At 57.1% G+C, this 55,586-nt stretch carries 56 protein-coding genes (2 of these 56 running past the window's edge); 33 read left to right on the top strand and 23 right to left on the bottom strand.

Annotation, left to right across the window (positions count from 1 at the left end; all coding sequences use genetic code 11):
- From GOV85_RS04800 to GOV85_RS04790, 3 genes are all read right to left on the bottom strand, one after another.
- Positions 1–53, bottom strand: partial view of a GYD domain-containing protein gene (locus GOV85_RS04800; protein WP_171175521.1) — the 5' portion only. It extends 280 nt beyond the left edge of the window; 53 of the gene's 333 nt are visible here — the first part of the coding sequence; its start codon is at positions 51–53; the stop codon falls past the left edge of the window.
- A 67-nt stretch (positions 54–120) separates the two neighbouring features.
- Positions 121–963: a DUF2182 domain-containing protein gene (locus GOV85_RS04795; RefSeq protein ID WP_171175519.1), complete on the bottom strand. Its 843-nt coding sequence runs from the start codon at positions 961–963 to the stop codon at positions 121–123.
- Positions 964–976: 13 nt separating this feature from the next.
- Positions 977–1,612 carry a DUF1326 domain-containing protein gene (locus tag GOV85_RS04790; RefSeq protein ID WP_171175517.1) on the bottom strand — a complete coding sequence of 212 codons (636 nt, stop codon included), beginning with the start codon at positions 1,610–1,612 and terminating at the stop codon, positions 977–979.
- 266 nt (positions 1,613–1,878) lie between these two features.
- Here GOV85_RS04790 and GOV85_RS04785 point away from each other — a divergent pair, with 266 nt between their 5' ends.
- From GOV85_RS04785 to GOV85_RS04775, 3 genes are all read left to right on the top strand, one after another.
- Positions 1,879–2,586, top strand: a complete 708-nt coding sequence (locus GOV85_RS04785) for a DUF533 domain-containing protein (protein WP_171175515.1) — start codon at positions 1,879–1,881, stop codon at positions 2,584–2,586.
- A 127-nt stretch (positions 2,587–2,713) separates the two neighbouring features.
- A complete protein-coding gene (gene rpmG / locus GOV85_RS04780; protein WP_037309480.1) occupies positions 2,714–2,881 on the top strand; it encodes a 50S ribosomal protein L33 in 168 nt (55 codons plus the stop codon).
- A gap of 217 nt (positions 2,882–3,098) precedes the next feature.
- Positions 3,099–3,605: a hypothetical protein gene (locus GOV85_RS04775; RefSeq protein WP_171175513.1), complete on the top strand. Its 507-nt coding sequence runs from the start codon at positions 3,099–3,101 to the stop codon at positions 3,603–3,605.
- Positions 3,606–3,741: 136 nt separating this feature from the next.
- Here the strand turns inward: GOV85_RS04775 and GOV85_RS04770 are convergent, their stop codons facing one another.
- Positions 3,742–4,521, bottom strand: coding sequence for a Bax inhibitor-1/YccA family protein (locus tag GOV85_RS04770; protein WP_171175511.1), 780 nt, complete (start codon positions 4,519–4,521; stop codon positions 3,742–3,744).
- A 183-nt stretch (positions 4,522–4,704) separates the two neighbouring features.
- A complete protein-coding gene (locus GOV85_RS04765) occupies positions 4,705–4,914 on the bottom strand; it encodes a DUF1127 domain-containing protein (RefSeq protein ID WP_171175509.1) in 210 nt (69 codons plus the stop codon).
- A 127-nt stretch (positions 4,915–5,041) separates the two neighbouring features.
- On the opposite strand from GOV85_RS04765, the gene GOV85_RS04760 reads away from it, so the two are divergent.
- Positions 5,042–5,923 carry a LysR family transcriptional regulator gene (locus GOV85_RS04760; protein ID WP_171175507.1) on the top strand — a complete coding sequence of 294 codons (882 nt, stop codon included), beginning with the start codon at positions 5,042–5,044 and terminating at the stop codon, positions 5,921–5,923.
- A gap of 6 nt (positions 5,924–5,929) precedes the next feature.
- On the opposite strand, the gene GOV85_RS04755 is transcribed toward GOV85_RS04760, so the two are convergent.
- Entirely contained in the window at positions 5,930–6,886 is a 957-nt protein-coding gene (locus GOV85_RS04755) for an NADPH:quinone oxidoreductase family protein (RefSeq protein WP_171175506.1), read from the bottom strand.
- A 332-nt stretch (positions 6,887–7,218) separates the two neighbouring features.
- Here GOV85_RS04755 and GOV85_RS04750 point away from each other — a divergent pair, with 332 nt between their 5' ends.
- The 3 genes from GOV85_RS04750 (at position 7,219) to GOV85_RS04740 (ending at position 9,871) form a co-directional block, all read left to right on the top strand.
- Positions 7,219–7,590, top strand: coding sequence for a helix-turn-helix domain-containing protein (locus GOV85_RS04750; RefSeq protein WP_171175504.1), 372 nt, complete (start codon positions 7,219–7,221; stop codon positions 7,588–7,590).
- Between the two features lie 40 nt (positions 7,591–7,630).
- Positions 7,631–8,422, top strand: a complete 792-nt coding sequence (gene hisN / locus GOV85_RS04745) for a histidinol-phosphatase (RefSeq protein ID WP_171175501.1) — start codon at positions 7,631–7,633, stop codon at positions 8,420–8,422.
- A 114-nt stretch (positions 8,423–8,536) separates the two neighbouring features.
- Entirely contained in the window at positions 8,537–9,871 is a 1,335-nt protein-coding gene (locus tag GOV85_RS04740; protein WP_171175499.1) for an 8-oxoguanine deaminase, read from the top strand.
- Here GOV85_RS04740 and guaD read toward each other — a convergent pair.
- Positions 9,868–11,154 (bottom strand): guanine deaminase, encoded by a 1,287-nt coding sequence (guaD, locus tag GOV85_RS04735; RefSeq protein ID WP_171175497.1) that lies wholly within the window; start codon positions 11,152–11,154, stop codon positions 9,868–9,870. The two genes, GOV85_RS04740 and guaD, sit on opposite strands and share 4 nt — an antisense overlap.
- A gap of 139 nt (positions 11,155–11,293) precedes the next feature.
- Here guaD and mgtE point away from each other — a divergent pair, with 139 nt between their 5' ends.
- The gene (gene mgtE / locus GOV85_RS04730; RefSeq protein WP_171175495.1) at positions 11,294–12,688 is read left to right on the top strand and encodes a magnesium transporter; all 1,395 of its coding nucleotides are present in this window, start codon (positions 11,294–11,296) and stop codon (positions 12,686–12,688) included.
- Positions 12,685–13,242: a 5-formyltetrahydrofolate cyclo-ligase gene (locus tag GOV85_RS04725; protein ID WP_171175493.1), complete on the top strand. Its 558-nt coding sequence runs from the start codon at positions 12,685–12,687 to the stop codon at positions 13,240–13,242. Before mgtE ends, GOV85_RS04725 begins: the two co-directional genes overlap by 4 nt.
- Before the next feature lie 3 nt (positions 13,243–13,245).
- Here GOV85_RS04725 and GOV85_RS04720 read toward each other — a convergent pair whose 3' ends face one another.
- The gene (locus GOV85_RS04720; protein ID WP_171175491.1) at positions 13,246–13,473 is read right to left on the bottom strand and encodes a DUF333 domain-containing protein; all 228 of its coding nucleotides are present in this window, start codon (positions 13,471–13,473) and stop codon (positions 13,246–13,248) included.
- A gap of 133 nt (positions 13,474–13,606) precedes the next feature.
- Between GOV85_RS04720 and GOV85_RS04715 the strand changes: the two genes are divergently transcribed.
- From GOV85_RS04715 to GOV85_RS04705, 3 genes are all read left to right on the top strand, one after another.
- Positions 13,607–14,422 carry a TIGR00282 family metallophosphoesterase gene (locus GOV85_RS04715; protein ID WP_171175489.1) on the top strand — a complete coding sequence of 272 codons (816 nt, stop codon included), beginning with the start codon at positions 13,607–13,609 and terminating at the stop codon, positions 14,420–14,422.
- Between the two features lie 87 nt (positions 14,423–14,509).
- Positions 14,510–16,288, top strand: coding sequence for an SLC13 family permease (locus tag GOV85_RS04710; RefSeq protein WP_171175487.1), 1,779 nt, complete (start codon positions 14,510–14,512; stop codon positions 16,286–16,288).
- Positions 16,289–16,384: 96 nt separating this feature from the next.
- Positions 16,385–17,122 (top strand): YbaY family lipoprotein, encoded by a 738-nt coding sequence (locus GOV85_RS04705; RefSeq protein ID WP_171175485.1) that lies wholly within the window; start codon positions 16,385–16,387, stop codon positions 17,120–17,122.
- A 13-nt stretch (positions 17,123–17,135) separates the two neighbouring features.
- Here the strand turns inward: GOV85_RS04705 and GOV85_RS04700 are convergent, their stop codons facing one another.
- The 4 genes from GOV85_RS04700 to GOV85_RS04685 all read right to left on the bottom strand — a co-directional run bounded on the left by GOV85_RS04700 (position 17,136) and on the right by GOV85_RS04685 (position 22,263).
- On the bottom strand, positions 17,136–18,797 hold the full coding sequence (locus tag GOV85_RS04700) for an FAD-binding dehydrogenase (RefSeq protein WP_171175483.1): 1,662 nt from the start codon (positions 18,795–18,797) through the stop codon (positions 17,136–17,138).
- 11 nt (positions 18,798–18,808) lie between these two features.
- On the bottom strand, positions 18,809–19,666 hold the full coding sequence (locus GOV85_RS04695; protein WP_171175481.1) for a bile acid:sodium symporter family protein: 858 nt from the start codon (positions 19,664–19,666) through the stop codon (positions 18,809–18,811).
- A gap of 73 nt (positions 19,667–19,739) precedes the next feature.
- A complete protein-coding gene (locus GOV85_RS04690; RefSeq protein WP_171175479.1) occupies positions 19,740–20,474 on the bottom strand; it encodes a glutamine amidotransferase in 735 nt (244 codons plus the stop codon).
- Positions 20,475–20,490: 16 nt separating this feature from the next.
- A complete protein-coding gene (locus GOV85_RS04685) occupies positions 20,491–22,263 on the bottom strand; it encodes an SLC13 family permease (protein ID WP_171175477.1) in 1,773 nt (590 codons plus the stop codon).
- Positions 22,264–22,373: 110 nt separating this feature from the next.
- Here GOV85_RS04685 and GOV85_RS04680 point away from each other — a divergent pair, with 110 nt between their 5' ends.
- Positions 22,374–23,114 carry a YebC/PmpR family DNA-binding transcriptional regulator gene (locus tag GOV85_RS04680; RefSeq protein ID WP_171175476.1) on the top strand — a complete coding sequence of 247 codons (741 nt, stop codon included), beginning with the start codon at positions 22,374–22,376 and terminating at the stop codon, positions 23,112–23,114.
- Between the two features lie 146 nt (positions 23,115–23,260).
- Positions 23,261–24,541 carry an MFS transporter gene (locus GOV85_RS04675; protein ID WP_171175473.1) on the top strand — a complete coding sequence of 427 codons (1,281 nt, stop codon included), beginning with the start codon at positions 23,261–23,263 and terminating at the stop codon, positions 24,539–24,541.
- Positions 24,542–24,552: 11 nt separating this feature from the next.
- Here GOV85_RS04675 and GOV85_RS04670 read toward each other — a convergent pair whose 3' ends face one another.
- Together GOV85_RS04670 and GOV85_RS04665 are read right to left on the bottom strand one after the other, a co-directional pair.
- On the bottom strand, positions 24,553–25,242 hold the full coding sequence (locus GOV85_RS04670) for a nitroreductase family protein (RefSeq protein ID WP_171175471.1): 690 nt from the start codon (positions 25,240–25,242) through the stop codon (positions 24,553–24,555).
- 27 nt (positions 25,243–25,269) lie between these two features.
- Positions 25,270–26,163: a LysR family transcriptional regulator ArgP gene (locus tag GOV85_RS04665; RefSeq protein WP_171175469.1), complete on the bottom strand. Its 894-nt coding sequence runs from the start codon at positions 26,161–26,163 to the stop codon at positions 25,270–25,272.
- Between the two features lie 87 nt (positions 26,164–26,250).
- Here GOV85_RS04665 and GOV85_RS04660 point away from each other — a divergent pair, with 87 nt between their 5' ends.
- The 7 genes from GOV85_RS04660 (at position 26,251) to GOV85_RS04630 (ending at position 32,723) form a co-directional block, all read left to right on the top strand.
- Positions 26,251–26,850, top strand: coding sequence for a LysE/ArgO family amino acid transporter (locus GOV85_RS04660; protein WP_171175467.1), 600 nt, complete (start codon positions 26,251–26,253; stop codon positions 26,848–26,850).
- A 40-nt stretch (positions 26,851–26,890) separates the two neighbouring features.
- Complete coding sequence (locus GOV85_RS04655; protein WP_171175465.1) at positions 26,891–27,799, top strand: DMT family transporter; 909 nt, start codon at positions 26,891–26,893, stop codon at positions 27,797–27,799.
- A gap of 86 nt (positions 27,800–27,885) precedes the next feature.
- Entirely contained in the window at positions 27,886–28,458 is a 573-nt protein-coding gene (betI, locus tag GOV85_RS04650; RefSeq protein WP_171175463.1) for a transcriptional regulator BetI, read from the top strand.
- Positions 28,455–29,963, top strand: coding sequence for a choline-sulfatase (gene betC / locus GOV85_RS04645; RefSeq protein ID WP_171175460.1), 1,509 nt, complete (start codon positions 28,455–28,457; stop codon positions 29,961–29,963). The genes betI and betC overlap by 4 nt, the downstream gene beginning before the upstream one ends.
- Positions 29,964–30,033: 70 nt before the next feature.
- Positions 30,034–31,692 (top strand): choline dehydrogenase, encoded by a 1,659-nt coding sequence (gene betA, locus GOV85_RS04640; RefSeq protein WP_171175458.1) that lies wholly within the window; start codon positions 30,034–30,036, stop codon positions 31,690–31,692.
- A gap of 54 nt (positions 31,693–31,746) precedes the next feature.
- Positions 31,747–32,394 carry a thermonuclease family protein gene (locus tag GOV85_RS04635; RefSeq protein WP_171175449.1) on the top strand — a complete coding sequence of 216 codons (648 nt, stop codon included), beginning with the start codon at positions 31,747–31,749 and terminating at the stop codon, positions 32,392–32,394.
- A gap of 89 nt (positions 32,395–32,483) precedes the next feature.
- Complete coding sequence (locus GOV85_RS04630; RefSeq protein ID WP_171175447.1) at positions 32,484–32,723, top strand: YdcH family protein; 240 nt, start codon at positions 32,484–32,486, stop codon at positions 32,721–32,723.
- A gap of 75 nt (positions 32,724–32,798) precedes the next feature.
- Here the strand turns inward: GOV85_RS04630 and GOV85_RS04625 are convergent, their stop codons facing one another.
- Positions 32,799–34,199 carry a short-chain fatty acyl-CoA regulator family protein gene (locus GOV85_RS04625; RefSeq protein WP_171175445.1) on the bottom strand — a complete coding sequence of 467 codons (1,401 nt, stop codon included), beginning with the start codon at positions 34,197–34,199 and terminating at the stop codon, positions 32,799–32,801.
- Between the two features lie 63 nt (positions 34,200–34,262).
- On the bottom strand, positions 34,263–35,468 hold the full coding sequence (locus tag GOV85_RS04620; protein ID WP_171175443.1) for a multidrug effflux MFS transporter: 1,206 nt from the start codon (positions 35,466–35,468) through the stop codon (positions 34,263–34,265).
- Between the two features lie 183 nt (positions 35,469–35,651).
- Between GOV85_RS04620 and GOV85_RS04615 the strand changes: the two genes are divergently transcribed.
- The 3 genes from GOV85_RS04615 (at position 35,652) to GOV85_RS04605 (ending at position 38,270) form a co-directional block, all read left to right on the top strand.
- Entirely contained in the window at positions 35,652–37,184 is a 1,533-nt protein-coding gene (locus GOV85_RS04615) for an acyl-CoA carboxylase subunit beta (protein WP_171175441.1), read from the top strand.
- A gap of 113 nt (positions 37,185–37,297) precedes the next feature.
- Positions 37,298–37,783, top strand: a complete 486-nt coding sequence (locus GOV85_RS04610; protein ID WP_171175439.1) for a DUF6497 family protein — start codon at positions 37,298–37,300, stop codon at positions 37,781–37,783.
- A gap of 133 nt (positions 37,784–37,916) precedes the next feature.
- Positions 37,917–38,270: a hypothetical protein gene (locus tag GOV85_RS04605; RefSeq protein ID WP_171175437.1), complete on the top strand. Its 354-nt coding sequence runs from the start codon at positions 37,917–37,919 to the stop codon at positions 38,268–38,270.
- Positions 38,271–38,356: 86 nt separating this feature from the next.
- On the opposite strand, the gene GOV85_RS04600 is transcribed toward GOV85_RS04605, so the two are convergent.
- On the bottom strand, positions 38,357–39,508 hold the full coding sequence (locus GOV85_RS04600; protein WP_171175435.1) for a DcaP family trimeric outer membrane transporter: 1,152 nt from the start codon (positions 39,506–39,508) through the stop codon (positions 38,357–38,359).
- A gap of 650 nt (positions 39,509–40,158) precedes the next feature.
- Between GOV85_RS04600 and GOV85_RS04595 the strand changes: the two genes are divergently transcribed.
- Complete coding sequence (locus GOV85_RS04595; RefSeq protein ID WP_171175434.1) at positions 40,159–40,362, top strand: hypothetical protein; 204 nt, start codon at positions 40,159–40,161, stop codon at positions 40,360–40,362.
- A 116-nt stretch (positions 40,363–40,478) separates the two neighbouring features.
- Positions 40,479–42,524: an acetyl/propionyl/methylcrotonyl-CoA carboxylase subunit alpha gene (locus tag GOV85_RS04590; RefSeq protein WP_171175432.1), complete on the top strand. Its 2,046-nt coding sequence runs from the start codon at positions 40,479–40,481 to the stop codon at positions 42,522–42,524.
- A gap of 76 nt (positions 42,525–42,600) precedes the next feature.
- On the opposite strand, the gene GOV85_RS04585 is transcribed toward GOV85_RS04590, so the two are convergent.
- A complete protein-coding gene (locus tag GOV85_RS04585; protein WP_171175430.1) occupies positions 42,601–43,047 on the bottom strand; it encodes a DUF4174 domain-containing protein in 447 nt (148 codons plus the stop codon).
- A 169-nt stretch (positions 43,048–43,216) separates the two neighbouring features.
- Here GOV85_RS04585 and scpA point away from each other — a divergent pair, with 169 nt between their 5' ends.
- The 6 genes from scpA (at position 43,217) to GOV85_RS04555 (ending at position 48,682) form a co-directional block, all read left to right on the top strand.
- Positions 43,217–45,343 (top strand): methylmalonyl-CoA mutase, encoded by a 2,127-nt coding sequence (scpA, locus tag GOV85_RS04580; protein ID WP_171175428.1) that lies wholly within the window; start codon positions 43,217–43,219, stop codon positions 45,341–45,343.
- Between the two features lie 107 nt (positions 45,344–45,450).
- Positions 45,451–46,053 (top strand): VOC family protein, encoded by a 603-nt coding sequence (locus GOV85_RS04575; RefSeq protein WP_171175426.1) that lies wholly within the window; start codon positions 45,451–45,453, stop codon positions 46,051–46,053.
- On the top strand, positions 46,050–46,538 hold the full coding sequence (locus GOV85_RS04570; protein WP_171175424.1) for a GNAT family N-acetyltransferase: 489 nt from the start codon (positions 46,050–46,052) through the stop codon (positions 46,536–46,538). Before GOV85_RS04575 ends, GOV85_RS04570 begins: the two co-directional genes overlap by 4 nt.
- Positions 46,539–46,583: 45 nt before the next feature.
- A complete protein-coding gene (locus tag GOV85_RS04565) occupies positions 46,584–47,264 on the top strand; it encodes a molecular chaperone DjiA (RefSeq protein ID WP_171175422.1) in 681 nt (226 codons plus the stop codon).
- A 4-nt stretch (positions 47,265–47,268) separates the two neighbouring features.
- Positions 47,269–48,270 (top strand): endonuclease/exonuclease/phosphatase family protein, encoded by a 1,002-nt coding sequence (locus tag GOV85_RS04560; RefSeq protein WP_171175420.1) that lies wholly within the window; start codon positions 47,269–47,271, stop codon positions 48,268–48,270.
- Between the two features lie 37 nt (positions 48,271–48,307).
- Positions 48,308–48,682, top strand: a complete 375-nt coding sequence (locus GOV85_RS04555) for a hypothetical protein (protein ID WP_171175418.1) — start codon at positions 48,308–48,310, stop codon at positions 48,680–48,682.
- Positions 48,683–48,689: 7 nt separating this feature from the next.
- On the opposite strand, the gene GOV85_RS04550 is transcribed toward GOV85_RS04555, so the two are convergent.
- From GOV85_RS04550 to GOV85_RS04530, 5 genes are all read right to left on the bottom strand, one after another.
- On the bottom strand, positions 48,690–50,234 hold the full coding sequence (locus GOV85_RS04550; protein WP_171175416.1) for a Ppx/GppA family phosphatase: 1,545 nt from the start codon (positions 50,232–50,234) through the stop codon (positions 48,690–48,692).
- A 49-nt stretch (positions 50,235–50,283) separates the two neighbouring features.
- On the bottom strand, positions 50,284–50,973 hold the full coding sequence (locus GOV85_RS04545; RefSeq protein ID WP_171175414.1) for a DnaA ATPase domain-containing protein: 690 nt from the start codon (positions 50,971–50,973) through the stop codon (positions 50,284–50,286).
- Positions 50,974–52,047 (bottom strand): AI-2E family transporter, encoded by a 1,074-nt coding sequence (locus tag GOV85_RS04540; RefSeq protein ID WP_171176236.1) that lies wholly within the window; start codon positions 52,045–52,047, stop codon positions 50,974–50,976.
- Between the two features lie 90 nt (positions 52,048–52,137).
- Positions 52,138–53,088, bottom strand: a complete 951-nt coding sequence (locus GOV85_RS04535) for an isopenicillin N synthase family dioxygenase (protein ID WP_371813576.1) — start codon at positions 53,086–53,088, stop codon at positions 52,138–52,140.
- A gap of 22 nt (positions 53,089–53,110) precedes the next feature.
- Positions 53,111–54,475, bottom strand: a complete 1,365-nt coding sequence (locus GOV85_RS04530; RefSeq protein WP_171175412.1) for an FAD-dependent oxidoreductase — start codon at positions 54,473–54,475, stop codon at positions 53,111–53,113.
- A 169-nt stretch (positions 54,476–54,644) separates the two neighbouring features.
- Between GOV85_RS04530 and proS the strand changes: the two genes are divergently transcribed.
- Positions 54,645–55,586 carry the 5' portion of a proline--tRNA ligase gene (proS, locus tag GOV85_RS04525; protein WP_171175410.1) on the top strand. 399 nt of this gene lie beyond the right edge of the window, so only the first 942 of its 1,341 coding nucleotides appear in the window; it begins with the start codon at positions 54,645–54,647; the stop codon falls past the right edge of the window.

The following is a 55,586-nucleotide window of genomic DNA, read 5'->3' as shown; positions in this document are numbered from 1 at the left end:
ATGCCTTTGACGCCAGCTTGCGAGTAAGATGCATAAGTAATGAAAATTGGCATTGAAACCTCCGTGTTGTGACAATCAATTGGGGCCATTGCATCGGCTGGCCCCAGGGGCCGATTGGTGTCAGCTGCCGCTAAGAAACGTGGAAGTGATCAACCAAACACCTGCGCCAATCAGCGCCACACCCGAGACCGGAACCAGCCAGCGGGCAGTGGGCAGCAATTTTTCAAGCGCCACATAAGCGGCGATCCCGGCGATCCAGTAGAGGTTCATGATACCGCCGACGAACAGAAGCAGCATCAGCGCCCAGCAGCATCCCAAGCAATAGGTTCCGTGCAGGCCGCCTGTTCTGAACGCCCCCAAAAGACCGGGATGGTTGTGGTCAGCCAAAAATCGGGCAGGGCTTTGGCAATGACGCAGACACGCGGTCTTCAATTCTGAAAACTGGTAGATGCCTGAGGCCAGCAGAACGGTCCCCGCAAAAATGCAGGATCGGATTGTCATCATCGGTCCGTCAGACAGGCCGATGAGTTCTAAACCCCATTGCAAAGCGGTAGCGGCAAGACTGAAAGCCCCCCACGCCACGAGATAGCCCGACAGAAAGCTTAGGCCGTAAGTCGCGGTGCGCTCTTTGTCTGGACCAACGCGTTTGAGCGCGGTGAACAAAAGCACTGCAGGGGCAGCGCTTGGGGTCATCATCGCGATCATCATGACCCACCACATGAGAAAGATCAGCAGGGCATAACCGGTGCTCCAAGGCGTGGCAGAGCCCATGGTCATGGGCTCACCTATCGGGCCAGCCATCCGCGTCATCTCGATTGCGGACATGTTCATCCCAACCCCGGCGACCGTGTACCATGCGGCACACAGAATGATCAGAAAAACACTGCTCAAAACGATCACAGTGTCCTGCCGCAACAGCCGCTCAACTGCCCCGGCTTGGCCTGACGATTTCTGCTTGGTCATGAGACATCCAAAGCTATGCGCCCAATACGCCGTGACCCGAGATGTTCAGATGTGCCAGGTGGGCATGGGTGGCATCTAAAGTCAGGCTGATCTCGCTGCCGGTGGTTTTTGCCGTGCCCGAGGCAGCCTCGGCGTGGCGGTACTCAAATCCGTTTGGCAATTGGATCGATGCCCGATGGGGCGCCCCAGAGACGATGTGGGGTATCGGGTTGACCTCGACGTCGAAAACACCGGTGACTTTTGCATATCCAGTGCGATCTTCCCGGCTCCAGTCCAGTTCGATCGGTACGAATAAGGTTTCATGCTTGGTCGGAGCCATCGCGCTGAAGACGTACCAGAACGTGGCCATTTCGTCGGTGTCTTCTCCGGTCATGATCGCCTGCAACGCGGCCCGCTGACCGGCTGAGGCGCTTTCATCAATGATCAGTTGCATCTGACCGTTGCCTTCATGAATCGGGCCTGGCCAATGATAAACACCTGCCGCCCGAAGGCCGCCCAGATCGGTGTCACCATAGTGGCCGCTATGGATGTCAAAGACCACAACCGCTTCGCAATTGCCATGAGACGGCAGAACGCTGAACTGGCAAGGACAGCCGAAGTTGCAATTGCAATTGGCCAGTTCCTCGGCCTGGATAACCCATTCTGTCATGATAGCCCCCCAAGAAAAGTCGCATTAAAGAACTCTGCTCAACACAGGCCGGTCCTGTTGATGCTGCCTCGGCTATGAGCCTGAATTCGGCTTCTTGGATGCGAGACCGTATCACGAATCCGTGATATGGACAAACTTGATGGCGGTTTAGTCGTGCATTTTAGGCTTTATCGCAGGCCTTAGTCGCGTTGGGGTTGAACACTGTATTCGTCACTACATTCAAATGTTAGATTTGAGGTGCAGTTTTTTGATCCGGGAGGTTGGTTATGAGCTTTATGAAAACGCTGGCGTCTGTGGCCATTGGGTTTGCTGCGGCCAAGGGTATGGACAAGTATCAGAAGATGGGCGGCATGGCGGGCTTGCAAGACATGATGCAGGGCTCTGGTGGAGGATTTGGCATGGACCAGCTGGGCAAAATGGCCGAGCAGTTTGGCTTGCCCGGGGGGGCAGCGGGACTTCAGGACATGATGGGCAAGATGGGACTTGGTGGCAGTGCCGCCGGAGCCGCCGGTTTGGGCGGCTTGTTGAACGCCATGCAAGGGGCTGCCAAAACCGCCAACCAGCAGGCCGGTGATATGATGGAAACGGTGTTCAGCGGCACACCTGCAGGCGCAGCGATGGAAGCACAAGCCAAACTGATGCTGCGCGCCATGATTCAGGCGGCCAAGGCAGATGGCGAGCTGGATGATCACGAAAAAGAAATCATTCTGGGTGAATTGGGCGACGACATCAGCGACGAGGAACGGGCGTTTGTACAAGAGCAGTTGAACGCACCGATTGATGTCATGGGATTGGCGGCTGATTCTGGCGCGCCGCTGAGAGCGCAGATTTACGCCACGTCTTTGGCGGCTATTCGTCTGGATAACGCGCGTGAAGCGTCATACCTGCGGCAATTGTCCACTGCGCTGGGTCTTTCAGACGCGGAACGGGACCAGATTCACACCTTTATGGGCGCACCAACTCTGCCGGACTAACGCCGAGTGGGATTCCTGTGACTGCATCGGCCGATTGGCCTTGACATAGACGGTGCAGCGCGTAAAAGCGCACGCTCATAGGAATTCAACCGAAAGGCCCCTGCCTTTTCGGACGCAGGAGACAACCATGGCGAAGCCGACGACAATCAAGATCCGCCTGAACTCGACCGCGGGCACGGGCCACTTCTACGTGACCAAGAAAAACGCGCGTACCATGACCGAGAAAATGACCATTCGTAAATACGATCCGGTCGTTCGCAAGCATGTCGAGTACAAGGAAGGCAAGATCAAGTAATCTGCCGTTCCACGTGGACATTTTTTAAAAGGGCTCTGTCAGGCAGAGCCCTTTTTCTATTCTGCATCGCCGTCTTCTGCTGAGTAGATTGGACCAGATCGATCTGGGTCCGTTGCAGAGGCGCATCAGCGCGTGATGCAATCGCATCGGCTGCGGCTTGCTTTTTTAGGCGACCTGCAAGTACGCTTCAGCAAACCGCCACAAAATGTTGAGCGCCATGAAAAAAATCTTGTTGTCCACAATCGCCGTCCTGACCCTAGCGGCTTGTGAAGATCCGTTTAACCGCGAAGGTGTCGGATTTACCGGAATCGATGGGGAGCCACGCACGATCTCCGATGTACCGGGCGCCGTTGCCTTTCTTCCAGATGCGACCAACGTGCCTGCAGAGCTGGCGAAACTTCCAACTGTAACGCTGCGGGTCGATGAGACCGACCCATCCAAAGTCGCGTCAGTGGCAATCGACAACGGTGGGCAGACGCCAAATACAGCTGTTCAGCTAGAGGGCAGCGACACAGACCTGTTCCTCAGTACAGTCAATGTCAACGGCACTTTGTTCGGCGTTTTGCGTACATCTACGAACAGCGTAAAAGTCGATAACTCGATAGGGGTCGGCTTTGCGGAAGAGACTGAACGATTCACCGGATGCCTTCCCTCTGGCAATGTATTCCGCAAAGGAACTTCCGAGCGGAGTTCAGGTTTCGCCGTTCCGCTGAACTGTAGCTGATCACGTTTCGACTCGACTAATAAAACCCCGCCGGTCCGGCGGGGTTTTTCGTTTTCTTGCGACCCGAAGTTGTTTGTTGAAGCAAAGAAAAGGGCCGGTGAAAACCGGCCCTGTAATCATTGTCTTTTCGCAGCTGTTATTCCTGTTGGCCCATGAACATGAGCAGGAACTGGAACATGTTCAGGAACGAGATGTACAAGCTCAGCGCGCCGTCAAAGGCCGCCTTGTCCAGCCACTCCTGGTCGCCATGCGCAGCATGTGCGACGTAGGTGTTCTTGATGTCCTGCGTGTAGAACGCGGTCAGACCAGCAAAAATCAGGATGCCGATGGCGGAAATAGCCAGCATCATGACGCCAGACTGCAGGAACAAGTTGATGATCATTGCAACCAGCAGACCGATCACACCCATCATCAGGAAGGTGCCCATACCGCTGAGGTTACGCTTCGTGGTGTAACCGTAAAGGCTGAGGCCGGCAAAGGCGATTGCAGTCACCAGGAAGGTCTGCGCAATCGAGTAGGGCGTGAAGACCATGAAGATCGAGCTCATGGATACGCCCATGACCGCTGCGAAGGCGAAGAAGCCCAGCTGTACGGTTGCGGCCGAGCCACGACGCATCAAAGCGCCCCAGCCAAAGAAGATGAAGGCCAGAGGGGCGAACATTACAACCCACTTTAGTGGCGACAGGAACAGCGCACCACCGAGGCTGGTCAGATATCGATCAGCGCCGATCTGTGCTACGGCATTGGACGGATCGCTGGTTACTGCCAGACCTGCAATCGCCCAGGCCGCCAGTGCTGTAATCAGCATGCCTACGGACATTGTGCCGTAGACTTTGTTCATGTGGGCGCGCAGGCCCTCGTCAATCTCGGCGGCGCGCGCGCCGGATACCGTCCGGATCGTGTCGAATTGTGCCATCAAAGGGTCTCCCTTGTCGAATATCTTAGTCGCCCCGAGAGTGCGGGGCGGTTTCCCAGTAAATATCGGCAACTAGAGGCTATGTTTCAAGAGATTCCGGATGAAAACCGACTAAAACACGCAACAAATTTGGCGACGGGAGATGAAACACCACCCATCGCCTTCAAAATATGAGTTTTGAAGTTATCTTTTCCAAAAATCAGGTGCGTCCCAGAAGAACCGGCGCGCCTCAGCAGAGGCTTCAGCGCGGGTCACTCCGATATCCTCAAGCGCGGCATCGTCCAGGTGCGCCAGAGCGCGGCGTTGCCGGGTCAGTTCGATTGCCTGAAAGATTCCCACCATCAGGGACCGGTTGGCTGGCTTGCAAGTCGTGTGAAGTGCAACTTGGGTCATGGTCTTTGTCCTTTCCTGGTTTCGCGATGCTTTTTGTTTTCAACATCAATTTCCTTGATAGATATGGATGCATGTGTCATATTTTCAAAACGAATATTTTTGATGTCATCCATAAGGAATCGTGAAGATGCGAAATCTGGACATTACGACCCTGCGATCCTTCGTGGCCGTTGCAGATCAGGGCGGTGTGACACGTGCTGCCGGATTTCTGCACCTGACCCAATCTGCCGTATCCATGCAATTGAAGCGTTTGGAAGAGCTTTTAGGTCTGGAGTTGTTGGATCGAAGCGGCCGTACCATTGCGTTGACTGCATCCGGCGAGCAGCTGCTGGCTTACGCCCGCCGAATGATTGCCCTGAATGATGAGGTGATCGGTCGTCTGACGGATCAAGCTTTTGAAGGCGAGGTTGTTCTCGGTGTGCCCCATGACATTGTCTATCCTGCGATCCCAAGGGTCTTGCAGCGGTTCAACGTAGATTTTCCACGCGTGCGCGTGCAATTGGTGTCATCGTATTCGCTGCAGCTGAAAGATATGTACAAGCGTGGTGAATGCGATTTGATCCTGACAACTGAACCATCTGCGGCTGAGGCGGCAGAGACAATAGCAGAGCTTCCTTTACGCTGGATTGGTGCGCCGGGTGGGTCTGCGTGGCGCAAACAACCGCTGCCGCTGGCACTTGGGCGTAGGTGCCTGTTCCGGCCACAGGTGATTTCGGCATTGGATGCGGCGGGAATTCCTTGGGAGCTGTCAGTTGAAACCGAAAATGACCGGACGATCGAAGCCACGGTCAGTGCTGACCTTGCAGTTAACGCCATGTTAGACGGAACCGAAGCTTCGCATCTCGAGCAAATCGATTCCGGTGGCGCGCTGCCTGATCTGCCAGCCCACATGATCAACCTTTATGGCGGCGAGCCAGGCAGGGGCGCAGTTGTTGAGGCGCTGGCGCAGCTAGTGCGCCAGAATTTTCGGATGCTTGGAAGCACCCCATTGCGTGCGGTCGCGGGGTAAACGCGATCAGGGCGTGATTACAATCTTGCCCGTCGACTTCCGCTCTTTGAGCAGTTGCATCCCCTGCGCGACGTCCTCAAGTTGCAGTGTATGGCTGATATGCGGCTTTATGCGCCCTTCTGCGTGCCACCGGAAAAGGGTTTCGAAGCTGTTGCGTACGGCCTCGGGGCGGAATTTTAAGTATCCGCCGATGTAAAAACCGATGACGGTCAGGTTCTTGACCAACAAGTGGTTTGCAGGGATTTGCGGCACCTCGCCCCCCGCGAAGCCAATTGGAAGCAAGCGGCCTTCGGGGTTGGTGGCACGAAACGCAGCTTTGAACACGTCGCCGCCGATGGCATCATAGACGACATCCGCGCCGCCCAGTGCTTTGACCCGCTCTCTCAGGTCTTCTGAGGCGTCGATCAGATGATCGGCCCCTGCGGCCTGGGCCACGGCAAGTTTGTCTTCGCCCCGCGCCTGCGCGATAACTGTCGCGCCCATGAGCTTGCCGATCTCGACTGCAGTCAAGCCAACGCCGCCCGCAGCGCCAGTCACTAAAAGTGTCTCGCCCGGTTGCAATCTCGCTCGATGATCCAGCGCCATGTGACTGGTGCCATAGGCGATCTGGATTGCGGCGGCCTCTTCAAAGCTAATGCAATCAGGCAATGGGATCGCGCGTTCGGCATCAAACACGCCGTATTCAGCCAACCCGTCCTGTCCGGAGTAGACCGCAATTCGATCGCCCGGTTTCAAACCCGACACGTCGGGCCCGATTTCATCCACAACGCCCGCGATTTCCATGCCCAGGGTAAAAGGGGCTGGGGGCGTGTCCTGATAAGTGCCTTTTTGCATCAGCAGGTCGGCGAAGTTCAGACCGCACGCCTTGATCGCAACCCGCACTTGACCCTTCGTTGGTGTTGGTACTTCAAGATCGCACAGCTCAGCCGGTACTCCGGTAGATTGAACGCTATAGGCCCGCATTTGTCCCCTCGCAATTTTGGGTCATAGGCACGCGTGAGGTGGCGAAAGTCAATTGGTTTGGTACATCAGAGGCAACGCGAAACCAGCAGGTTTCTTGCAACCAAGGCAACCGGGCACGTAGGGCGCAACGCAATACAACCACAACCCTTCAAAAAGGGGTATGACTCAACCGTCTTGAAAAAAATTCAAAAACCGGCATTATAAACGCCTAGTGCTGTTTAGGGGGGCGGCACAGTCCGTATTAGGGGTGCATTAAGGGGAACCCTCTAATTTTGCGATAGCGGACGTCGCGACCTCCAACGCAGATGTTTGTGTAGTATAGGAGAATACCAATGACTCATCACGTCGATGTCCATGTGGGCAAGCGCGTTCGGCATCGCCGCTGGCTGATTGGCATGACCCAACAGCAGTTGGCGCAGCAAGTTGGTATCAAGTTTCAGCAAATTCAAAAATATGAAACCGGAGCCAACCGAATCAGCGCTTCTCGCCTGTGGGATATTGCCGAGGCATTGGAAGTGCCGGTCAGCTTTTTCTTTGAAGGTTTGGAAGAAACCCAGAAAAGCGAATCGGACAAAAAATCCGTTCCTGCCGACCTGATGGGCGACAAGGAAGCATTGGATCTGGTGCGTTCATACTATGCGATTCCGGAAAATCAGCGTCGCCGTCTGTTCGAGTTGGCGCGAGTTCTCAGCGACGTCGCCTGAGTGACTTGACTTTGTTGGACATTGCTCGCACCTGTGAGCGATGCAACCAACGATCCAAAGCGACATCGAAATTGCCGAAGAAATGGCCGAAGCAGCACGTTCGGCCATTCTTCCGTTTTTTCGTCAAACAAATCTTGAAACGTCAAACAAGCTTACCGACGGGTTTGACCCTGTAACGGTGGCTGACCGCGCCGCCGAGCAAGCGATGCGAGAGGTTCTGTCCCGGCAGCGCCCAGAAGACGGTATTCTGGGCGAAGAGTTTGGTGCGCATAAAGGCTCCAGTGGCCGCACTTGGGTATTGGACCCTATCGATGGGACCCGCGGCTTTATCAGCGGAACGCCAACCTGGGGTGTTCTGATTGCGCTGAGCGATCACGATGGGCCATTTATGGGGGTCATCGATCAACCCTATATCGGAGAGCGTTTCATAGGATCGCCATCCGGCGCTCATTTGACCGGGCCTTTGGGCACCAGTAAAATGCAAACGCGCGATACCAGAACACTGGATCAGGCTACTTTGTTCACCACATTTCCCGAGGTCGGCACCTCAAAAGACCAGGCCGGGTTTCAGGCCGTATCCGAGCAGGTGCAACTAACGCGGTATGGAATGGATTGTTACGCCTATGCGCTTCTGGCCGCAGGACAGGCGGATCTGGTGATTGAGGCTGGCCTGAACTCTTACGACATTCAAGCACCTATCGCTGTAATTCAAGCGGCAGGGGGGATCGTGACAGATTGGCAAGGTGGCCCAGCGCATGATGGTGGTCGTGCCTTGGCTGCCGCGAACGCAGAGCTTCACGCCGCAGCCCTTGAGATACTGCGCCGATTCTGAACACTGTTGCCGCGCACACGAATGGCGGTTAAACCGTAAATAGCCGGTTCTTGAGCCCGTTTTCCGCCGGCCAACGCACTCCTTGCATGAAACGGGCAGATGCAGGAGAGCGATATGACCGAAATCCTACTCAAGAACGCTGACCTTATCCTGACGATGGACGACACCCGGCGGGAATTGTCTGGGGCTGACATTCTGATCCGCGAGGGGCAGATTGCCCAGATCGGGAAGGGCTTGCAGGCGCAGGGCGAAGTTCACGATGCCTCGGGCTGTCTGGTGACACCCGGTCTGGTGAACACCCATCACCACCTTTACCAAACCCTGACCCGTGCCGTTCCGGGCGGTCAGGATGCGTTGCTGTTTGGGTGGCTGCAAACGCTTTACCCGATCTGGGCAAGGTTCGGACCGGATGAGATGTTCACCTCTGCCCAGATTGGCTTGGCTGAACTGGCGCTTTCGGGCTGTACGCTCAGCTCCGATCACCTTTATCTCTACCCCAACGGCGCGCGGCTCGAAGACACGATTTCTGCTGCGTCCGAGCTGGGGATGCGGTTCCACCCAACGCGTGGCGCGATGAGCATCGGCGAGAGCGATGGTGGACTGCCGCCGGACAGCCTTGTTGAAAAGGAAGCCGCCATTCTGGACGATATGATCCGGGTTGTTGACGCGTTTCATGACCCGTTAGAAGGGTCGATGTGCCGCGTTGGCCTTGCCCCGTGTTCGCCGTTCTCTGTCAGCCGTGAGCTGATGCGCGATGCAGCTTTGCTGGCGCGAGACAAAGGTGTGATGCTTCATACGCATTTGGCTGAAAATGATGAGGACATTGCTTATTCGCAGGCGCAGTTCGGGTGCCGCCCCGGTCAGTATGCCGAAGATTTAGGCTGGACCGGCCCCGATGTCTGGCACGCCCATTGTGTCAAACTGGATGGGGCCGAAATTGATCTGTTCTCGCGCACCAAAACAGGTGTGGCCCACTGCCCCTGTTCGAATTGCCGCCTTGGATCTGGCATCGCGCCAGTTCGGGCGATGCGTGACGCAGGCGTCAAGGTTGGTCTTGGCGCGGACGGCTCGGCCAGCAATGACAATGGCAACCTGATGTTGGAAGCGCGGCAGGCGATGCTGCTGCAGCGAGTGGCCAGCGGCGCAGACGCCATGTCGGCGCGAGAAGCGTTGGAGATCGCGACACGTGGCGGGGCTGATGTGCTGGGCCGCACCGATTGCGGCCGGCTTATGCCCGGTAAACGTGCGGATATCGCAGTGTGGGACACACGTTGCATCGAAAGCGCAGGCAGTTGGGATCCTGCAGCGTTGCTGTTGGCGGGGCCAATGACCGTGAAACATCTGTTTGTTGAAGGCCGTCAGATTGTGCGGGATGGGCATATCACTACGATTGATCTGCCCCGTGTGATCGAGCGTCAGAATGCGCTTGCGCGGGCGTTGCAGGCTTAAGCAGCCTGTTGCCCGCCGATCCAAACCTCGGCCACGGCCCGATCATCACCCATCATGATGGTCGGGAAGACTGCCTCCCACACATCGTTTGCATGGGCCTCGCGCTGGGCAATGGCTGGGGTCGAGGCGAGGTCGAGCACAACCAGATCCGCCTCCATCCCCGGTGCGACATTGCCGATGCAGTCATCCATGCGCAGGCTCCGCGCGGACCCGACGGTGCCCAGCCACAGCAATTGCGCCGGATGCAGCGGGCGGCCACGCAGTTGGCCGATTTCATAGGCTGCCGCCATTGTGCGCAGCATCGAGAAACTGGACCCGCCGCCTGTATCCGTGGCCAGACCGACGCGGTGGCCATCATGGATTAGCCCATTCATGTCAAACAGACCCGAACCGATGAAGGTGTTCGAAGTGGGGCAGTGGATCAGTGAGGCATCAACTTCGCGCAGCCGATCCCGCTCCCGGTCCTCCAGATGGATGACGTGTCCATAAAGACCGTTCTGGCCCAACAGACCGAACTTTTCGTAGGTATCAAGATAATCCCGCGCGTCGGGGAACAGGGATTGAACCCATTCGATTTCATCCGTTTGCTCGCTCAGATGGGTTTGCATCAGGCAATGTGGATGTTCGGCCCACAGCGCGCCCATCGCTTCCAGCTGTTCCGGGGTTGAGGTCGGCGAAAAGCGCGGGGTGATGGCATAGGACAGCCGGTCGATACGATGCCACTTTTCCAGCAGGGCTGCTGATTGATCGTAAGCAGTCTGCGCTGTGTCTCGCAGACCTTCGGGCGCATTGCGGTCCATGCATGTCTTGCCCGCCACCACCCGCTGCCCACGCTGCTGCGCTGCGGTAAAGAACGCATCCACACTTTCGGGGTGGATTGTGCAAAAGCTGCACATCGTAGTGGTGCCATGTGCGGTGGTCAGGTCCAGGTAACGATTGGCGATCTCGGTTGCATAGTCCGGATCGCCAAACTTCATCTCTTCCGGGAAGGTGTAGGTGTTCAGCCAGTCAATCAGCCGCTTCCCCCAACTGGCGATCATAGCCGTCTGGGGGTAATGCACATGCGGGTCAACAAACCCTGCCATGATCAGATGGTTGCCATGGTCCTTGGTGGCTGCATCGGGGTGAGCCTGCGTCAACGTATCGGCGGTGCCAACATCGGCGATGCGCCCGTCTTCGATCACAACCGCTTCGTGCAGTCGTGTGGCGTCGGTCGGCTCTCCTTCAAAAGGTGAACCTGTGAAACTCAGAACGCGCCCCTTCAAAAGCGTCTTTTGCGCCATTTGCCCTGTTCTCCACCTCATTTGAACCGCACATCAGCATAGGCGGTCGAAAGAAGTGGGTAAATTGGCGCATTGTCATTGTTTTCCTGTAGCTGCTTCTTCTATTTAGGGGCCAATCGCCGAGACAAGGGGGCAGCGCATGACGACAGGCAGTGACGAAGCCGGACACGATCTGCCCCGGGACGAGGACGCCTATGCGCTGGACCCCAAGGTTGTGGCGGGAATCCTCTATGCGGTGGATATCGACGACCGCGACAAGCTGATTGAGCTGATGGAGCCGCTGCACGCGGCGGACATCGCGGACCTTCTTGAGCAGATCAACCCGTTTGACCGGTCCCGCCTGATCCGCCTGTATGACAAGGAATTTGACGGCGACATCCTGTCCGAACTGGATGAATCGGTCCGCGAAGAGGTGATATCGGTCCTGAACCCGGATGTTCTGGCTGAAGCCGTGCGCGAGATGGAAAGCGACGATGTCGTCGACCTGCTTGAGGACCTTGAGGAGCCTCAGCAGGAAACCATCCTGGATGCGCTGGAGGATTCCGAACGGATCGCCGCCGAACAGGCGCTGTCCTACCCTGAAAATTCGGCCGGCCGTCTCATGCAGCGCGAGGTCGTCATGGCGCCCGAGCATTGGACCGTCGGGCAAACGATTGATTTCATGCGCGCCAATGATGATCTGCCCGAGCAGTTTTATCACGTGGTGCTGGTCGATCCGCGCCTGAAGCCAGTGGCGCAGGTGACTTTGGGTAAGCTGATGGCGACGCGGCGCGAAGTACCGCTAACCGATCTGGCGGAAGAAGAATTTCACATCATCCCCGTCGATCAGGACGAAGAAGACGTGGCGTATGCCTTCAACCAGTACCATCTGATCTCGTCACCGGTGGTGGATTCTGATGGTCGTCTGGTTGGTGTTATCACCATCGACGACGCAATGGTTGTTTTGGATGAGGAACACGAAGAAGACATCCTGCGCCTCGCTGGCGTGAGCGACGAAAGCTCCATTTCCGACAGTGTGGCGGCGACAAGCCGACGGCGGCTGCCTTGGTTGGCGGTTAACCTATGTACGGCGATCTGTGCTTCGCTGGTGATTTCACAGTTTGAGGCCGCGATTGATCAACTGGTCGCGCTGGCCATCCTGATGCCCATTGTCGCGTCAATGGGTGGTAACGCGGGCACACAATCGCTGACGGTGGCCGTACGTGCTCTGGCGACGCGAGACCTGACCAATGCAAACGTAATGCGTGTTATCCGGCGCGAATTGTTGGTCGGCATGCTCAACGGGCTATGCTTTGCCATCGTGTTGGGTACCGTGGGGATGTTGTGGTTTGACTCTCCGCTATTGGGTGTCGTGATCGGCTCTGCCTTGGTCGTGAACATGATCATCGCCGGGTTCGCGGGTACGGTAGTACCTGTCGTGCTGGACCGTTTGGGTGTTGACCCGGCGCTGGCGTCCGGAACCTTTGTGACAACCACAACGGATGTCATGGGGTTCTTCATCTTTCTTGGCCTTGCCAGCGTGGTGCTCTTGTGACCGATCTGACCGAAATCAAGGCCGCAGCCCGCAAAGCGGCCTTTGCCCGCCGCAAGGCTGCATTTGATACGCGTTTGCCCGGTGCGGCCGGACGGCTATCCGAGGTTCTGGCGGGGCACCGGGGCGTACCCATGTCAGGCTATATGCCGATCCGGACCGAGATCGACCCTCTGCCCGCGATGGCCGAGGCATCGGCTTACGGGCCGGTTGGCGTGCCGGTCATTCAGGCCGCTGGTCAACCTTTGAAATTCTCTCGCTGGACGCCCGAAGGTGTACTAAAAGATGGCCCGTTCGGAGCCAAAGTGCCCGAGGTGGATGACTATTTCGACCCCGAGATTCTGATCGTGCCGCTGGTCGCGTTTGATGCAAATGGTGGTCGGCTGGGCTATGGCGGCGGGTTCTATGACCGCACGCTGGAAGGTTTGCGCGCCAAGCGCCCGACGCTGGCCATCGGTTTTGCCTTTGATGCGCAGGAAACAGAGGGCCTGCCGTTGGAGCCAACAGACCAACCGTTGGATATGGTCATCACGGAAAGCCGGGTGCTGACCTTCTAGCTGTTATTGCTCGAAATGGCTGCGCAAGTAATCCCAGGCATCAATTTCGGTGCCGTCTGTCAGAATGCAGACACCAAAAACGCTGCCGTCTTCGTTTTTCCGAAGTTGATAAGTCCCGTCGTTTTCGATGCAAAATGTTGCTGCGGGGTTGGGCATGGAGGTTTTGGTGCCTTCGGCAACGGCAGCCGAAGCAAACAAGACGCTGGCCGTCAGTAAAACTAAAGATTTCACGAAGAATTCCTTCTATTTTCAAACGCTCTTCAAAAATATTGCCACAGGTGAATGTGAATTCAACCCTCAACTCTGCGGCAAATTTCATGCTTCCGCCTTGTTATTGCCCTGCACAGCCCCTACGACCCGGATCATGAGGATTTTGTTTCTTGGTGACGTCATGGGGCGCGCGGGCCGCGCCGCCGTTCAGCAGCACTTGCCGCGCCTGCGCGATGAATGGCGGCTGGATTTTGTTGTGGTCAACGGCGAAAACGCGTCGAACGGTATGGGCCTGAGCGGCGATCACGCCAAGCTGCTTCTGGATGCGGGTGCGGATTGCCTGACGCTGGGTGATCATGCCTTCGATCAGAAGGACATGTTGCAATATATCGAGAAAGAGCAGCGCATCGTGCGCCCGGTGAACTTTGCCAAAGGCGCACCGGGGCGGGGGCATCGGCTGTTCAATGCACCGGGTGGGCGCAAGGTTCTGGTCGCGCAGGTGCTTGGGCAGGTTTTCATGAAACGGCCCTTTGACGATCCGTTCTCGGCCATCGAACCGATCCTGAAGTCGCATCCTCGCGGGGGGCAGGCGCAAGCCATCATCGTGGACATGCATTGCGAGGCGACGTCCGAGAAAATGGCGATGGGCCATTATTGCGATAAACGTGCCAGCCTCGTTGTAGGAACGCACACTCATGTGCCGACCGCAGATTCTCAGATATTGCCGGGTGGTACAGGCTATCTGACAGATGCAGGCATGTGCGGAGACTACGACTCGGTCATCGGGATAGACAAGCAGGAACCGATGCGCCGCTTCATCACCGGTATGCCCAAGGCGAGGTTCACCCCTGCAAATGGTGAAGCAACGCTAAGCGGCGTTTTCGTGGAAACCGATGATCGCGACGGGCGGGCAAAATCTGTGCATATGGTGCGCGTCGGGGGGCGTTTGGAACAAGCTGGGCCTGAATAACAAACGTCAGGCTTGCTCTGCCGTGCGCAATGCGTGAAACTGCATGTCATCAGGCGCTTGGGCCCGGGTTCGGACAGAATACCACGAATGAATTTCCTTTCACTGACAGACACGGGCAGCGCAATTCTGGCGTTGCTTATCGTTGCGGGCATGTTCGTCATGTTCCTGCGCGAGGTTTATCCGACCGAGGTTGTGGCCATCGGAGGCGTCTCGCTGATGCTTGTTACGGGCATTCTGCCCTATCAAAGCGCGTTGGCGGTTTTGTCCAATCCCGCGCCTTGGACGATCGCAGCAATGTTCATCATCATGGGGGCCCTGGTGCGAACGGGGGCATTGGATTCGTTCACCTCAACCGCGCAGAAACAGGCTCAGGTCAACCCGCGCATCGCGATTGGGCTGCTCATGGCGTTTGTCGTTCTGGCCTCGGCTGTGGTGTCGAATACCCCGGTGGTTGTGGTCATGATCCCGGTCTTTGTACAAATTGCGCGAACCTTGAATGTGCCCGCGTCCAAGTTGCTGATTCCTTTGAGTTATGCGGCCATTCTGGGCGGCACGCTGACATTGATTGGCACATCGACCAACCTGCTGGTTGATGGTGTTGCGCGCGCTCAGGGGATGACACCCTTTACAATCTTCGAGGTCACGCCGCTGGGGATCGTCCTTGTGATCTACGGGATGATTTATTTGCGCTTCATCGCGCCCAAGCTTTTGCCCGAGCGTGACAGTATGGCGTCATTGCTCAGCGACCGGTCGAAGATGAAGTTCTTTACCGAAGCCGTCATTCCACCCGACAGCAACCTGATCGGGCGCGAAGTGACCGGTGTTCAATTGTTCAAACGACCCGGAGTCCGTCTGATCGACGTGGTTCGCGGGGATGAATCACTGCGGCGCAATCTGAAAGGCGTTGAGCTGAGGGTTGGCGACCGTGTGGTTTTACGGACCGAGATGACCGAGTTGTTGAGTTTGCAAAGCAACAAGGAACTCAAGCGTGTGGATCAGGTTTCTGCCGTTGAAACCAAGACGGTCGAAGTGCTGATCACACCCGGATGCCGCATGGTAGGGCGGACCTTGGGAATGCTGCGTCTGCGGCGGCGATATGGTGTCTATGTCTTGGCGGTTCACCGTCGCAACCAGAATATCGGTCGCCAACTTGACGATCTTGTGGTCCGTGTGGGTGACACGTTGCTGCTGGAAGGTGCGCCCGCCGACATACAACGGCTTGCGGCTGAAATGGATATGGTGGACGTCACCCAACCGTCGGCGCGCGCTTTCCGACGCAGCCATGCGCCCATTGCAATAGGCGCACTGATTGGGATTGTTGCGCTTGCTGCGCTGGGCATCGCACCGATCCTGCTGCTTTCGATTGTGGCGGTGGCAGTAGTCTTGGTGACCCGCTGTATCGATGCGGATGAGGCATTTTCCTTTGTCGAAGGTCGGCTATTGGCTTTGATATTTGCGATGCTCGCCATTGGCGCAGCATTGGACAGTTCTGGCGCCGTGTCGTTGATTGTCGAGGCTGTTGCGCCTGGGCTTAGCGCTTTGCCGCCCTTCCTGATCATCTGGGCGGTCTATCTGCTGACCTCCGTCCTGACTGAACTGGTCTCGAACAACGCTGTTGCTGTTGTTGTTACGCCAATCGCCATTGGTTTGGCGCAGGCCGTGGGAATGGACCCGCGTCCGCTTGTGGTCGCGGTCATGGTGGCGGCTTCGGCCTCATTTGCAACGCCGATCGGCTATCAGACGAATATGATGGTCTATGGCCCCGGAGGTTATCGGTTTACCGATTTCATGAAGGTGGGCATCCCGCTGAACTTGACAGTTGGGTTGCTGGCGTCGCTGCTGATCCCGTTGATCTGGCCCCTTTAGGATCGGCTTAGAATTGCCACCTGTTTCAGGAAGCCCTTGTAAACGTGCAAAGACACACGATCTTTTTGAAATGTGATTTGTAAAAGGGGATTTGCCATGCTGACGACCGGAAAAGCCATATTGGCAGGTGCAGTGTTTGCCGCCATGATCAGTAGTGTCGCGATGGCGGGCACGGTTGAAGGTACCGCGACGTATCGAGAGCGTATCGCCCTTCCGCCCAATGCAACCCTGTTTGTTGAGCTTCAGGATATTTCGCTGGCCGATGCACCAGCCGTGACACTCTCGGCGCAACGATACGCTTTGACAGGTGTGCCTGCGCAGTTTGAACTGACCTATGATGATGCGTTGATCAAAGAAGGGCACAGCTACGCGGTGCGAGCGACGGTCACGCAGGGGCAAAAGCTGTTGTTCACTACAGACACGGTTTATCCGGTCCTGACAAACGAAGCGGGGAACTCGGCTGACTTGTTGCTGGTCCAAGCCCAAAGTCAGGGAAGTGTGACGATTGAGAACACCGAATGGGTTGCCGCAACCCTGAATGGCGCGCCTCTTGAGACGGAAAAACGCCCAGAGCTGAGTTTTGGGCAAGGCGGGTCCTTTGGTGGCAGCGGCGGCTGTAACCGGTTCAGCGGTCAGGCCGAGATTTCAGGCAACCGGCTCACATTTCCCGACAACATGGCCGCAACCCTCATGGCTTGTCCGCCCGAGTTGGATGAAGTTGAGCGCGCCTTCCTCAAGACGATGCAAAGCGTCACGTCCTTTGCGATGGAAGGCGACGCGCTGGCTCTTCTGAACGGCGACGGAGAGCCGGTGATCAAGCTGGTCCGCAAATAAAGCAGAGGGGCCATCAGGCGACAGCCCTAGACCGCCCTGCGTTGCGCCCCGAAAATATGCAACCGCCCAAGAACGTACCCTCGAGCGCGTTGTAGCCGTGGTAGCCTCCACCGCCGAACCCGGCGACTTCGCCAGCGGCGAACAGGCCAGGCACCACATTTCCATCGCCTCCGATCATCTGGCTGTCCAGGTTGGTTTGCAACCCGCCCAACGTTTTACGCGTCAGAACGTGCAGCTTGACCGCGATCAGCGGGCCGTTGGTCGGATCGAGGAACTTATGCGGTTTTGCTGTGCGGATCAGCTTGTCGCCGCGATAGTTTCGGGCGGCCAGAATCGCCATCATCTGGGCGTCTTTTGAGAATGGATTGTCGACCTGCGAGTCGCGCGCTTCGATCTGCCCGCGCAAGTGCGCCTCGTCAATCAACCCACCGCCCAGATGGTTCATCCGGTTGACCAGTTCGGTCAACGTGTTGGCGACGACGAAATCCTCGCCATGTTCTTTGAACGCTTCCACCGGTGCGGTTGCTTTGGAGCCTGACAGGATGCGCTGACGGATGACCTCTTTCCAACTGCCGGAGGTAAAGTCCGGGTTCTGTTCAGACCCGGATAGGGCGAATTCCTTCTTGATGACCTTTTGGGTCAGAACAAACCAGCTGTATTCGTATCCTGTTTTCAGGATTTCCTTCAGCGTCCCCAGCGTATCGAACCCCGGCAGGCAGGGCGGTTCCAGACGGTTTCCTTTGGCGTCGAACCACATAGAGCTGGGGCCGGGCAGAATGCGTATGCCATGGGCAGGCCAGATCGGATCCCAGTTGCGGACGCCTTCGGTGTAATGCCACATGCGGTCGCCGTTGATCACATGTCCGCCGGCTTTTTCGCTGATCGCGATCATGCGGCCATCGACATGAAAGGGCACGCCAGCCACCATGTCTTTTGGAGGTTCGCCCAGACGATCCTTGGGCCAGTTCTGCCGAACCATTTCAAAGTTGCCGCCAATACCACCCGAGGTAACGATGACCGACGGCGCATAGGCCTCGAACTCTCCCACTTCGTCCCGGTTGGTCTTTCCGCCACGTTGGGCGGTGTCGTTGGCCAAAACCTCGCCTGATACGCCTTTGGCCGTGCCGTTCTGCATGATGATATGGCTGACCTGATGGCGGAACTTCAGCTGGATCAGACCGGCGCTGGCATGTTCGCGGACCCGACGGATGAAATGCTCCAGAACGCCGGGGCCAGTGCCCCAAGTGATGTGAAAACGCGGAACAGAGTTGCCATGCCCGTTCGCATAGGATCCACCGCGTTCTGCCCAACCTACGACCGGAAACCAGCGCAAACCCATCTGATGCAACCAGGGGCGCATTTCACCAGCCGCAAACTCGACATAACTCTCGGCCCATTTGCGGGGCCAAGCGTCTTCCGCGCGGTCGAACTGTGCGCTGCCCATCCAGTCACGAAGGGCAAGCTCTTGGCTGTCGTGTATGCCCATCCGCCGTTGTTCCGGAGTGTCGACCATGAACAAACCACCGAGGCTCCAGAACGCCTGACCACCCAGAAAGCTCTCGGGCTCCTGATCGACAATGATGACCTTTTTGCCCCGGTCGCCCAGTTCAGCTGCGGCGGCCAGTCCGGCTAGGCCTGCGCCGACGACAATCGCATCTGCTGTGTTCTTGGTCATGAACTGTCCTTTCAGCGTCGTCGAAACCAAACGAGGAACGGCAGCACGACGGCATACATCGTGATCCCGTAGACTGCGGACGGCAGGGCCAGAGGGCTAAATCCGCTCTCTGTGCCTGTGATTAGGGCCGCCAGTGTAATGCCCAGTGTCGAGTTCTGGATGCCAGTGTCAATTGATATGCTTTTACACTCGGCCCATGACAGATTTGCAGCACGTGCGATCCCCAGCCCAATAAGCAAAAGGGCCACGTTAAGCGAGATCAGACCGGTGCCCATGATGCCCAGGTTATCAATGAAAATCTGCCAGTTTCCAGCCAGGGCGGCCACGACAATCATGACAAACAAAACGGTTGCGAGCGTCGAAAGTCCGCCCTCGATGCGGTTTGCAAACCCGGTTGCAAACCTGCGAACTCCGACCCCAATGGCAACGGGAAGGGTGGTGATCAGAAACATGGCAATCGCCAGGCCGCTGATCGACACATCTGGCGCGTTTTCCCCCATGAAATAGGTAATGGACCACGCCGCCAGAAACGGCACTGTCAGGATTGAAAAGATGCTGATCACCGCAGTCAGGCTGACGGAAAGCGCCACGTCGCCCTTGGCTAGCTTGGTCAGTATGTTGCTGGTCACACCGCCCGGGCAAAAGCTGAGCAGCATGAAGCCAACTGCGATTTCAGGGGGCAGTCCAAACAGTGTGACGGTGAAGAACGCAGCAATGGGCAGAAGTACGACCTGACATACCGCACCAATTGCAAAAGGATATTTCCGGTTCAGCACACGCCGGAAATCCGCGATCTCTAGCCCGATGCCTAGGGACAGCATTATGGTGGCAAGCGAGATCGGCAGGCCGACATTGATGAGCAAATCCAAGAACAACTCCTCCCAAAGTCGTTTCGGATCAGCCTATGCGAGCATGAAAGGCGCAGGCAACCGCGCCGTTAGGTCACTTGTAGCGTTCGACGAAGCGGCGCAGGATTTCGCCGGGTTGGGTGACGTCTGCGGCGTTGCAGATGTCGATCAGGCGCTGGGCGTCTTCGGGCGGGAAATAGCCGTGATGTTTGTAGATGTTGATGCGCTGCTCAAAGTCTCTTGCATCCGCTTCGGGGTGAAACTGTGTGGCATAGACGTTCTGACCAAAGCGGATCATCTGAAACGGGCAGGGGTCTGAGGCAACAAGATGTACGCAGCCTTCGGGCAAAGCCTGAACAGCTTCTTTGTGGCCAACGAAGGCGTCGAACTCCAGGTTCAGCCCGGCTGTCAGTGGATCATTGGCACCATCGTCCGTCAGGCGGCAGGCTGACGGTCCGACCGGTTCGCCATAGCGGGCTTTGCTGACTTCACCGCCCAGATGTGCGGCCAGAACGCCCAAACCATAGCAGCAGCCCATGAAGGGGTGATCCTGCGCCGTGATCTGCGGCATGAGCCCCATGACCGCACCTTCGATCTTTGCATCCAGTTCAGATTTCGTCGCGGGATCATCGCTGACACAGCCGGGACCACCGCCAACGATGACACCTGCATAGTCTGTTACATCCAAACTTTCAGGCAGGTCCTCACAATCCAGCCGGATACGGTGGGTTTGCTCGGGCGCAAGGCCAGTCTTGTCCAGAATCGAAGCATATTCGGCGTCGGATGCATCCGTTTCCGGGCGCAGTTGCAGGATCAAAAAGCGTTTCATATGCTGCCTTTACCCGTCAAAGCGGCCAGAAGACAAGGATGGCAGGTATGGAAACCGCGATGATCAGCACCTCAAGCGGCAGACCCATGCGCCAGTAATCGCCGAACCGATAGCCTCCGGGGCCCAGAACCAGCGTATTGTTCTTGTGTCCAATTGGCGTGAGGAACGCGGCCGAGGCAGCTACCGCAACCGTCATCAGGAATGGGTCGGGTGAAACCTCGAGCGTGCGGGCCATTTGGATACCAACAGGGGCGGCGACAATGGCGGTGGCAGTGTTGTTCAGCACATCCGACAATGTCATGGTCACGATCATCAACACAGTCAGGATCGCCCAAGCGGGCAGACCATCGGTCAGTTGGATCAGCGCATTTGCAATGAGTTCAGTCCCGCCAGAGGTCTCCAAAGCACTGCCAAGTGGGATCATCGACCCCAGAAGGACAACCACCGGCCATTCGATGTGATTATAGATGTCGGCAATTGGCATGATCTTGGTCAGCACATAAGCGATGACAACCAGACCCAAAGCTATCGGCAGGTAGATCAACCCAATACTTGCGGCCAAAACGGCGGCAGCAAACAGGCCGATGGCCAGCCACGCTTTATCGTTTGCGGTAACATTCAGGCCGCGTCCGGCAAGGGGCAGGCAACCCAGCCACTCCGTCACATCCGCAGCGCGGTCGCGCGGGCAAAGCAGCAGCAGGATATCGCCGGGTTCCACCTCGGTTTTGCGAACCTGTTGGGTGATTTGTCGCCCCTGACGTGAGATGCCCATCAGCACTGTACTCTGCCGCCAGGCCAGTCCAAGACCCTGTGCGGTGCGCCCGGTGATGCGGGCGCTTTCCGGCACAACCACCTCGATGACTTCAAGCCCGTCGCCCTCAGCCGTCAGTAACTCCTGCCGTCGCGTGTCCGAAAAGTCGAGATTCAGCGCGGCGCGAAATTCGTCCAACGCCTCGGGTCGGGCCTCCAAAACCAGTGCGTCGCCTTCCTTCAGCGTGGCATGGGCGGATCGGCCATAACGCCTCTTGCCATCGCGGATCAGACCAATGATGGCGACATCAGATTTTTCAGCTGCCTCATAGAGCTCACTCACGCGTTTTCCGATATGGATCGAACCCGGCGGGATGGTTAGTTCGGCGATATACTCGGCCAGTGCTTCTGAGGTTTCAGTTTGCGGCCCGCGGTTAGGGATCAGACGCCAGCCGACCAGAGCGACAAAGGCAAGACCCGCAATTGCGGCTATCCCGCCCACGGGCGCAAAATCAAACATGTGAAACGGCTCGCCCAGCGTCTCGGCCCGGATCGACGCGATGATGATGTTCGGAGGGGTGCCGATCAGGGTCGCCATCCCCCCCAGAATGGTTGCAAAGCTCAGCGGCATCAGTGACAGACCCACAGACCGCCCGGCTTTGCGTGCGGTCTGGATGTCTACAGGCATCAACAGCGCCAGCGCCGCCACGTTGTTCATGAAGGCTGACAGGACCGCGCCGATCCCGCCCATCAGCGCAATATGCGCGCCCAGCCCCCGTGAGGCATCGACCAAAGTGCGGGTAATCATGAAAACCGCCCCCGAACGGACCAGCCCGGCCGAGACGACCAGCACAAGTGCCACGATGATGGTGGCCGGGTGGCCGAACCCTGCAAAAGCGTCATCCACTGGCACAACACCCAGCATGACGCCGATCATCAGCGCGGCGAAGGCCACAAGATCGTACCGAAACCGACCCCAAAGCAACATTCCAAAGACTGTGATGAAAAGCGAAAAAAGAATGATCTGATCAGTCGTCATGCCGTCACCATACAAGCCAGTGGTACTGTCGCAAGCCGCTCTCTTGATCCTGCCCCCCGCAAACGTCTATATGAGCGCCGAACACGTAATCACGATGACGAGGACGCATTATGGCAGGCCACTCCAAATGGGCCAACATCCAGCACCGCAAGGGACGTCAGGACGCCGCGCGGTCCAAACTGTTTTCCAAACTGTCGAAAGAGATCACCGTTGCCGCCAAGATGGGCGACCCTGATCCCGACAAGAATCCGCGCCTGCGTCTGGCCGTAAAAGAAGCCAAGTCGAACTCGGTCCCGAAGGACGTGATCGACCGCGCAATCAAGAAATCGGTCGCCGGTGAGGGCGACGATTATGAAGAAATCCGCTACGAGGGTTACGGCCCGAACGGTGTCGCGGTGATCGTCGAGACCATGACCGACAACCGTAACCGCACCGCCTCGACCGTGCGTTCGACCTTTTCCAAGAATGGCGGCAATCTGGGTGAGACGGGCTCGGTCGGGTTTATGTTCGACCGTAAGGGCGAGGTTGTCTATCAGGCGGATGCCGGCGATGCGGATACGATTTTCGAAGCCGCGATCGAGGCCGGGGCCGAGGATGTCGAAAGCTCGGAGGATGGTCACATCATCTGGTGCGCCGATACCGACCTGAACGATGTATCGAGCGCGCTGGAAGAAGCGTTGGGTGAATCGGAATCGACCAAGCTGGTATGGAAGCCCACCACCACGACCGAGCTGGGGCTGGAAGATATGCAAAAGCTGATGAAGCTGGTGGATGCGCTGGAAGACGATGACGACGTGCAACGCGTTACGACCAATTTCGAAGCCACTGACGAAGTGATGGCGCAGCTCTGAAAAAGCGCAAGATGCGGTTTGGAAACCCGGCCAACCTGGCCGGGTTTTTTCGTTTCCGGGCGATTTCCAATGGTTGTTGGCGGAATCCGTGGATGCGCTTAGGTTGGGCGGGTATTGATCTATGGAAAGATGCGACCGCAAGACCCATGACGCCCGAGACACCCGATGCTGCCAAACGCAATGTGCCTGTTCTGACTGGGCAGAGTATTATGTCTCAGGTTGCGTGGACCCTTGGCAGCCCATCGGTGGTATTGCCGTTTCTGGCGGTGTCTTTTGAGCTGCCAATGTTCGTGGCGGGTGCTTTGGTTTCGGTCCGGATGGTCGGCAGCATGATATCTGACTTCTTTCTGGCGCAATCCGTAGCGGCAAAATCCCAGAAGAAGCGGGCCATTGCCCTGACCGAAGCTGTTATCGGCGCTTGCCTGGTGACGGCCATGGCCGCCGCCGCGACCGGGATCGTTCCGCTGATTGCTGTGATCTTCGTTTCGGTTTTCTTTGTGATCGGCTTGGTGGACGAGGTCCAGAACCTCATGTTCACCGACCTGCTAGGCGATCATCTCCATTCACGCTCGCGCATGGTGATGCAATATTTGCAGCTTGGGGGTGGCGGCCTGTGTGCCATTGGCCTTGCTCTGCTAGTGCATCAGATCACCAAGGAAAACCCACCGTTTTCAAGACATTCCACCATGATCGGCGTGTCTGTTGCATTCTTTATGTTTTCGGGGCTTCTGATGTTGGCAATGACCGAGAACGCAGGCACTGCTGAACCGGCAAAGAAAGCTGAAACCAAACCAAAACTGTCATTTAGGGCCAATGTTCAGGGTATTCTGAGCATGTTCGAATTCCCTTGGTTTCGGCGCTTCATGATCATGCGTATGCCGTTGGTGGCGGTCACGCTCTCTGTTCCGTTCTTCGCGTTGATCGCGGCAGAGGCGCATCACAGTTCGGCACAAGGTCTGACTGCGATGATCGTGTCTTCTGCTTCGGGTTATCTTGTTTCGGGGCCATTATGGCAATTCGTGAATATGAAGTCCCATCGCGCTGTTATGATGGTTGGAACCTTGATGGTGGCTGCCACCGGAAGCGTCCTTTTGGCGTTCCACTACTTGGGCATCGATCACGATGTGCATCTGCATGCCATCGCTTTGTTTGTTGTCACCGTGGCGGTGACGGGGATCAGCAGTGCGCGCAAGCTGTATTTTCTGGATATCGCTCCCAAAGATCTGCGCGTGCAGGGGACGGCTGCGGTCAAATCAATTACTCGTTTGTCAGCTGTGCTGCTTTCGGCAGCCCTGGCCGCAGTGGCCCATATGCATGAGGTCGCATTGGCGGTCGCCTTCATTGTCGCCGCCAGCCTGGTGTCCTGCGTCACATGCTATCGAATGATGGAGCCTGTCCGGGAAGACGTATCCCAGCCGCAGGAGTAAAGCGCTTGTTCTCAAAAAAACGAAGAGATCTCGTTCAGGGGTTTCTTCAACTTTGCCACGGCTGGCACCGTGGCGGTTTCCGAAGGATGTCCCACTGCAATGATCATCGTCGGTTTCTCTGACGCGGGCCGGTCCAGCGCGTCGTTCAAAAACCGCATCGGGTTCGGGGTATGGGTCAAAGTGCTGAGACCGGCATGGTGCAGTGCAGCCAGCAAAAAGCCGGTGGCAATGTTCACGCTTTCCGGCACGTAGTAGTTCTTGTATCGCGTCCCATCTTCGAATTGTCCCCAGCGCTGGGCGAACACCACGAGCAGCCAGGGTGCAAAAGTCAGATGCTCTTTGACTGCGTTGGTGCCGATGGGCTCAAGCGCTTTGATCCACTCGTCGCCCGCGCCGCCCGCATAGAACCGGCGTTCTTCCTCTTCGGCCTCTTCGCGGATGCGTTGCTTCAGGTCAGGGGCGGAGATCGCAGCAAAGTGCCACGGTTGGTGATTGGCGCCAGAAGGCGCAGTGCCCGCTGTGCGCAAACACGTTTCGATTACAGAGCGGTCCACGGGGCGGGGGCTGAAATCCCGCACCGTATGGCGCTGGCGCATCTTGTCGTAGAACTGTTGTGCGGCACCTTGCATGTCCGCGTCGCTGATCTCGGATCGGTCCGGCAGGGGAATGGGATTATAGCTGAGGGCATCGCGTGAGAACATCGGTTCCTCCGAAACTGTGGTGTGCGATCAGTTCGCGCTGGGCGGTAACAGGACCTGCTTGGCGGCACGTCGAACGGCATGTGTAAGCGGTTTGAGGGCGGGTGCAAGTACGCGACCGACCTGCCAGTTGAGGGCAACATCCAGCGGAGCATTAGCGAGGAGGGGTTGCAACCGCCCGTATTCCAAGGCGTCTTTGGAAAGGACTGCTGGGTTCATGCCCCATCCCAGACCGGCAATCGCGGCATCCACGAACCCGTTCGAGGACGGCAGGAAATGAAACGGGGGCGACAGGTTAGGCGCGGCATATTTCGAAAGCCATGCCTTCTGCAGACTGTCCTTTTGGTTGAAAACCAGGCATGGCGCTTTGCCGAGCGTGCCCTTGTTCACACCGTCCTTGAACCACGTTTCGATGAAGGCAGGGCTGGCTGTGGGCAGGTATCGCAGGACACCCAGCGGCGTCACATCACACCCTGTAACAGGACGCCCGCCTACTGTGACGGCGGCGCTGACCTCGCCGCGTTTCAGCCACTCGGCCGAATGATCCTGATCGTCGATGACAAGATCAAACAGCATATCGGGTACTTGCGCCATTGCATCGATAAACCAAGTGGCCAGTACATCAGCAGGCACAGCAATGCGAACCCGCGCCGACACCGGATCCTGTTCCAATGCCAGTTCGCGGGCCAATTGCGACTCAAGCAGTCCAACATCCTCGGCATAGCGGGCAATGCGCAGCCCTGCGGGTGTTCCAGTGCAAGGTGTACCCCGGCGGATCAGCGCCGCACCTACACGATCCTCCAGCGCCTTGATCCGCTGGGAAATTGCCGAAGGCGTGACAGCCAATTCCACGGCTGCAGCCTCAAAGCTGCCAAGCCGCAGAATGGTTGACAATGCGGAAAGTTGATTGGGGTCTAGCAACATTAGCTTTGCTTAATTCGGAATAGAATCTTTAATTTGATAGATTCCCCGATGGGGCTTAGTCAACGCTGCCAAAGCGCAGGAGGTTCCATGCCCACATCCACGATCGCCGGTTTTGCACTGGGTTTCAGCCTGATCCTCGCGATCGGTGCGCAAAACGCCTTTATTCTGCGGCAGGGGTTGCGGCGCGAGCATGTATTTGTTCTGTGCCTGACCTGCGCGATATCTGATGCGTTGCTGATCGGGGCAGGTGTCGCGGGATTTGGTACGCTCGCGCAGGCGGTGCCGTGGTTCGAAACCGTGATGCGTTATGGCGGAGCCGCGTTCCTAACTTGGTATGGGCTGCGCAGCTTGCATTCGGCATGGCGGGGCGGCGCGGTGATGGAGATCGGCAATGGCCAGCGCACCAGCCTGAAGGCCGCGTTGCTTACGGTACTCGCGTTCACCTGGCTGAATCCGCATGTCTATTTGGACACAGTGGTCTTGATCGGTTCAATCTCGGCGCAGTATGACGACCGTCTGGGGTTTGCGCTGGGCGCGATGACCTCCAGCTTTGTGTTCTTCTTCTCGCTTGGATACGGCGCGGGTATTTTGTCGCCTGTTTTTACGAGACCCCGGGCGTGGCAAGTACTGGATGCCGGAATTGGCGTCGTCATGCTGGGTATCGCACTGAAACTTGTTGTCATGTGAAGGGTTGTTCCTGGCTCGGTTTCGGTGTTCAACCTAGGCCATGACCTCACACACTGTTTCGTCCCGTCCTCTTGCAGGCATGTTCTGGATGTTTGCCGCCGGGCTGTCTTTTGTTGTAATGACAGCTTTGGTGAAGTCGCTGGGCACGACCATCAACCCGATTCAGGCTGCGTTCCTGCGATACGCCCTGGGCTTGGCGTTCCTTCTTCCGGCACTGCGGTCGATCATGGCGACCAAACTGACACCCCGGCTGTTGACCCTGTTCGGGGTGCGCGGGGTGGTTCATGCGGTTGCTGTTATGCTGTGGTTCTTTGCCATGACACAGATCCCCTTGGCAGAAGTCACGGCCATGAATTACATGACGCCCGTTTACGTGACTTTGGGCGCGGCCCTGTTTTTGGGGGAAAAGCTGGCCTTTCGGCGGATCGCGGCAATTCTGGTTGCTTTGGTTGGTGTGCTGATCATCCTACGGCCAGGGTTTCGAGAGGTGTCAGCGGGCCATCTGGCTATGCTGGGGACGGCGCTGACACTGGGCGGTTCTTATTTGCTGGCAAAACTGTTGGTGCGGGATGTGCCACCTTCTGTCGTCGTGGCGCATTTGTCGATTTGGGTGACGCTTGCGCTGATCCCATTTGCTGTGGCCGTCTGGACGCAACCCAGCTTGCGCGATCTCGGGGTTCTGTTTCTGGTGGCCTGTTTTGCCACCGCCGGTCATTATTTCATGACGCTGGCCTTGCAGGCTGCACCTGTGGCCGTCACGCAGCCGATCACGTTTCTTCAACTCATCTGGGCCACATTGCTGGGCGCAGTCGTGTTCCATGAAAGCGTTGATATCTGGGTCGTCGCCGGAGGCACATTGATCCTGTGCGCCGTCAGCTTCATCTCATGGCGCGAAGCAGTCCTGAATCGTCGAGACTTGACGCCCCCGAGTATTGCTCCGAAGCTGTGATACCGGCACCATCGAGACCTTCATTGATTGACGAGTCAATAAAAAACTCCTAGTTTGGAGTCATAACGCCTGTTCAGGGGGTCATGATGCCAAAAGTTGGAATGGAGCCAATCCGCCGCGATGCTATTGTCCGCGCGACAATTGCCGAGCTGGGTGTGCAGAAATCCCTTGATGTTACAGTTAGCCAAATTGCGAAACGGGCAGGTATGTCCAGCGCGCTGGCGCATCATTATTTCGGCGGCAAGGATCAGATTTTTCTGGCGGCGATGCGTCAGATCCTTTCGGATTTCGGTGATGAGGCGCGGGCCAAACTGAAGGCATCTGCTCCGGAAGGCCGGGCGCAGGCGATCATTGAGGCGTGTTTCGCCCCCTCGTGTTTCACACCTGACGTGATCGCTGCGTGGATGACCTTCTATGTTCTGGCGCAAACCAATGATGATGCACTGCGCTTGTGGCAGATCTATCAGGCACGCATCCGTTCAAACCTGATCCACGCTTTGCGCGCCAGGATGCAGGACCCGGTTGAAGCTGCTGAAAACATGATTGCTCTTATTGACGGGTTGTACATCCGCGCGGCGCTCAGCGCGCCGGAAGAACCGCAACTGGCCGTGTCACACGCGAAACGCGTGCTCAACACTCTGCTCGAGGCTGAAAAATGACAAAACCGAACGTTCTGATCCTGATGGTGGATCAGCTGAACGGAACCCTCTTTCCCGACGGTCCCGCAGACTGGCTTCATGCCCCGAACTTGAAGAAGTTGGCCGAACGTTCGACCCGGTTTGCAAACGCATACACGGCGTCGCCGCTCTGCGCGCCGGGGCGGGCCAGCTTTATGTCCGGTCAATTGCCTTCGCGCACAGGCGTCTATGACAACGCAGCTGAGTTCCGCAGCGACATCCCCACTTACGCACACCATTTGCGCCGGGCCGGGTACTATACCTGCTTGTCTGGCAAGATGCATTTTGTCGGTCCTGATCAGATGCACGGGTTCGAAGATCGTCTGACCACCGACATCTATCCGGCCGATTTTGGCTGGACCCCGGATTATCGAAAACCGGGCGAGCGGATCGACTGGTGGTACCACAATATGGGTTCTGTCACCGGTGCGGGTGTGGCCGAGATATCAAACCAGATGGAGTATGACGACGAGGTTGCCTATAACGCCAAGGCCAAGCTCTATGATCTGGCGCGCGGTAAGGATAATCGTCCGTGGTGCGTGACCGTCAGCTTCACGCATCCCCACGATCCATACGTCGCCCGCCGCAAGTACTGGGATCTGTACGAGGATTGTGAGCATCTGCTGCCCGAGGTCGCTGATATCGGCTACGACAATCAGGACCCACACGCCAAGCGTATCTTCGACGCCAATGACTGGCGCAGTTTTGACATCACCGAAGAAGACATCCGCAAATCCCGCCGCGCCTATTTTGCCAATATCTCCTATCTGGATGACAAGATCGGTGAGATCCTCGAAGTGCTGGAAACCACCCGGCAAGAGGCGATCATTCTCTTCGTCTCGGATCACGGCGATATGCTGGGCGAACGCGGCTTGTGGTTCAAAATGAACTTCTATGAAGGTTCAGCGCGTGTTCCCTTGATGATTTCATCCCCCGATCTGCCTTCAGGCCGGATCGACACTCCGGTGTCTACTATCGACGTAACGCCAACCCTTGGGGCATTGGCAGGGGTCGATATGGATGAAATTGCACCGTGGACGGATGGTGAAAACCTTGTGCCTCTTGCGCAGGGGGGCGAGCGCACCGCGCCGGTAGCGATGGAATACGCGGCAGAGGCATCTTATGCGCCGCTGGTCTCGTTGCGCTATGGCAAGTGGAAATACAACCGCTGCGCGTTGGACCCTGATCAGTTGTTTGATCTTGAGGCCGACCCTCACGAAATGACCAATCTGGCAGACAGCCCCGAACATGCAGGTACGCTTCAAACCTTGCGCGCAAAATCCGAAGCCCGCTGGGATCTGGATCGTTTTGACGCCGAAGTCCGAGCCAGCCAGGCAAGGCGCTGGGTCGTCTATGAGGCGCTGCGCCAGGGTGGATATTACCCGTGGGATTACCAGCCGCTGCAAAAAGCATCGGAACGCTACATGCGCAATCACATGGATCTGAACGTCGTCGAGGAAAACGCCCGCTTCCCGCGCGGCGAATAACCTCGTCATCTTTTCGAAAATACTCCCGCCGGAGGCATCCAGCCTTCTCGGCGGGGCAGGAGTTATGGAAATGGAAGCAGATTTTGTCATCGTTGGCGCCGGCTCTGCCGGATGCGCAATGGCATATCGTCTGAGCGAGGCAGGGGCCTCGGTTCTGGTGATCGAACATGGCGGCACCGATGCGGGGCCGTTCATCCAGATGCCAGCGGCGCTGAGCTATCCGATGAACATGTCGCGCTATGACTGGGGCTATCAATCCGAGCCTGAGCCGCAACTGAACAATCGCCGTCTGGCCTGTCCGCGCGGCAAGGTGATAGGCGGTTCGTCCTCGATCAACGGAATGGTTTATGTGCGCGGCCATGCGCGCGATTTCGACACCTGGGCCGAGATGGGTGCAGACGGGTGGTCCTATGCTGACGTACTGCCCTATTACAAGAGAATGGAAAGCTGGCATGATGGCGGCCATGGCGGGGATCCGTCGTGGCGCGGTACAGATGGCCCGCTGCATGTTTCGCGCGGTCCACGTGAAAACCCTCTGTTTAAGGCGTTTGTGGATGCCGGCCGGCAAGCCGGATACCAGGTTACGGGCGACTATAACGGCGAAAAGCAGGAAGGTTTTGGCCCGATGGAGCAGACCGTCTGGAAAGGACGGCGTTGGTCCGCAGCAAATGCCTATCTGAGACCTGCACTAAAACGCGACAATTGCGATATCGTTCGGGGTCTTGCTTCTAAAGTCGTGATGGAAAACGGTCGCGCCACAGGGGTGGAATTGATCCGTGGCGGCAAGAAAGAGGTCATTAAGGCTCGGCGTGAGGTCGTTCTGGCGGCGTCGTCGATCAACTCGCCCAAGCTGTTGATGTTGTCCGGAATCGGCCCGGCAGCGCATCTGGCTGACCATGGAATCGATATTGTGGCGGATCGTCCGGGGGTTGGCGCAAACCTGCAGGACCATCTGGAACTTTATATCCAACAAGCCTCTTTGCAGCCGATTACATTGTACAAACACTGGAACCTATTCAGTAAAGGTCTGATCGGTGCGCAATGGCTGTTTACCAAGACGGGTTTGGGGGCGTCGAACCAGTTCGAAAGTGCAGCCTTTATCCGATCGAAACCTGGTGTTGAGTACCCTGACATTCAGTATCATTTCCTGCCCATGGCAGTGCGTTATGACGGGCAGGCAGCAGCGGAAGGCCACGGGTTCCAGGCGCATGTCGGTCCGATGCGGTCTCCGTCGCGTGGATCTGTGACGCTGCGATCCGCTGAAGCTGCGGATGCGCCAGTCATAAAGTTCAATTACATGAGCCACGAAAAGGATTGGGAAGATTTCCGGACCTGTATCCGTTTAACGCGCGAAATCTTTGGTCAGGACGCGTTCGAACCCTATGCCGGCAAGGAAATCCAACCGGGCGCTTCTGTGCAATCAGACGAAGAACTGAACGGCTTTATCGCGGAGCATGCGGAAAGCGCCTATCATCCTTGCGGTACCTGCCGAATGGGGCGAGCGGATGACAAAAACGCAGTGGTCGATCCCGAAGGTCGTGTGATTGGGGTAGAGGGGCTGCGCGTTGCCGACAGTTCTATCTTCCCGCAAATTACCAACGGCAATCTTAACGCGCCGTCGATCATGGTGGGAGAGAAAGTGTCGGATTCCCTGTTGGGCAAAGACCCGTTGCCCAAAGCCAATGACCGGCCTTGGATCCACCCGAACTGGGCAACGGCACAGCGTTAACCTTTTGACATGCCCCCGCTTGAATACGCGTGATTTCAGGCGCATATCGGGGACATGTTAAGAATTTGTTTAGCTTTTGTTCTCTTTCTGCCATCTGTCGCGTTGGCCGCAGAACGATTTATGGGGCAGATTCACGTGATCGACGCCGATACATGGGGTGTGGGCGGAGTCCGGGTTCGGTTGCATGGCATTGATGCCCCCGAGATAGATCAATCCTGTCATGACACCGAAGGTTCTCGCTGGCCATGTGGTGCGTGGGTTACGCAGGTCGTTCGGCAGAGGTATCAGGGTAAAACAGCGACTTGTGTGCCATTGGACCGGGATCGCTATGGCCGGGTTGTCGCAAAATGCACGTCGGGTGGGCAGGATGCAGCAGATCAACTGGTGCGGCAGGGCCTAGCCTTTGCCTGCCTCAAATATTCCAGTGCCTACGCCAGCGTTGAGAGGGACGCAAAAAGCCGAAAATTGGGGCTTCATCAGCAGTATATTCAAGTGCCTTGGGTGCACAGGGCGGCGGGAAAGTCACGATCGACAGTGAGTTGTCGGATCAAAGGGAATATCTCTGCGAAAGGGGACCGAATTTTTCACGTACCGGGCCAAAATTTTTATGCCAAAACTGAGATTGATATGTCCAGGGGCGAACACTGGTTTTGTTCTGCCGCTGAGGCTCGCGCTGCGGGATGGCGCGCGTCTCAGCGATGAAATTTGCGTCAAATTGATCCGCGTCAAAGCGAGCGCCGCCGGACGCATCTACGACTCATTTGCAACAACTAATTATGGAGCGAACAGGTATGTCCCACACCCCGCATGAACTGGCAGAAGAGTTCCCGGACAAAGTAGAACTGATGAGCCAGCTCAAACAGTCGGACGCGCATTTTGCCCGGCTTGCTGATGAGTATCACGAAATCAATCGCGTGGTGCATCGGGCAGAAACCAATGTTGAACCGATGGAGGAATTGGCCGAAGTGGATTTGCGCAAGAAGCGGGCAGCGTTGAAAGACGAAATCTGGGCGATCTTGTCCAAAGCCTAAGCCAAAAGGCGGGGGCTCTGCCCCCGTCGCGGCCTTGGCCGCGATTCCCCCGAGGTATTTCTGGCCAGATGAAGATCAGGTGACTTCGTAGGGCAGAGTGCCGCGTAAATCGGTGTCGATGCTGAGGCGACGTTCCAGGGGCGGGACCGAGCGCTGGTGGCAGGTTTGCCGTTCGCAGATGCGGCAAGATATGCCAATCGGTTCGTAAGAACTGGCATTGTTGATATCGAGGTTGTCGGCGTAGACAAGCGCCGGAGCATGCCGAACCTCGCACCCCAAGGCAATCGCATAGCGCCGGACAGGCGCGCCGAATGACCCGCCGGATTTCGATACATCTCGCGCAAGCGAAATATAGCGAACTCCATCTGGCGTTTCCGCCAATTGCCGAAGAAAATGCCCTGGTGTTTCAAAGGCCCGATGCACGTTCCACAAGGGGCATGCGCCGCCAAATCGCGCGAATTGAAGACGGGTGGCCGAGTGCCGCTTGGTGATCGTGCCAGCCTGATCCACGCGAACGAAAAAGAATGGGATACCTTTTGCTCCGGGGCGTTGGAGCGTCGATAGCCTATGGGCAATCTGCTCGATAGAAGCGCCAAATCGATTGCTCAGCAGTTCCAGATCGTGGCGCTCCTCTTGCGCGGCGGTCAGGAAGGTCGAATAAGGCATCAAAGACGCGCCGGCGAAATAATTGGCCAGTCCAATCTTTGCAATTGACCGGGCCTCTTCGCTTTGAAACTTTGCAAAATCCAACGTTGCTTCCAGCAGCTTGTCCTGGCTGATCAAAGCAACTTGTAACAGCAATTGAAACACTTGGGTTTGCGGAGCAGCGCGCGAGGACAGGCGGAGAATCTTGCTTTCAGAATCGTATCTGCGCAGGGGGTCCATGTCTGAAAAAACGACCTGAATACCGCGTTCTGAAAGGCTGTTCAGGGCGGCCTGCCGAATCCCACCAGGCCCGTCTGCCCGGTTGGAAAACAATTCTGCTGCCCTGTCCACGGCGTCGATATAGTTGTCGCAATAATGAAAGAAATCCCGCACCTCTTCCCACGGGCTGGCCTGAATGCGGGCATCTTCCCGACCCAGTGCTTCGTCCAGTGAGGCCAGGCGCTCGTGAGTTTGGCGGTAGGTTTTGTGTAATTCGATGAATGCGCGGGCCAAAGCGGGGGCGTTCGAGGCGGTCAGGCGCAAATCGGCCAGCGGAGGTTGAATGTCGGCAAACACCGGGTCGGCCAATGCCTCGCGCATGTCGGAGACAAGGCGTTCGCTATCGCCTGTGCTGAGTTCGGTCACGTCCATGCCGAATTCTTGCGCCAGAGCCAAAACAACCGTTGTTGAAATCGGTCTGTTGTTGTTCTCCATCTGGTTCAGGTAAGGCAGGGAGACACCCAGCTTGGCTGCGAATTCCCGCTGGGTCAGGGTCAGTCGTGTGCGCATCTCGCGCAGCTTTGCACCCGCATAGAGTTTTTGAGTCGCCATTGAGGGCCTTTGCAAGTTTTCTAAACTCGAAGTCTAACTTTGCAAACCTATCCATGCAAGCTGTCAGAGCCCCAATTGCCGTTCGCGTCGGATGACGGCCGCTATGGCGCAAATGGCCAGCAGGGCGGTTGTCAACATCAGCCACAACAGTGGCATTGCGCCGGTTTCGTGGGTCAGCAATGCGCCTGCCAGTGCGCTGAGTCCCGCACCACCGCCCAACATGATAGCACCACTCAGACCCGACGCGGTCGCCGCCAGATGTGGGCGAACAGATAGGGCGCCCGATGTTGCATTGGGAATAACCATGCCGTTGCCCACACCTACAAAGGTCATAAGTCCAAAAAAACTGAGTGCCGTACCGCTACCTGCCAGAAAAAGCAGGGCTGACAGCGCGACGCCGAAGGCGTTCAACAGGCTGCCCCAAAGCACCATGCGATTGACACCAATCCGTACGGAGTATCGCCCGCTGATGAAGTTCCCCGCAAAATATCCGACGGCCGGCGCGCCAAAATAGATACCGACCTGAGCAGCGCTCAACCCAAATAATTCCGTTCCGATGAACGGAGCGCCGCCCAGATAGGCAAAGAAGGCCCCTGACGAGAAGGCGCAGGCCAGTGAATACCCCCAGAAGCGAGGTGAGGTTAGCAACTCGGGGTATTCTTTGAATTGCTGTACAAGCGATTTCCCGCTTTTCGCTGCAGTTTCGCCGAAATCCGTGAATGTAAGGAACAAGGTTAAAGTGCCGATGGCAAATGGCAGCCAGAAATTGGCCTTCCAGCCGAGCGTCTCTTCCAGAATGCCGCCTATGGCAGGGCCGATCATGGGGACCACAGCCATACCCATGGTCACATACCCGATCATCGACGCAGCCTGATCCTGATCGTACATGTCGCGTACTGCGGCGCGGCTGAGTACCATACCCACCACCACAACCGCCTGGCACATCCTGAAAACCAGAAAGATCTCGGCGTTGGGCGCGTAAATGCATCCCAGGGTCGCCAGTAGGAACAGCGCAAGACCCCAAAGCAGAACGGGTCTGCGACCTGCCTTGTCAGCGAGCGGTCCGATCACAATTTGCAGAATGGCGTTAATCAGCAGGTACAAAGCAATCGATAGCTGCATAACCTTGTAATCGGTTTCGAAATACAGCGCCATGTTGGGCAGGCTTGGCAGGAAAAGGTTCATGCTCAGGGCGGACAAGCCCGAAAGCAAGACAAGCGTTGCCAATGTAGGTGGTGTGCGCGGCACGGCGCCAGAGCTGAACTGCATGGTTCACATGTATAGCCACGGAATTTCGGAATGCCAGTCGTTGCCAAAAATCAATGCGATACTTAGCTAATTTGCAGTTATCCAGATTGGTATTGCTAGTGTTTTGCAAATTTGCGGAAAAGGTCTTTGGTTGAGCAAGTCGAGCGGGTAGTGTCGCGCCAAATTTAATAGGGGATACTCGTCATGAAAGACATCCTTTCTGAGTTGGAAGACCGCCGCGGCAACGCACGACTGGGCGGTGGGCAGAGACGGATCGATGCCCAACATTCACGTGGCAAGTTGACGGCGCGTGAGCGGATCGAGTTGTTGCTGGATGAAGGCAGTTTTGAAGAATTCGATATGTTCGTCAGCCATCGCTGCACCGAATTTGGGATGGAAAACCAAAAGCCTGCAGGTGACGGGGTTGTCACCGGCTGGGGCACGATCAATGGCCGTATGGTCTATGTGTTCAGTCAGGATTTCACCGTCTTTGGTGGATCGCTTTCGGAAACCCACGCACAGAAGATTTGCAAGATCATGGATATGGCGGTGCAGAATGGAGCACCTATCATCGGGATCAACGACTCGGGTGGGGCGCGAATCCAGGAGGGCGTTGCCTCGCTGGCAGGGTATGCCGAAGTGTTCCAGCGCAATATCACGGCGTCCGGCGTCGTTCCGCAGATCAGCGTAATCATGGGCCCATGTGCCGGTGGCGCGGTTTACAGCCCGGCGATGACCGACTTCATCTTCATGGTCAAAGATTCGTCTTACATGTTTGTGACCGGTCCCGACGTTGTCAAAACCGTCACCAACGAGGTCGTAACCGCCGAGGAACTGGGTGGTGCTTCGACACATACCAAGAAGTCTTCGGTTGCGGATGCGGCGTTTGAGAACGATGTCGAGGCTTTGGCAGAAGTCCGTCGACTGGTGGATTTCCTACCTCTAAACAATCGCGAGAAGCCCCCGGTCCGCCCCTTCTTTGACGAGCCTGGCCGGCTTGAGCCGTCGCTGGACACGCTTGTTCCTGACAATCCCAACACGCCCTACGACATGAAGGAGCTCATTACCAAGATTGCGGATGAGGGCGACTTTTACGAAATCCAGGAAGACTTTGCCAAAAACATCATCACCGGCTTTATCCGTCTAGAGGGTCAGACCGTTGGGGTCGTTGCCAACCAGCCGATGGTATTGGCGGGATGTCTAGACATTGACAGCTCGCGCAAGGCGGCGCGCTTTGTGCGTTTCTGCGATTGTTTTGAAATTCCGATCCTGACATTCGTGGATGTTCCGGGCTTCCTGCCGGGCACGCAGCAGGAATATAGTGGTGTGATCAAACATGGCGCGAAGCTGCTTTATGCCTATGGCGAGGCCACAGTGCCCAAAGTGACCGTGATCACGCGAAAAGCCTATGGCGGTGCTTATGTGGTTATGGCGTCCAAGCACCTGCGCGGTGATTTCAACTATGCCTGGCCTACAGCCGAGATCGCTGTGATGGGTGCAAAAGGCGCAACTGAAATCATCCACCGTGCTGACCTCGGAAATGCGGAAAAGACAGCACAGCACGTCGCGGATTACGAAGATCGGTTTGCGAATCCCTTTGTTGCGGCCGAGCGCGGCTTTGTCGATGAGGTGATCATGCCTCAATCGACCCGCCGCCGCGTGTCCCGGGCATTTGCCAGTCTGCGAGGTAAGCAGCTGAAGAACCCTTGGAAAAAGCACGACAATATCCCGCTGTGATCAATCCGGGGCAGCGCAGCCTGCCCTGGTGTTCCTTCACGCCGTCCGGCTGAAGTTTGGGCGAATATTGCCCAAAATTGAGGCGGAATTGACAAGAATCGGCAAATAGTTGAATGATCCGACCCGTTAGACATAGATCAGCGCAGTTCAAAAGCACTGCGCGCGCGATCCCGGAAGGAGGAGCTTGCCCTTGGCGAGTCCGGGGTCGCGCCATTTGTCTGATGTTCAGTGCGCTCTGTTCTCCGGGTCTTGCTCAATCAGATGCGCCGTTGCCGGTACCCTCGGGCCAACCTGTGCATTTGGATGACGTTCTGCTTGATAACAATCCGGGCGAGTTGTGGGTGCGCTTTCGTTTCATTGCGCCAAGGATCGGCGGGACGGTAGGGCGGATCACTTATGATGTGGCGTCCAAGGATATGGAGCACTTGTGCCAAATTCTGGCGGTTCCCTATGTGGCCAAACATGAGCTGCAGCCTGCGCGGGTTGTCATTTCGTTGTCGGACAGACCGCTGGAATTTGGCGATGTCGCCCCGGACGCGACGCAATTTTTTGAAGCCTACCGGCTGGAGCAGTCCCGGTGTATCTGGGAGGGGCTTTGATCATGAACTTTTCCCGTCATGACGTCAGAGCATCTCAGACCAACGGTGCGGCTTTGGAGGTGCGCAACATGATTCCATCCCTTTTCGGGCATGATTTGTCCTTGTCTGTACGTGTTAAGCCGGGGGTGCTGACATGTTGAAGCATCGTGGCTTCCCCGGTCGCCTGACCGGTACGGATTTTCAGTTCACCATTCGTCGCGCCAATCCAAAAGGTGTGACGCCTCTGACCCGTCGGGAACGGTTTCGCGATCGCAGGCCTGCTGACAAGCGCGCAGATACCGCGTTCATGGAAGCGCTTTGGGTTCATTTCGGTGATCAGCCGTTCGAACGGGGCAACCTGGATGCAGGTCGCCTGAGCTGGTTGTTCGGGCGCGAGGTGGTTCCTGCAGAGGATCCGTTTGATCCGGCCAGTTATGATGCACTTTTGGTCATTGATGTGGATGCGGCTCGCGCATCCTTTCCTGATGTCATCGACGAGTTGGGCTGATTTTGACATTGGCTACCGCATATCAGAGAGCCGAACCCGGTGTTGCGGCGATCCTGCCCAAAGCCGGGCAGGATCTATGTGCGGTGTCAGAAGTTCAGCTGAGCGGCAAGCTGAACGCGATTGCCATCAAAGGTACGGCCGGTGGACGCGTCGTTCCGCTCACCATAGATGTACTCGGCGCTGAGGGTCAGATTGTCGGTCGCCTTGTAGAACGCGTTGACGTGGATCGTTTCCAGCTCGGTGAAGGACAATGTGCCGGTCGAGGTGGGAAGGTCATAATCTTCGCGACCATATGCAATGCCGACATTCCACTTCGGACTCAGGTCTTGTCTGAACTCGATAGTGTAGCCGTCAACATCATTCGCCTGACCTCCGACAATCGCATCTCCAATGCCGACGAGGTATGGGCCAAGGGCCTCACCCGTTACATAGTTGACCTGGAACAGCCCGCCTTGCCACGGGCGTACCGAGGCAGAGGCAGTAAAGCCTGTTTGGTCAACTTCAACACTGCCGGAATTGGCTTTGCCGTAAAGCACCGCACCGCGTGCGATGTAGGTGCCGTCGTTGTATTCCGCCGAGGCCGTGAGGACCGGATCGTCAGAGTTCGAACCGCTGACATTTTCTTCGACCGAAACGGCAAACTGAGCATTGCTTCCAAGCTGTCCAGTGTAACGCAGCTGCGGAACACGGGCGAAGGCGACGCCGACCGGGCCGTTGAATTCGACCGAGGTAGGATAGGAATCAAGCGGTTGGAAGTTGGTCCAGTACTGACCGATCAGGTACTGGTCCCCGATCGTGATGTTTGCGTGACGCACACGCAGCTCAGCGGTACCACCCGAGCCAAACAAGTCAAGTTCCAACTGCCCGCCGATGTCTCCGATTCCGCTTGGCGTGGAGGTGCGCAATCCGATCCGCGATTGGCGCACCGTGGCGCCAAAGGTGCCATCAGTCGCGGCAGAAGGTTCACCGATAACATTCACGAAGGCAGTGTCGCCCTGATCGAATTCGAAGTCATAGAAGAAATCGGCCTTGACGTAACCGTAAACGTCCAAAGTGGTGTTACCGATCCGAAAATCTCCGTCGGCGGTGCTGTTATTCGCGGATTCCAGCGCCTCGACCCTCGCGCGCAGTGCGTCGAGCTCGGCTTGGGTCTGGGCTTCCTGAGCATAAGCAAGGGTGCTGGTCACACTGAGTGCAGAGGCAGCAAGCAGGAGTGCCTTCAGTCTTGTAGTCGTCATGTGGGTATTTCCTTGTGTGCGAGTGTGCAAACCCAACGTTTCACGCGTTCAGTAGCGACGGGAATCACAAGGGTGAGACGAAAAACTATAATTTTCTCATGGAATTGTGTGGCTGAAGCTAAGAAAAATCACGACTGGGTGAACCGATCTGTCAACCATATGAATCCAAATACGATTTTGCTTATCAAACAAGTGTCATGCCGTGATGCCGCGTGTGTAAAGCTTCTGTGCGAGGAGCCGGTTTGTAACAGAAATGTGACGGGCAAGATGGCTTCGCTATCCGTGGGTCGTAAAAGAGGTTTCGGCGCAAACTTGCGCGAGGTCTCGCTGCATGGGCAGATTCCAGCCGAGACAACGCGCAGAAACAATGCTGTGTTTTCTGGTGAGATTGTGGCGTGCAAGGTGAACGAGCCGTGCGGCTCTACTTTGCCTGCGCCGCACGTGCACCTACTATTCCGTACCCCTTCCTCACGCGGGCAGGCTTGTGTTCCCCACAAAGACCTGTCCGCGTTTTTCTTTTTGCGAGAACGCGGCGAACAAAGGCAAAAACCTGCACAAATTCTGCCTGTACACTCTTTGATATTGAATAACAGTCTGCGTTTCGCGCATCTGACGCCCAACAAACCAAGAAACCAAAAAGGGCAGATATCATGCGAATCTCACGGCTCATCTTTGTTGCGACGATCTGCGCGGGCTTGGCTGCGTGCGGCGACACCACAGGCGAACAGGCTATCCTGGGTGGTGGGGCCGGCGCTGTCGGCGCAGCCGTCCTCAATGCCGACCCGCTTTTCGGCGCGGCCGTCGGCGCAGCGGGCAACGTGCTTTACTGCAAAACGCAGAACACCTGTAACTAACGCATCATTTTGGGGGCGCCTTTCGTCCCGTCCGTCATCGCGCATCACGCCGTCGCGGGGATCGTTACCTGCGGCGGCGTTTTGCGTTTCCAGAACACCAAGCCAAAGGACGTTCCATGTTCAATAAGATCCTGATCGCCAACCGGGGCGAGATCGCCTGCCGGGTCATCAAAACCGCCCGCAAAATGGGTATCGGCACAGTTGCCATTTATTCGGACGCGGACAAGAACGCGCTTCATGTGTCGATGGCAGATGAAGCCGTGCACATTGGGCCGCCGCCAGCCAATCAGTCTTACATCGTGATCGACAAGGTCGTGGACGCTATCCGCCAAAGCGGTGCACAGGCCGTTCACCCTGGTTATGGCTTCCTGTCGGAAAATGCCAAATTCGCCGAAGCGCTGGAAGCCGAAGGCGTGGCCTTTGTCGGCCCCCCGAAAGGCGCGATCGAAGCGATGGGCGACAAGATCACCTCGAAGAAAATTGCTCAGGACGCAAATGTTTCGACGGTTCCAGGCTACATGGGCTTGATCGAAGATGCGGATGAGGCGGTCAAAATCTCGAATGAGATAGGTTATCCGGTCATGATCAAGGCCAGCGCCGGGGGCGGTGGTAAAGGCATGCGGATCGCGTGGAACGACGAAGAAGCGCGCGAGGGCTTCCAGTCGTCCAAGAACGAGGCCGCGAACTCGTTCGGGGATGACCGGATTTTTATCGAGAAATTCGTCACCCAGCCGCGCCACATCGAAATTCAGGTTTTGTGTGACAGCCACGGAAACGGGATCTATTTGGGCGAGCGCGAATGCTCGATCCAGCGCCGGAATCAGAAAGTAGTGGAAGAGGCACCGTCGCCATTTCTTGATGAAGCAACCCGTAAGGCGATGGGCGAACAAGCTGTGGCCTTGGCCAAGGCCGTGGGTTATTCCAGCGCAGGTACGGTGGAATTCATCGTCGATGGGGAAAAGAACTTCTACTTCCTCGAAATGAACACCCGCCTGCAGGTGGAACACCCGGTCACTGAGCTGATCACAGGCGTTGATCTGGTGGAACAAATGATCCGCGTGGCCGCTGGTGAGCCATTGTCGATCACGCAAGACGACGTGACGCTGACTGGCTGGGCGATTGAAAACCGCCTGTATGCGGAAGATCCCTATCGCAACTTCCTGCCCTCGATTGGCCGTCTGACCCGTTATCGCCCACCGCAAGAGGTTGCGGCTGGTCCGATGCTGGTCAACGGCAAATGGCAGGGCGACGCGCACGAAGGTGAAGCGGCAGTGCGCAACGATACCGGCGTCTACGAGGGCGGCGAGATCAGCATGTATTACGACCCGATGATTGCAAAACTCTGCACCTGGGCACCGACCCGCGAAGCCGCGATTGAGGCGATGCGCGTTGCCCTGGACAGTTTCGAGGTTGAAGGCATTGGTCACAACTTGCCGTTCCTGTCTGCTGTGATGGACCACCCGAAGTTCATCAGTGGTGACATGACCACGGCTTTCATTGCCGAAGAATATCCCGATGGGTTTGAGGGCGTATCCTTGCCCGAAGATGACCTGCGCCGGATCGCGGCGTCCTGTGCGGCCATGCACCGTGTGGCCGAAATCCGCCGCACCCGCGTGTCGGGTCGGATGGACAATCATGAACGCAAAGTTGGCAAACGCTGGGTTGTATCGCTGGAAGGTCACGAATTGCCGGTTCAGGTGAACGCTGACAAAGAAGGTGCAACCGTCAAGTTCGAAGATGGCTCGACCCTGCGTGTGGCCTCGGATTGGACGCCGGGTGATCAACTGGCCGTATTAGATGTCGATGGCAGCCCGTTGGTTCTGAAGGTGGGCAAGGTTTCGGGCGGGTTCCGCATTCGCAACCGGGGGGCCGATTTGAAGGTTCTGGTGCGCCGTCCGCGTCAGGCAGAGCTGGCCAAACTGATGCCAGAAAAACTGCCGCCGGATACCTCGAAAATGCTGCTGTGCCCGATGCCAGGCCTGGTCGTGAAGATCGACGTGGAAGTCGGGCAAGAGGTACAGGAAGGTCAGGCGTTGTGCACGATTGAGGCGATGAAGATGGAGAACATCCTGCGCGCCGAGAAGAAGGGCACTGTTGCCAAGATCAATGCTGGTCCCGGCGACAGCCTTGCCGTAGACGAAGTGATCATCGAGTTCGAATGATCATGAAGACGCTTTCGACACATCTTCCAAAGGCTCCGGCGTGCCACGCCGGAGGCCGTGGAGGTGTCGAAAGTGTTCAGCCACCCTCGCGCCGTTCGCGGATTTCGCGCTCACGCAGGGGTGTCTTGTCGATTGATCGGCCGATCTCGCGAACGCTCCAAGGGGAGGGTTTGCGTAGTTTCACCACGCCGTCTTTGTCGACAAACACCATCTGGAACCCGCGCGGGCGCAGTTGCGCCCTGATCGGGGATTTCGCTGACGGGTCGGTATCAGTCAAGACCACGACGTCCCGGTCACGCATGGCCTGTTCGCCATCCAATAGCATGTCGATCTGTTGTTGGAATCGCGGGTCGGCTGGCGTGTCTGCAAAGACAACGATAGGGCGGTTGACCCATAGAAAATCGCTGAGTTCGCTGTCGCCTGCCGGGCGAACAAAGCTGTCATCTGATGGTGCCGTGCCGTCCGCCGCCCAAGCGGCCAGCGGGATTAGTGCCGAGAAAACAAAGGCAAGCGTGCGAGTCATGTGGCCTCCTGTTCTTTCGAATATAGCCCCTGTCTCCGCGATTGCGACTGACGATTTACGCAGAACACTCAAAATTTTGCGCTTGCGCCCCGACGCAATTGTCAAGCGCATGACCTAAATGCGGACGTTTTGCGACGGCCGCCACCCGAATTGACGAGAGGAAATCGAAATGACCGACACGAAGGACTGGAAAGCGCTGGCCGAGAAAGAGCTGCGCGGACGTCCGTTGGACGATCTGACCAAGGAAACGCTGGAAGGCATCGCCGTCAAACCACTTTATACGCAAGAAGATACAGCAGATCTGCCGCATATGGGCTCGCTGCCGGGCTTTGGCCCGTTTACGCGCGGGGTGAAGGCGACGATGTATGCCGGTCGTCCGTGGACGATCCGCCAGTATGCGGGCTTTTCGACAGCCGAGGAGTCAAACGCCTTCTACCGCCGCAACCTGGCAGCAGGTCAGCAGGGTGTCTCAGTCGCTTTCGATCTGGCCACGCACCGTGGTTATGACAGTGATCACCCGCGTGTTGTAGGCGATGTGGGCAAGGCCGGTGTGGCCATCGACAGCGTGGAAGACATGAAGATCCTGTTCGATGGTATTCCGCTGGATAAGGTCTCGGTCTCGATGACCATGAACGGTGCGGTGGTTCCGATCCTGGCCAGTTTCATCGTTGCGGGGGAAGAGCAGGGCCATGACAAATCGGTGCTGTCCGGCACTATTCAGAACGACATTCTGAAAGAGTTCATGGTGCGCAACACCTATATCTATCCGCCCGAGCCGTCGATGCGGATCATTTCGGACATCATCGAATACACCTCGAACGAGATGCCGAAATTCAATTCAATTTCGATCTCGGGCTATCACATGCAAGAGGCCGGGGCGAACCTGGTGCAGGAATTGGCCTATACGTTGGCGGACGGACGCGAATACGTGCGCGCCGCGACCGAGGCCGGGATGGACGTGGACAAGTTTGCAGGCCGTCTGTCCTTCTTCTTTGCCATCGGCATGAACTTCTTCATGGAGATCGCCAAACTGCGCGCGGCGCGGACCCTATGGCATCGCGTGATGACCGAATTCGGTGCAAAATCCGAGCGGTCAAAGATGCTGCGTACCCATTGCCAGACCTCGGGCGTGTCGTTGCAGGAGCAAGATCCCTATAACAACGTGATCCGCACAGCCTATGAAGCGATGAGCGCGGTTTTGGGTGGCACCCAGTCGCTGCACACCAATGCGTTGGACGAGGCGATTGCACTGCCAACTGACTTCTCAGCGCGCATTGCTCGGAATACCCAGCTGGTGTTGCAGGAAGAGACCGGTGTGACTGATGTGGTCGATCCCTTGGCGGGCTCCTACTATGTCGAAAGCCTGACCAATGAACTGGTCGAAAAAGCCTGGGCCCTGATGGAAGAAGTCGAGGAAATGGGCGGCATGACCAAAGCCGTTGCCTCGGGCATGCCCAAGCTGCGCATTGAAGAAAGCGCCGCTCGTCGTCAGGCCATGATCGACCGGGGCGAAGAGGTGATCGTTGGCGTCAACAAATACCGCAAGGAACAGGAAGATCCGATCGACATTCTGGATGTCGACAACGTTGCGGTGCGCGAAGCACAGGTCGCGCGACTGGAACGTATCCGCGCAACCCGCGATGAGGCCGCGTGTCAGGCTGCGCTGGACGCGCTGACCAAGACCGCTCAAGAGGGTGGAAACTTGCTGGCCGCCGCGGTTGAGGCCGCCCGCGCCCGCGCATCCGTAGGAGAGATCAGCATGGCAATGGAAAAAGAGTTCGGTCGCCACCGCGCTGAAGTGAAAACCCTGGCCGGTGTGTATGGGGCGGCTTACGAAGGTGACGAGGGCTTTGCCGCGATCCAGAAGTCCATTGAAGAGTTTGCCGAAGCTGAAGGGCGACGCCCCCGTTTGCTGGTGGTCAAGATGGGGCAGGATGGTCACGACCGGGGTGCCAAGGTCATTGCGACCGCATTTGCGGACATTGGGTTTGACGTCGACGTTGGGCCTTTGTTCCAGACACCTGCCGAGGCCGCGCAGGACGCGGTGGACAATGACGTGCATGTGGTCGGGATTTCCTCGCAAGCCGCCGGGCACAAGACGCTGGCCCCGCAGTTGGTCGAAGAGCTCAAGAAAGCCGGGGCAGAGGATATTATCGTCATCTGCGGTGGCGTGATTCCGCAGCAGGATTACCAGTTCCTCTACGATCACGGCGTAAAAGCGATCTTTGGGCCGGGCACCAATGTTCCCGAAGCCGCGCAGGACATCCTGCGTCTGATCAACGAAGCGCGGGGCTAAACAGTGGCCAAGATTTTTCGTCGAAAAATCTTGTGATCTCGCGCCGATGGCGGAAACATTCGACCAGACCTGATTGGGTCTGGTCGAATTGTTTTTAGGAGGGGCGCATGTTGCTCGATCATCTGGCCGTTGCAGGCGAAACGCTGGAAGAAGCATCCGCACATGTCGAACAGGCTTTGGGCGTTGCGTTGCAGGCGGGCGGCAAGCACGAGAAGTTTGGTACCTATAATCGACTGCTGGGGCTCAAGGATGGTCTGTATCTTGAGGCGATTTCCATCGATCCTGACGCCCCCCAACCAGAACGAACCCGCTGGTTCGATCTAGACCGGTTTACGGGCAAACCCCGCTTGAGCAACTGGATTTGTCGCGTGCCAGACATCGAAGCCTCGCTGTCGGTGTTTCCCGATGGTATCGGGACACCGATTGATCTGACTCGTGGTGCCCTGCGTTGGCGTATGGCCGTGCCGCCGACCGGCCGACTTCCGTTTGACAACCTTTTTCCCGCGTTGATCCAGTGGCAGGGCGATCTGCACCCGGCGCAGATGTTGCAAGACAGCGGTTGCCGCCTGCGCAGGCTGGTCGTGTTCCACCCGGATGCGCTGACACTGGCCAAACATCTTGGCGCGTTGGACTGGGTGGTGTTCGACACTGGGCCAGCTGCCTTGCGGGCCGAGGTTGATACCCCGCACGGTCTGCGCGTGTTGGAATGAAGGTTCGCCCCGCACAGCCAGCAGATGCGCTTGCGATTGCCGAGATCGCCAATCAGATCATTCGCGAGACGCTGGTCACGTTCACCACCGATACTCGCAGCGCTGAGAGTATCGCCGAAGATATCCACGCCCGAGGTCCCGGGTTTCTGGTTGCAGAAATTGAAGGCCGCGTGGTCGGGTTTGCGACCTTTGGACCTTTCCGCTCGGGCCCGGGTTATGCGCATAGTTGCGAACACTCCATCCAATTGGCGCCTGAAGCGCGCGGCCAAGGCGTGGGCCGCGCCCTGATGGTCGCACTGGAGAAAGCTGCGCGAGCCAAGGGGGTCCACGTCTTGGTTGCTGGTATCTCATCCGCAAACCCGTCTGCTGTTGCATTCCACGCAGCGTTGGGGTTCGAACAGGTCGGGGTTATGCCTCAAATCGGTTACAAATGGGGGCAGTGGCTGGATCTTGTGCTGATGCAGAAAATTCTTTCCCCGGATTGATCTATCGCACCTGACAGTCCCGAATTGTGGCGCTAGGGTACGCCCATGTCGATTTGGACTCGCATATCAGACGCTCTTAGCGCACTTGCACAGGGCGAAAGCCTGACCGCTGTTTTTGAAAAGCTTCGCTCTCCGCCTGAACGCTCGGTGGCGTTTACGATTGCCGTCATTGCGCTGGGCGCAAAAATGGCTAAGGCAGACGGGCAGGTGACGCGGGACGAGGTCACAGCCTTCCGCGACGTGTTCCAGATTGCACGCGAGGATGAGGAGGGCGCGGCGCGGGTTTTCAACATGGCGCGCACGGATGTGGCCGGGTATCAGGATTATGCCCGCAAGATCGCCCGGATGTTTTCCGAAGACAGCACCACACTGTGCGACCTGATGGAAGGGCTGTTTCACATTGCGATGGCCGACGGGTTCTATCATCCCAATGAGAATGAGTTTTTAGAAGAGGTCAGCCGCATCTTTGGCCAAACAGATGCGCAGTTTTTGGCCTTGCGTGCGCGGTTTGTGCCGGACGCACCCAACGACCCATATGTGGTTCTGGGAGTATCCCGGGATATGCCCGTGGCCGAGATCCGCAAGGTCTGGCGTCAGCTGGTGCGCGAGACACACCCGGACGCCATGATGGCACGCGGGGTCCCCGAAGAAGCGATCCGGTTGGCTGAAAAGAAGATGATCGACATTAATCGCGCCTGGGACGAGATCAACGGCGCGGCGGCCTGAGGGGATGCGGTTGGCGACCTATAATATCGAATGGTTCGCCAATCTTTTCGACAAGAATGACGCCCTTATTGTCGATGACAGCTGGTCCGGCAGGCACGATGTCACCAAAGCGCAGCAAGTTGAGGCAATTGCCAAGGTTCTAACCGCGATGGATGCCGATGCAGTGCTGATTGTCGAGGCACCGAACACCGGCAAACGACAAAATACAGTGCGTGCTTTGCAAGGCTTTGCCGAGGCATTCGAACTGCGCACCGCCGATGCGGTGATGGGCTTTGCCAATGACACACATCAGGAATTGGCACTGCTGTTTGACAGAACTGTTCTGAGCGCACGTCACGATCCAAAAGGGGGCATTGAAGACGGGTCGGCTCCTCGGTTCGACGGTGAATTCAGAATTGATCTGGATGTTGACGCGACCGAAGACATTGTTGAGTTTTCCAAACCGCCAATGGAACTGGCGCTGACGACTAAGGCAGGCAATGAAGTCAGGCTTATTGGAGCACATCTGAAATCAAAGGCGCCGCATGGGGCAGAGTCCAGGGACGAAGCGATCCGAATCTCGATTGCCAATCGTCGCAAGCAGCTAGCGCAGGCAGTTTGGTTGGCCCGAAGGGTTGAGACGCATTTAGAACAGGACGAGTCTGTCATTTTGCTGGGGGATCTGAATGACGGGCCGGGGCTGGATGAATTTGAACACCTCTTTGGGCATTCATCTGTTGAGATTTTGCTGCAGTCCGGGCTGTATGATCCGCACGCGGTCAGGGCACATGAATTTCGGCCAGGTTCGATCCCGTCCACTGCGCGCTTTGCGCGCCCCGAAGAGGGCCGATTTCTGGAGGCGCTTCTGGATTACATCATGATTTCCCAAGATTTGCGTGCCTTTGATCCCGTCTGGCGTATTTGGCACCCATTTCGGGATACTGTTTGTTGGTCTGAACCCGAAATGCGGCAAGCGCTATTGATAGCTTCGGATCATTTTCCGGTCACTCTGGATATTGACCTGTGATCTTTGCAGCCTCTGCCCAAAGGTTTATATCAAGGCTATGAAACGGATTGTTCTGATCAGCATCGTGTTGGCATCATTTGCAATGCCAGCTTCGGCCCAAGAAGACACTGGAAAATCCCTGATGGAGCAGGGAGCCGAGTTATTTTTCGAAGGGCTGCGCAAGGAAATGGAACCGGCGCTGGATGACTTGCTTGGATTGGCGGATGAGTTCGGCCCAGCCATGCAGTCGTTCTTGCAAGAGATGGGCCCGGCGCTGGCGGAACTGGCAGCTCAGGTCAAGGATTGGAGCGCCTATGAGGCACCCGAGATCCTGCCCAATGGCGACATCATCATCCGCAAAAAGCCGGTTGAAGACCTGCCTGAACATGAAAACAAGGACGAAGAGAACCCCGAGGGCACAACTGATATCTGAGTTTGCCTCAGCCCTTGATGATCACCTGCGTTTCAGATTTCAGGGCGCTTGCCAGCGAGTTCAGGCGTGCCTCGGCCACTTCGCTGAACAAAGGTGCCGCAGCCTCGGGTAAATACAGTTCTAACTCGCGCTTTTTCGGATAGAATTTCAGGCGCCCCATATTGGCTTCGTTGTGCATCCAGAGCATTGCGCCAAATCGCATGGCTTTTCCCAGAATTTCGGCCTGCTTCTGGTCTTTCTCGTCTAGCAACTCATACAGGGGCGTAAACCGGTTGCCTTCGCGTTTGTTCTTGTAACGATGTTGCAGGGCCAACCCGATAAAGACACGCTCGGAATGTTTCAAACCCCCAAGATTGGCGCGAGTGACATTGTCAAAGCAAACCTCGGCCCGATAATCGGGATGAGCGCGCCAACTGACATCGTGCAGCAGGCACGCGGCCTGAATCAGGCGTACGCGGCTGGGCGGGGCAGATTTGAACAGCGGCATGACAAAGTCATACAAGTTGCGGCCAAAACCAGGCAGACGCGCATCCTTTGCTTCGGAAAAGCGGCTGGCTTCGATCAGGGGGTCGCGGTCCCGCAGTTCCTGCGGCATCTGTTCATACAGCAACCCTTCGCGGATGCCATAGCTCGAAATCGCGATATCCTTGGGTTTGAAGGTTCGGATCAGCCGGGCCAGAACATCCATTGCATAAGGAATCAGCGACATACGAGAGCTTGAGACCCCAGCCTCGCCACGCAGTTTTTCGTAGTCGCTTTTTTCTATGAACTTGATGGTATCGCGCACTTGTTTGGTGGTCATTCGGTATTCGTGCAGCACGTTCAGCGGATAGCCCCGCCGCAGCATGTCCAGTCGCGCAAAAGCTCGCCAACTGCCTCCGACCAGAAACAGGCGATCTCGCTGCGGACCCATCTGATCGCGCAACTCTTCCATTGTTGACTTGATATGCGCCTTTCGGGCTCGTCGCCCGCCTTTGATGTCGCGCAGCTTCAGAGGGCCTAGGGCAGAGGTCACGCGACGACCAACCTGACCATCGCCGATTTCGGCTAATTCCATGGACGAGCCGCCAATGTCGCAGATCAGGCCGTACGCACCGGGCCAGCCTAGCAACACGCCTTGTGCAGACAGACGTGCCTCTTCCGCGCCGTCGATTACGGCCACATGCAACCCGGTTTCTGCCTCGACCTGTGCGCAGAAATCCGGGCCGTCTTCGGCCTCACGCACCGCAGCCGTGGCCACCACATGCAGCCCGGGCAGATCCAGATCCATCGCCAGATGCTGGAATCGCCGCAGCGCCGCCAGTGCACGGTCACGCCCGCGTGGGTTTAACCGGCCCGTCTCGGACAGGCCCGCGCCCAGTTCGCACATCACCTTTTCGTTGTAAAAATAAGCCGGCGACCGGGCTGCGCCGTCGAAGATCACCATCCGAACCGAGTTCGACCCCACATCGACCACTCCGACCCGCGACAGGGCACGTGTGCCAGGGTCGTCGAACAAAGGTTTTCCGAAAGGTCCCCAGTCCGGGATGTCGGTTTCGACGGTCTGATCCATGTGTCTTCCAGATGGTGCAGTCAGAGGATGCGAAATTGGAGCTTGCGGGTCAATCACCCGTGTCGACCTCGTCCGGGCTTGTGTTCAAAATCCGAACGGCCAATGCGCGTGTGATGTCACGCTTTTCCGCTAATGCCAGATGGTCGAGTTGCGCAACAACGTTTGCAGCGGTTTCAAACCGTCGATCCATATGTTTCACGAGATAAGCGATGACTTCGGGGCCAGGATTCAACTGACGATCCACAAACAGTTTGGCCAGCACCGCGCCCAGAAGCGCGTCGTCAGGCGGGTCCAATGCGACGTGATGGGCCCCTTCAACGCGGCTTTGAAGATCCGCCAGGGGCAGTTCCCAAAATTTCGGTGCAAGCCTGCCGGTCATTAACAAGGCATGCCCTTCGGCCAGCACCAGATTGTGCAGGTGAAACAGTGTTTTCTGCTGTTCCAAATCCCCGGCGACCATGGGTACATCTTCGACGGCGATCGGTCCTCGCGCCAGATCAGGTACGTCGTCATAGCGCAGGTCTGCTGCCTGAACGATCCGACCGCCGGTTTCAGCGGCCCAGACATGCGCCAGATGAGTTTTGCCCGCGCTCGCCGGTCCGCTCAGTACCAGCTTGTTTCCGGGCCAAGACGTGGCCGAAATCATCGCAACCGCCAGAGCATTGGAAGGCGAGACAAAGAAATCCTCACGCCCAAGCGCAGTTTTGGCGGGCAGGTCAAAGCTGAGTTGTCGGGCCATTTACTCGGTTTCCTGATCCTGACTTTCAAGACCGGTGTAAAGTCTGCTGTCCAGATACAGCGAAGTTGCAAACCGCGCCAGCACGCCAAGCGCTGCTGCGACGGGGACTGCGATCAGCATACCGACAAAGCCAAACAATGCGCCAAAGACCGAAAGCGCCAGCAGCAGCCAGACCGGGTGTAACCCTACAGAGTTGCCGACCAATTTGGGTGTCAGGAAATTCCCTTCGGTGACCTGGCCAATGGCAAATATGCCCGCTATCAAACCGATATGTGCCCAATCGCCCCAGAACTGAAACAGCGCGAGCCCAATGGCCAGCGTTCCACCAATCAAGGCGCCCAGATAAGGAATGAACGTGACCAACCCCGCAATAAAGCCTACGATCAGGCCGAATTGCAGACCCGCGAGCATCAGAGCGACCGCGTAATATGTGCCAAGGATAAGGCAAACGGTACCCATCCCGCGCACGAAAGAGGCCAAAACGGCGTCAATCTCGACCGCCAGCCGCTTGATGGTTGGGGCGTGGTCGCGTGGCAAAAGCTCTCCGATGCGAGCGATCATGCGGTCCCAGTCCAACAGCATATAGACCGCGACAACCGGTACGATGACCAGCAGAACCACAATGTTGATTGCGGACCCCAGAGAGGTCAGCACCGTCTGCAGAACATCCCCTGTCTTGGACTTCAAAGTATCGCCAAAAGATACCAACATCTGGTGCGTGCTTGATTCCCGATCCAAAAGGGACGGAAACTGTCTTTCGATAAAGCCGCGCAACTCTTTGAACAGGGCCGGCAAGACATCAACCAGGTCCAATAGCTGTGTGATCAAGGCGGGTACGACCATCAGGATTGCCAACACGAACCCCAATACGCCCACAACCGTGATGATAGCTGTGGCCGCCATGCGCGAAAGGCCAAGCCGCTCAAGCCTATCCGCGACAGGATCAAGGAAGTAGGCAATGGCCCCGCCGATCACAAACGGCAGCAGGACGTCTCCCAAGGCCCAGAGGATCAACGCAAAAACCGCAGCGGCGAAGCCCCAGTATCTTAGTTGATCCTTAACCGGCAATGCCATCGCGATCCCCTTTTGGCAGGTCATTGACGGTGTTCTTGGCGTATCAAGCCCCGTGATGCAAGCGCTTCATGTGGCCTGAAATTGCGGCGGTTAGTCCTGTAGCGTCCCCAGTTCCGGCGTGTCCTCGTCTGCGGCTTCATCAGGCCAATTGGTACGCCAGATTTCTGCAGACCAATGTCCGCAATGGACAGCAGGTCGGTCGAAACCAGGTAGCGTGGGCAGCAACGGCTGGACAATAACATCGTGGCGGGGGACGGCGAAGTAAGGGAAAGAGTATCGCTCTTTGCCTGACCGGTTTACCACCCGATGTGGTGTGGATTTCAATCGCCCGCCTGACCATAGCTCTAGCATATCGCCAATGTTGACCACAAAGCCGCCGGGTGGGCAATCCGGTGTGATCCATCCACCGTCACGCGTTTGAACCTCAAGTCCACCCACCGGATCAGGGGCGATGATGGTCAGTGCGTCCGTGTCTTTGTGCGGATGGATGCCATAGCCCGTTTCATCGTCTGCCTGCGGCGGGTAGTGCAGAAGGGTCATGTTGGTCATAGGGTTCTGAAACGCACTGCGCAGAGCGTCGGGCTTCAAACCCAGACCGTTTTCTAATGCGCCGAGCAACAGATCGGTAACGCGATCCAGTTGGGCCCAATAGTCCAGAATGGTCGCCTTGGCGCTTGGCACCTCATCCGGCCAGAGGTTTGGTCCGTACAGAGCACAATCCGCACGTATCGGCGCGTCTTCTGCAACCTCGTGGTGCAGCTTGTACCCTTCATATTTGTCGGCCTTGCCCGAGCCATCGTTGGGAGTGAAGAACCCCATGGGAATATAGCCGCGATAGTTTTCGCGGGTGATGGCCTGATCCCATTTGCGCGACTCATCGATGGCAAAGATGTCTCGGGTCGTTCGTCTGACTTGATCAACGGTTTCCCGAGTCACGCCTGTCCCGGTGATGGACAGGAACCCGATCCCGGTACAAGCCTCAAGGATGTGTTGCACCGTTGCTTCGTATGCATCGGTTTTCGGTTCGGTCAGAGGCGAGATGTCGATTGTTGGATGCTGTCCATCAGTGAATCCTGACCCCTTGGCGTTCCAGTTCCGTATGGACAGGTGCCAAATTCAACTGGTCCAGGTCCTGATTGCTTTTGAGTGAAAGTGCGGCCGCAATGCCTGCACCCTGACCCATGACGGCGCAACAGGCCATGTTGCGCGTGGCGGCATGAGCCACTCGGTCCGCGCCATGCGACCGGCCCGCGACCAGCAGGCCCTTGACCCCTTTGGGCAACATCGAGCGATAGGGAACCTGCATGTACCGCCCCGTGGTGGGCAGGATCAAAATGCCATAGCCGTCTATGAATTCGGGATAAATGCCAATGGTATCTTCAAACCGACCCTGATGGCGGGCGTCGTTTTCTGTCATGTTGTACAGGGCATCGATCTTGCGGGTGTCGCGGATGCCAATAGTCATTCCGAAGTTCCGAAGCCGCGCGTTTTCGCATCCGGGCATGAACCTTCGTAGGGCATCGATGGCTAACATCGACTGTCGGCGGCCTTCGATCTCACCGCGTGTCAGGCTGTCAGGGTCGGTCCCGTCGATCTCGGCCAGATGGATGAGGTTCATATACGTCAGCTCACCCGTGTCATGCATTGCGCCCCAGGTGCCCGCGATGGTGTTGAGATGCGGGGGGATCAGACCTTGATCAATCGCCTGCTGGAACGGTTTGTGAACAAAGGGCGAGAACATGTCGTCCTCTTTGCCGCTGGTCTCAATATTCCACTCACCGCCGCCGCCCCAGTCCTTATAGGTTTGCGGGTCGGCTTTCACGCCCTCCATGAAGGCGCGCTTGTCGACACCGGCCAGATGGAACATGACCGAGGCGGCCATCATGTCTTCGCGTGGGGTCTTGTGGGTCGGTGCGCCTGCGCGGTGCGCCACATCTGCGTCGCCGGTGGCGTCGATTACCACTTTGGCCAGGATCGCCTCGCGCCCCGCCTTGGATTCGGTGATGATGCCGGTGATCCGGTCGCCATCCATGATGGGGGCGACGAACTGGCGATGAAGCATTGGGTGCACGCCTGCCTCTTCGACCAGCTTGTCGGCCACCAGTTTGAACCCTTCGCTGTCCAGTTCATAACTGAGCGACTGGCTTTCAGGCACCGCCGCGCCCATGTCCTTGGCGCGGGTTTCGAATTCCATCCCGATTCCGCCAGCCTCAATGGTTTGCTCATGGCGATACCATGCGAAACCCTCGACACCCACAGCAGTGATGTTGCCGCCCATGCAACCAAAGCGGTCGACCAGAGATACTTCGGCCCCGGCCCGCGCCGCCGCCAGTGCTGCGGCCAGCCCTGCGGGACCAGAGCCAACAACCAACACGTCGGTCTGATGGATGACAGGGATTTGGCGGGCGGGTTCCTGAATTGTTTGCATCGGCGCCTCGTGGAATTAGCAGTTCCGTTACAATTGAAATTCTCAATTGGCGGGTCAATCAAAAAACCGACTGACGCGAAGTCGCAAAAACGCCAATGTCCGATTGCCCCCGGCGGGGCTTTGGAATAATCACCTGTGCAGTCGATTTCTTACCTTTGAAGGTCCACCTATGCGCCTGAGCCGTTACTTTCTGCCCGTTCTCAAGGAAAACCCGTCTGAGGCTCAGATTGTCAGCCACCGGCTGATGCTACGTGCCGGGATGATCAAGCAGGCTGCGGCCGGGATTTATTCGTGGTTGCCGATGGGTTTCAAAGTGCTGCGCAAGCTGGAAAACATCGTGCACGAAGAACAGGCGCGCGCGGGCCATATCGCGATACAGATGCCGGTTTTGCAATCGGCCGATCTGTGGCGCGAATCCGGTCGCTATGACGATTACGGTCAGGAAATGCTGCGGATGAAGGACCGGCATGACCGGGACATGTTGTTTACGCCCACGGCGGAAGAACTGGTGACAGATATTTTCCGCGGTCACGTAAGCAGCTACAAAGATCTGCCGCTGACGCTGTATCAAATCCAGTGGAAGTTCCGCGATGAAATCCGCCCGCGTTTTGGCGTGATGCGGGGCCGCGAGTTCTATATGAAAGACGGCTACAATTTTGACCTGACCAAGGAAGATGCGCTGCACGCATATAACCGCCATCTGGTCAGCTATCTGCGCACTTACGAACGCATGGGTCTGCAGGCGATCCCGATGCGCGCCGATTCAGGCCCCATTGGTGGCGATGACACACACGAATTCCTTGTGCTGGCTGATACCGGTGAATCCGAGGTCTTCTATGACAGTGCCGTCACCGACCTGACATTCGGAGACCGCGAGATCGACTATGACAGCCGTGAACAGTGCCAGGCCATACTGGAAGAGTTCACTTCGAAATACGCGCGTACCGACGAAACGCATGACGCGGCGCTGTTCAACCAGATCCCCGAGGAGCGCCGTCGCGTTGCACGTGGTATTGAGGTCGGGCAGATTTTCTATTTCGGCACCAAATACTCCGAACCTCTAGGCGCGACCGTACAGGGCCCTGATGGCAAACCGGTTCCGGTACACATG

The sequence above is a fragment of the Ruegeria sp. HKCCA4633 genome, from assembly GCF_013034605.1.
Classification (GTDB): domain Bacteria; phylum Pseudomonadota; class Alphaproteobacteria; order Rhodobacterales; family Rhodobacteraceae; genus Ruegeria.
Note: the sequence above shows the minus strand (reverse complement) of the source record. Positions and strands in the feature narration are given on the sequence as shown.

What these genes read in the sequence shown, in the direction of transcription:
- GOV85_RS04795 (WP_171175519.1), bottom strand. Translation starts at nt 963, where the DNA reads ATGACCAAGCAGAAATCGTCAGGCCAAGCCGGGGCAGTTGAGCGGCTG.
- GOV85_RS04790 (WP_171175517.1), bottom strand. Translation starts at nt 1,612, where the DNA reads ATGACAGAATGGGTTATCCAGGCCGAGGAACTGGCCAATTGCAATTGC.
- GOV85_RS04785 (WP_171175515.1), top strand. Translation starts at nt 1,879, where the DNA reads ATGAGCTTTATGAAAACGCTGGCGTCTGTGGCCATTGGGTTTGCTGCG.
- rpmG (WP_037309480.1), top strand. Translation starts at nt 2,714, where the DNA reads ATGGCGAAGCCGACGACAATCAAGATCCGCCTGAACTCGACCGCGGGC.
- GOV85_RS04775 (WP_171175513.1), top strand. Translation starts at nt 3,099, where the DNA reads ATGAAAAAAATCTTGTTGTCCACAATCGCCGTCCTGACCCTAGCGGCT.
- GOV85_RS04770 (WP_171175511.1), bottom strand. Translation starts at nt 4,521, where the DNA reads ATGGCACAATTCGACACGATCCGGACGGTATCCGGCGCGCGCGCCGCC.
- GOV85_RS04765 (WP_171175509.1), bottom strand. Translation starts at nt 4,914, where the DNA reads ATGACCCAAGTTGCACTTCACACGACTTGCAAGCCAGCCAACCGGTCC.
- GOV85_RS04760 (WP_171175507.1), top strand. Translation starts at nt 5,042, where the DNA reads ATGCGAAATCTGGACATTACGACCCTGCGATCCTTCGTGGCCGTTGCA.
- GOV85_RS04755 (WP_171175506.1), bottom strand. Translation starts at nt 6,886, where the DNA reads ATGCGGGCCTATAGCGTTCAATCTACCGGAGTACCGGCTGAGCTGTGC.
- GOV85_RS04750 (WP_171175504.1), top strand. Translation starts at nt 7,219, where the DNA reads ATGACTCATCACGTCGATGTCCATGTGGGCAAGCGCGTTCGGCATCGC.
- hisN (WP_171175501.1), top strand. Translation starts at nt 7,631, where the DNA reads ATGCAACCAACGATCCAAAGCGACATCGAAATTGCCGAAGAAATGGCC.
- GOV85_RS04740 (WP_171175499.1), top strand. Translation starts at nt 8,537, where the DNA reads ATGACCGAAATCCTACTCAAGAACGCTGACCTTATCCTGACGATGGAC.
- guaD (WP_171175497.1), bottom strand. Translation starts at nt 11,154, where the DNA reads ATGGCGCAAAAGACGCTTTTGAAGGGGCGCGTTCTGAGTTTCACAGGT.
- mgtE (WP_171175495.1), top strand. Translation starts at nt 11,294, where the DNA reads ATGACGACAGGCAGTGACGAAGCCGGACACGATCTGCCCCGGGACGAG.
- GOV85_RS04715 (WP_171175489.1), top strand. Translation starts at nt 13,607, where the DNA reads ATGAGGATTTTGTTTCTTGGTGACGTCATGGGGCGCGCGGGCCGCGCC.
- GOV85_RS04710 (WP_171175487.1), top strand. Translation starts at nt 14,510, where the DNA reads ATGAATTTCCTTTCACTGACAGACACGGGCAGCGCAATTCTGGCGTTG.
- GOV85_RS04705 (WP_171175485.1), top strand. Translation starts at nt 16,385, where the DNA reads ATGCTGACGACCGGAAAAGCCATATTGGCAGGTGCAGTGTTTGCCGCC.
- GOV85_RS04700 (WP_171175483.1), bottom strand. Translation starts at nt 18,797, where the DNA reads ATGACCAAGAACACAGCAGATGCGATTGTCGTCGGCGCAGGCCTAGCC.
- GOV85_RS04690 (WP_171175479.1), bottom strand. Translation starts at nt 20,474, where the DNA reads ATGAAACGCTTTTTGATCCTGCAACTGCGCCCGGAAACGGATGCATCC.
- GOV85_RS04685 (WP_171175477.1), bottom strand. Translation starts at nt 22,263, where the DNA reads ATGACGACTGATCAGATCATTCTTTTTTCGCTTTTCATCACAGTCTTT.
- GOV85_RS04680 (WP_171175476.1), top strand. Translation starts at nt 22,374, where the DNA reads ATGGCAGGCCACTCCAAATGGGCCAACATCCAGCACCGCAAGGGACGT.
- GOV85_RS04675 (WP_171175473.1), top strand. Translation starts at nt 23,261, where the DNA reads ATGACGCCCGAGACACCCGATGCTGCCAAACGCAATGTGCCTGTTCTG.
- GOV85_RS04670 (WP_171175471.1), bottom strand. Translation starts at nt 25,242, where the DNA reads ATGTTCTCACGCGATGCCCTCAGCTATAATCCCATTCCCCTGCCGGAC.
- GOV85_RS04665 (WP_171175469.1), bottom strand. Translation starts at nt 26,163, where the DNA reads ATGTTGCTAGACCCCAATCAACTTTCCGCATTGTCAACCATTCTGCGG.
- GOV85_RS04660 (WP_171175467.1), top strand. Translation starts at nt 26,251, where the DNA reads ATGCCCACATCCACGATCGCCGGTTTTGCACTGGGTTTCAGCCTGATC.
- GOV85_RS04655 (WP_171175465.1), top strand. Translation starts at nt 26,891, where the DNA reads ATGACCTCACACACTGTTTCGTCCCGTCCTCTTGCAGGCATGTTCTGG.
- betI (WP_171175463.1), top strand. Translation starts at nt 27,886, where the DNA reads ATGCCAAAAGTTGGAATGGAGCCAATCCGCCGCGATGCTATTGTCCGC.
- betC (WP_171175460.1), top strand. Translation starts at nt 28,455, where the DNA reads ATGACAAAACCGAACGTTCTGATCCTGATGGTGGATCAGCTGAACGGA.
- betA (WP_171175458.1), top strand. Translation starts at nt 30,034, where the DNA reads ATGGAAGCAGATTTTGTCATCGTTGGCGCCGGCTCTGCCGGATGCGCA.
- GOV85_RS04635 (WP_171175449.1), top strand. Translation starts at nt 31,747, where the DNA reads ATGTTAAGAATTTGTTTAGCTTTTGTTCTCTTTCTGCCATCTGTCGCG.
- GOV85_RS04630 (WP_171175447.1), top strand. Translation starts at nt 32,484, where the DNA reads ATGTCCCACACCCCGCATGAACTGGCAGAAGAGTTCCCGGACAAAGTA.
- GOV85_RS04625 (WP_171175445.1), bottom strand. Translation starts at nt 34,199, where the DNA reads ATGGCGACTCAAAAACTCTATGCGGGTGCAAAGCTGCGCGAGATGCGC.
- GOV85_RS04620 (WP_171175443.1), bottom strand. Translation starts at nt 35,468, where the DNA reads ATGCAGTTCAGCTCTGGCGCCGTGCCGCGCACACCACCTACATTGGCA.
- GOV85_RS04615 (WP_171175441.1), top strand. Translation starts at nt 35,652, where the DNA reads ATGAAAGACATCCTTTCTGAGTTGGAAGACCGCCGCGGCAACGCACGA.
- GOV85_RS04610 (WP_171175439.1), top strand. Translation starts at nt 37,298, where the DNA reads ATGATCCGACCCGTTAGACATAGATCAGCGCAGTTCAAAAGCACTGCG.
- GOV85_RS04605 (WP_171175437.1), top strand. Translation starts at nt 37,917, where the DNA reads ATGTTGAAGCATCGTGGCTTCCCCGGTCGCCTGACCGGTACGGATTTT.
- GOV85_RS04600 (WP_171175435.1), bottom strand. Translation starts at nt 39,508, where the DNA reads ATGACGACTACAAGACTGAAGGCACTCCTGCTTGCTGCCTCTGCACTC.
- GOV85_RS04595 (WP_171175434.1), top strand. Translation starts at nt 40,159, where the DNA reads ATGCGAATCTCACGGCTCATCTTTGTTGCGACGATCTGCGCGGGCTTG.
- GOV85_RS04590 (WP_171175432.1), top strand. Translation starts at nt 40,479, where the DNA reads ATGTTCAATAAGATCCTGATCGCCAACCGGGGCGAGATCGCCTGCCGG.
- GOV85_RS04585 (WP_171175430.1), bottom strand. Translation starts at nt 43,047, where the DNA reads ATGACTCGCACGCTTGCCTTTGTTTTCTCGGCACTAATCCCGCTGGCC.
- scpA (WP_171175428.1), top strand. Translation starts at nt 43,217, where the DNA reads ATGACCGACACGAAGGACTGGAAAGCGCTGGCCGAGAAAGAGCTGCGC.
- GOV85_RS04575 (WP_171175426.1), top strand. Translation starts at nt 45,451, where the DNA reads ATGTTGCTCGATCATCTGGCCGTTGCAGGCGAAACGCTGGAAGAAGCA.
- GOV85_RS04570 (WP_171175424.1), top strand. Translation starts at nt 46,050, where the DNA reads ATGAAGGTTCGCCCCGCACAGCCAGCAGATGCGCTTGCGATTGCCGAG.
- GOV85_RS04565 (WP_171175422.1), top strand. Translation starts at nt 46,584, where the DNA reads ATGTCGATTTGGACTCGCATATCAGACGCTCTTAGCGCACTTGCACAG.
- GOV85_RS04560 (WP_171175420.1), top strand. Translation starts at nt 47,269, where the DNA reads ATGCGGTTGGCGACCTATAATATCGAATGGTTCGCCAATCTTTTCGAC.
- GOV85_RS04555 (WP_171175418.1), top strand. Translation starts at nt 48,308, where the DNA reads ATGAAACGGATTGTTCTGATCAGCATCGTGTTGGCATCATTTGCAATG.
- GOV85_RS04550 (WP_171175416.1), bottom strand. Translation starts at nt 50,234, where the DNA reads ATGGATCAGACCGTCGAAACCGACATCCCGGACTGGGGACCTTTCGGA.
- GOV85_RS04545 (WP_171175414.1), bottom strand. Translation starts at nt 50,973, where the DNA reads ATGGCCCGACAACTCAGCTTTGACCTGCCCGCCAAAACTGCGCTTGGG.
- GOV85_RS04540 (WP_171176236.1), bottom strand. Translation starts at nt 52,047, where the DNA reads ATGGCATTGCCGGTTAAGGATCAACTAAGATACTGGGGCTTCGCCGCT.
- GOV85_RS04530 (WP_171175412.1), bottom strand. Translation starts at nt 54,475, where the DNA reads ATGCAAACAATTCAGGAACCCGCCCGCCAAATCCCTGTCATCCATCAG.